The following is a 48,622-nucleotide window of genomic DNA, read 5'->3' as shown; positions in this document are numbered from 1 at the left end:
TCGGCCTGCAAACTACACTTTTTCGCTTATACTTCGTCCCGAAAATCCTCATTTAGCTAAGGCTAAACTCCGGTTTTCGTGCCTCGTCTAACCAAAAAATTGTTAGTTTTCGACTAGAAGACAAAAGTCCCAACACGCTCTAAATATAAGCAATCTCAGGCCAATCAAACTTAAATACCGTTTTATTTTATTTAATAAAAATTATCTAATTAAAAAAATGCCCGAATAACCGGGGTTGGACAAAAGTCTGATTTCCAGTGATTTGTATTTTGGTTTAGTGTTTGAAGCATCTATGTATAGCCCATACACGATCTGGCAGCGGTATACTCCGCGTTCGGAATAAAAAACGACAACACTAAATGGACGAGCGAAAAATGATGGCTCTCCTGAAAAAGCAGGAAAAAAGAGCGCTCGAATGGTTGTACGAAGAATACAGCCCTATTGTTTACGGAACTGTAAAACGGATTGGACAAACGAATGATGCAACAGAAGACTTGCTGGTCAAAACCTTTATTAAAGCATGGGATAACGCTCCATCAATAGATATTGCCAAAGACCGGGCGCTGCCCTGGGTTTTCAATGTATTGATCGATACGATTGCCGGGTATGCTTCATCGTTAGACCCCACCTGGAAGGCTTCTGCAATCAAGGCTTTAAAACTGGAGCTCAATGCTGACGATAACAAACACGAGCAAAATCTTGCCCGTCTGGAGAGAGCAATAGCGCAATACCCCATGATAGATGAAGTACCGATAGCAGGAGCGGAATCCAAGGATACAAAGTTGCAACAGTCGATACTTGCCCTCCGCGCTCGCCTGAAAATCAATCAGGTCTTAATGCCGCGTTGAAAGCCGAAGGTCATTGTGATCTTGCGGGGCTTCCCAAAGTCCAGTGCTTTTTAAGTATCAAATGAAAATTAGAGACAGGTCAGTAAGCACTGCAAGACTTCGGAGAAATCGCATGTTGTCCCCTTCACAAAACAATAGTGCAGGGTCAACGGCTATGAAGGTTCAGCGGGTGTGCCCAATACCGGTCTACTGACCTCCCGGGACAATAAAAAAAGGGAGCACATCTGCATGTGCTCCCTTTCTTAGTGGGCGGTGAGAGACTCGAACTCCCGACCCCCTCGGTGTAAACGAGGTGCTCTGAACCAACTGAGCTAACCGCCCTTTTTTTGTACGCTTGCAGCTCTTATGCTGCGCTATGCGTCAATTGCGAGTGCAAATATAGAGGCGAAACAAATACTGCGCAAGCTTTTGCAGGAAAAAATTTGGAGAAAAATATTCGGAAGTGAAAAAACGTTTCCTCTTTTTAGTCTGAAAACGCTTATTTTCAGGGCTTTGAAATACTACTGCTGCCATGAAAAAAATTATGAAACGCCTGCTGATTATTTTGTCCATCACCTTCGTCCTTCTGATCGGGGCTGTGGCGGTCATCGCCGGCTTCTTCGAGGAACGGATAGGCCGGACCCTCACCAGAGCTATCAATCAACAACTGACAGCCGAACTGTCGGTACAAGGCTTCGATTTGACCCTGTTCCGTAGTTTTCCCAATCTTTCTGCTGATCTCAAAGGGGTGCTCTTGGAAGATGTTGCCGGGGACCCTTTGCTAAAGGCCGAAACGGTTGGCTTCCGGTTCGGGCTGTTCAGCTTGTTTAAATCGAGCCTGGAAATCGAGTCCGTTGTGGTAGAGCAGGGCACGCTACGTATCCTGATTGACAAAAAGGGGAGGGCCAACTACGATATTTTCAAGGCAGGACCCGAGCAGGAAGAAAGCAGCGCTTCCACAAAGATCAACCTTACCAAAGCCAGCCTGAAGCAGGTGTCCATTGAGTACACTGACCTGATGCAGGATCAGCAGGTAAAAGCGATGGTCGAAACCGCTGCGTTCTCAGGGGCTTTTTCCAATACGGCATTCGAACTCGAAAGTACAGCTCAGATCCGGTCTGAATTTGTGAACCTGGATGGCGTCCGCTACCTGCCCGAAAAAACACTCGCCTACGAGATTAGTCTGTCGGTCAATCTTGATGCCGGCACCTATGAGCTGCAGCGGGGTGCTTTGGAGGTAGAAGGCAATGCCTTTCAGGTAGATGGCACTGTGGAATCCTGGAAAACCGGCACCTATTTTGACCTTTTTGCTACCGCTAAAGATGGGAACCTTGCGGGGGTGCTGGCGCTGTTACCCGCTACCTACGCCCGGCAATTGGAGGGGTTTAGCAGTAAAGGGCGGTTTGCTTTTGATGCGATCGTCAAAGGGCAATACAATGCACAGCAGCAACCTGAAGTCCGGGTGGAGTTCGGCCTGGAAGAAGGAACGCTTCAGAGCAGCCTGCTCGAAAAACCGCTGAAAGACGTCAGCCTGCAGGCAGTTTTCACCAATGGCAAGTACCGCAATTCCCAATCCTCGGTCTTCCGGCTCGACCAGTTCAAGGCGTACTTCAACCGGGAACTCATTGAGCTGACAGCCGAGGTGCTTAATTTTGATGACCCGGAAGTAAAGTTCTACCTGGATGGTGTACTGCCACTGGAATCTGCTTACGGATTGCTGGGCAAACCCAATATCACCGACGGTTCCGGAGAGGTGGAGTTTAAAGGGGTCCGCATAGAAGGGCGGTACCAGGATATTATCAACCCCAGCCGCATCACGCGCGTAGCCGCCAGTGGTACGCTGGAGTTTGATGATGCAGGGCTGGTCATCGGCGAAGAAGAGTTGATCCTGGACCGTGGAACCCTGCTGCTCGAAGGCAACCGCTTGAGTATTGAGGGGTTGCGCCTGGAAGGGGCAGGCAGTGACCTCACCTTTGAGGGGGTCGCTTTTAACCTCCTTCCGGTCCTTTTTGCCGATTCGGCCAACTCCAGCCGCGCACAGCTGGAGTTTGATGCCCGGCTGCTGGGCAGAAACCTGGATATCGACCGCCTGATGAATGCGGTAGCGCTGACGGCCAGCACCGGATCAGAACCTGCTCTATCCCAGGACTCCCTGGCTCATCAGGAGCGGCAGGCTTTGTTTTTTGGGTTCCTCAATGGCACCTTCGATGCCAATATCGAAGCACTCAACTACCAAAAAATGGAAGGGCAGGATTTTCAGGGTAAACTTACCTTCCGGTCGAACGCCATGAAGGTGCTGGGAGAAATTGCTGCCTTCGGCGGACAGGTGAACCTGGACGGGGACGTAGCTTTTGAAACCGCTCCAAAGCTAACCGCCCGCCTCGTATGCGAAAGCATCGATGTCAGTACCTTATTCAGGCAGGCTGAAAACTTTGGGCAGGAAGTGCTCACCGATCGCCACCTGAACGGGCAGCTGGAAGCCAAAGTGGCTATCTATGCCTACTGGGACGAAAAGGGCGCTTTTCTGATGGACCGGTTGAGGGTGCTTTCCGGAGTGGCTATTTCTGATGGCACCCTGCAAAAACTCGAAATGCTCGAGGACTTTTCCGACTTTGTACACATCGGTGATCTGCGGGAAATTAACTTTGTTGATATGCAAAACTTTCTGGAGATCAGGAACCGCCGGCTCTACCTGCCAGTGATGTTCATCCGCAGTAATGCCCTGAACCTGACCATCAGCGGGGAACATTCATTTGATAATGAAGTAGCGTATTACCTCAAGGTGAATGCCGGACAGGTACTGGCGGACCGCTTCCGCAGGCACGACCCGGGTCTTAGGCCTAAGCCTGCCCGCCGGTCTGGTTTTTTCAACCTTTACTATGCTATGCTGGGCACGCTGGAGGACTACAACATCACTTCTGCCAAGAAACGGGTACAGGAAGACTTTGAACGGAGCACATTTCGCAAACGGGAAATTCAACGGGCGCTTGAACAGGAGTTCGGTATTGTGGAGTTCATCGAAGAACCGGAAGACTGGAAGGATATCCCCGAATACGAGCACGATACCTACGATCCGAAAGATGAAGAATACCTGGACTTTGAGGTCGGCGGCCGGTGACTTACCTTTGCCCCGATGAGTAACAAAACCCTGCATACCCAAATGATCCGGGAAGAGGCCCGGCGACTTGGTTTCTCCTTTATCGGTTTTGCCAAAGCAACGCGCTTGGATGAAGAAGCCCGGCGGCTGGAGGCCTGGCTCAACAAAGGCATGCATGGGGAGATGAACTATCTGGAAAACCACTTTGAAAAACGGGTAGATCCCCGAAAGCTGGTGCCGGGCGCCAAGACAGTGGTGACCCTCATGTACAATTACCACACGGCCCGCACACAAGAGGACCCCGAGGCTCCAAAGATTTCCAAATACGCTTACGGCAAAGACTACCACTTCATCCTCAAGCATAAACTTAAGGACCTGATGAAGTTCATTCAGGCGGAGATCGGTGCAGTGGATGGGCGGGTGTTCGTAGATTCTGCCCCCGTTCTGGAACGCGACTGGGCAGCGCGCTCCGGCCTGGGGTGGGCCGGTAAAAACACCTTACTGATCAATCCCAAAGCCGGGTCTTATTTCTTTCTGGCAGAGTTGATCATTGACCTGGACCTGGTGTACGACCACCCCATAAAAGACTATTGCGGCACCTGCACCCGCTGTATTGATGCCTGCCCCACAGATGCGATCAGCCCGGAGGGTTACGTGGTGGATGGCAGTAAATGTATTTCTTATTTCACCATTGAACTGAAGGAGGCGATACCAGAGGCCTACCGGGGCCAGTTCGAAAACTGGATGTTCGGCTGCGATATTTGTCAGGAAGTCTGTCCCTGGAACCGCTTCAGCAAGGAACACGACGAGCCCGAATTCGAGCCTCACCCCGATTTGCTTCAACTGTCTGCCCGGGATTGGGAAGAGATTACCGAAGACGTTTTCCGGGAGCTCTTCCAGAAATCTGCAGTGAAACGCACAAAGTACTCCGGGTTGAAGCGTAATATCGAGTTTCTGAAACACCCACCAAAAAATACGGGCCATGAAGTATAACTGGCTAATCGGCATACTCCTCCTCCTTTGGAGCTGCAGCCCGTCTGTGGAAAATACGGATGCTCCCGCGCCTGTACAGCCGGCCCCCGAACGAGAGCCGTATACGGAGGACAGGCTGCCGGATGTGAAGCCGCACGGAGGCTGGATCGTTTGTGGGGGCAGCTGGACGGCAGGACAGGGGGCGGATCTCGGAACGGGCTATGCTGATCAGTTGGGAGAAAGGGTAGTCAATGCCGGTATTTCCCGAGAGCCCCTGCCAGGGCTCCTGCAACGCCTGCCCTTGCTCTTAGAGCGAGGGCCCGAAGGGTTGATCCTGGAGATCGGCCACGACGACGAAGCTCTGGAAGCCCCTTTGGAAGCTTTTCGGGAGCACCTCAACTCGCTTGGGCAACTTCTTAGTGCCCATCCCGGGCTCCAACTGCTTATTGTAGTATCCGCCACTGACCCTGCTTACCGGCAGGCAGTTACGGCTTTCGCCGAAAGGCAGGGCGCACCCACGCTGAATAGTGACCACTTTTTTCATCCCCCTTCATCACAGAGCCATTTGGCCCTTGCCCGCCAAATCCGGGAAATGTTGTATGAATAGATTGCTTTTTGCAGGTTTTGTAAAAGAATTGGCATTTCGGTGTCTTCCGGGAGTTACATGTTAACTGACTGTGAACTTCTATTCGGCCTCTCCGTTAGAAGACACGAATGATGATAATTCTCCAATCAATTAAAAAAGCAAACATGAAAAAATTGAATTTGTGGCTACTCGCCATCTTCGCTCTTTCCGCACTTACATTTACTGCCTGCGATGACGATGACGATACGGATCCGATGCCAGAGCCTACCACTATTGTTTCTTTCGCGGTAGATAGCGATAACTACACCATCCTCGCGGATGCAGTAGTTGCTGCCGGGCTCGACGGTGTATTGTCTGGCGATGGTCCATTTACAGTGTTCGCACCTGATAATGCAGCATTTGAGGCATTGCTTGCCAGCAATCCGGACTGGAACAGCCTGGATGATATTCCAGCAGCAACGCTGACTGCCGTGCTGACCAATCATGTACTCTCTGGTGAAGTGACTTCTTCCGATTTGATGAGTGGTTACTACTCAACGTTGAGCGCGACCGGCTTTGGAGAAGCAACTACAAGCCTGTACGTCAACCTGGATAATGGTGTTATCCTTAACGGTGGTCCTGAAGTCGTAGTTCCCGATGTGGATGTAGATAACGGTGTGATTCACGGCGTAAACGAAGTGATTCTACCACCTGATGTTGTAGACTTTGCTACCTCCAACCCGGCATTATCTTCACTGGTAGCTGCATTGACTCGCAGCGACCTGACCGTAGATTTTGTAACTGCGCTGAGAGGCGATGGTCCGTTCACCGTATTTGCGCCAAGCAACGAAGCCTTTCAGGCACTGCTGGATACCAACGATGACTGGACAACACTCGCTGACATTCCGGTTGGCACACTTGAAACCGTACTGTCTTACCACGTAAGCAGCGGTGTGAATGCACGCTCTACGGATCTCACTGACGGAATGATGGTAAGCACCCTAGCAGAAGGCGAGACCCTTCAGGTCGACCTTTCTAACCCCGATGCACCACAAATTGTAGGTGGCAGCAGCACTGCTACAGTAGTTGCAGTTGACATTCAGGGCGTGAATGGTGTCGTACACGTTATTGACACGGTACTCTTGCCATAAGCTCCCGCAGTAATAAGTGAATAAGAAAAGCGCCATTCGGATTGGATCCGGATGGCGCTTTGTGTTATGGCTTAGGCGGTTTCAGGGTTTACTTAAAGGCTTCGGTTTTATCCAGTTCCTGAAACCGGGCCCACGCACGGTCGGCAATTTCCCGGGTAAGCTTTTCAATATAATAGCTGCCGGCACCGGGGTCGATGACCCGGTCAAGATGGCTTTCCATTTTGAGCAGATGCTGCAGGTTGCGGGCTACGCGCCGGCTAAAGGGCGTATCTGCTTCTTTTTGCGCATGACTGGAAGGCAGTACGTAGAGCCGGTCTATCCCTCCGATGACTGCAGACATAGCCTGTGTGCTGGCGCGGATCATATTCGCATTCGGGTTTTCATCCTGCGACTCCTGCGCAAAGTGCCCCACTACGAACGGTTGTTTGCCCTTCACCCCATAGCCTTTAAGGATGTTGCTCCAAAGGAGCCGCAACGCCCTGAATTTGGCAATCTCCACGAAGTAGCTTTTGCTGATCGCAATACCAAACTGCATGTGCTGATTGCTGGTGTCAGGGTCTATTCCCTGAGCAGTAAGTAACGACAGGTACTCAGCCCCTTTAGCCATAGTGAGTGCCAGCTCTTCCACCACTTGCTCAGGCCCGCCGTGGAAGGTTTTGGCATTTACCTGCAGGGGGCGAACCTTTGGCCACTCTGCCGCGCAGGACTTAATGAGTTCAGCCATCAGCTCAACCGGGAGCTTGGGGAAGTCAAGGATAGGGTCAAAATCAATAGTGAAGTTAGCACTGGGGCCTGTTACCCCTTTTTCCTTGTACCATGCCCGGAGCAGGGTGAAAAGTTGAGCGGGTTGCTTTTCGGTATAGTGCTCGCTGAAGTTGAGGGTGACCATTTCCGGGGCCACCCCTTCAAGCAATTGGTTTAGCCGGCCCGCATTAAGGGGGTGGAACAATCGGAAGAGGGGAGCCTGCACGCCCCCTTTAAGCCCTTCCAGTAATTCCTGATTAGCTTTTTTCGTGTCTTCGTATACGTTGATGTATTCTCCGATCTCCCAGTCATTGTCCCGCCTGCCGGCAAGGAGCGGAGCGGTAGCCTGATGGCTCATATCTTCAGGATGATAAAACGGGGCAATGGAAAGGTCTTCGCCCAGGTGCCAAAATAAATCTTCAAGTGGTTTACCTTTCAGGTCTTTTTCCACTTTGGCAACCCAGGTTGCCTTGTCTACAGCCGGAAATTCTTCAAGTAGGTTTTTCATAAGCGGCGTTTTTTGCTCACTGCCAATTTAAAATAAAAAAAGCAGAGAGCCGTTGCTCTCTGCCATCAAAGTGTCCTGTAATAAGAAACCCTTTACAAACCTACAAGCAGGAAGTAGTACCGCCTGCTTATAGATGCTAAGGGTACAGGGTCGTCAGCGGGGCATTTAGCCAGCTTTCTTCAGGAAAGATAGCTTTTGTCAGGGTGCGGTGGTCCGGTGCCCAATCATCAAAATCAGGCTCTGGAAAATCGCTTATCTGATACAAGTGAGGGATCGGGTTGCCCCAAGTCGGACAGCCGCCCGCTACTTTCAGGGTTTGAGTAGCCTGATAAGCATTCTGCCCGCAAAGGTCCCGCACCGTCCACTTACGGTAGATGATGCAAAGCCCGTTTTCAAATAGTGTTTCATCATCCCAGGTAGCCAGGAAACTACAGGATTCCTCACCCAGGTCAATCTGATCGTGTGTAGTCAACCGGTCCCCATCAGTGTCAATGACCGGAAAGCCGGTGTAGTCCGGCCCCGAACGAGCGGGGTGCTCTAATAAAGGTGCTTCAAGTCCATCGTAGGATTCCGGAAATAGAATGTTATCCATCGCCGGCTTTTCGATGGCAATCAGCTGTGTGAACGTACTAATGGGCGATTCACTGTCCATAGCCGTCCAGGAACGCTCTACCACGCCAAGGGCATTGCTCAAAAACTCGAAGCTGGAGAGCCTGATTTCAAAACCCTGATGGCCCGCTTGGGCCCAAAGCTTTAAGGTGTCTCCTGTGTTCAGGAAAGAAGAAAAAAATGTGTTGGAAGGCTGCCCGGGGCGCAATGCCTGTACAGCTTCATTATTGATAGACACTATAAAAGTGTGTTTAGACAAAGAGGAGCCCCCAACGTAACTCCAATCAAATCTGACAAATCCGTCAGCCGGAATAGCAAGCTCGTAAGCTGCCTGGCTTCCGGGCGTCAGAAGGATTGAAGCACTATTAGCCCCTTCGACTAATACTGAATTGGGAGCTCCGGTGACATCTACCCCACCGTCACCATGTCTTGCTGCGCTGGTCCAGTTGGACCAGGCAAAATAGCCTTGCCAGCCCTGGCTTTGACAGCTCAGGTTAAAGTACTGGTCTTCAAAAGAGTAAGCAATTGATTCAGACGGCGGGTAAGATAAAACCGGTGGTGGTACCTGCCATTCTTCCTGACAGGTTACAGTACCGTGTGTGCCCGTAAGTACAGGCCATTGGGGGGAACTGACCGTTGCCTCAGTCTGGGCATATAGCCCAATAGGCAACAGGCAGAAATACAGAAGTATTTTTCTTTGTTTTGGGATTACTACTCGCATGTCTTACTCTTTCTGCTAACTGGTCATCATGGTTGACCAAACAATTTCTGAGGTTGATGGAACATCAACCCAAACTTAATCATTAAAAGCTGCTTGTTGAAATAGCGGAAAGATAGATGAGTGGGACACACAGAGTGTTTAAACCAGGACATACCTGCTTTATCATGGGATTATGTAGTTTAAGGGATCAATAAATCTGAAGGCACCTTTCATGTTAGGGAATACCTAATCAATCGGGTGGTCGCCTTCTTTGATACAAATATAGGATTTACTGCTATTTATTCCATACCGCATACCCGGTATTTTGAAAATTTAAGTTATTGTTATTTGTATTTAATTGATTTGAAGGGTTTTGTGTTAGGCTCCGCTCCATAGGTCTGCAGAGCGGAGCCCAATCTTACGCTTCAGTCCGGTTGTGGTTCATTACCTTTTCCTGGTGGTTGATAGACTCTTGGTGAACCGCCTTGAGGTACACCGTGATAAATTCTTCGCTCAGGCCTTTGAGTTTACCTTTGGTGACGGCACGTTCCAGGATTTCATTCCAGCGGCTGGTTTGCAGGATCGCGATGTTGTTGCGCTGCTTGTACTCACCGATGCGTTCGGACAGGCGCATCCGGTTGCTGAGCAGGTTGAGCATTTCCTCATCCAGCTCATCAATTTCGTGCCGCAGGTGCTCCAGGTTTTCCAGAAACTCCGTATTGTCAGTGGTGAGCTGCCGGAAAATCAGCTGTTCCTTCATTTCCAGAAACTGAGCTGGGGTGATTTGCTGAGCAGCATCGCTCCAAGCCTGATCGGGGTCAGGATGGACTTCAGTCATATAGCCATCAAAGTTGAGGTCAAGTGCTTTTTGGGCAACAGACTTCAGAATGTCCCTGCGCCCACAGATATGGCTGTTGTCACAAATAATCGGCAGGTCCGGGAATTCCCGCTTCAGGTCAATGGCGATTTGCCAGCGCGGCACATTGCGGTACTTGGTATCTCCGTGGTAGCTGAAGCCCCGGTGGATGACCCCAATTCGGGTAATGCCTGCTTTATAGATGCGCTCAATAGCACCTACCCACAGTTTAAAGTCCGGGTTGATGGGATTCTTGATGAGCACCGGTATGTCCACGCCTTTCAGGGCATCAGCTACCTCTTGTACGGAGAAGGGGTTGACGGTAGTGCGTGCTCCAAGCCAAAGCACATCAATCTGATGCTTGAGGGCCTCGAAAACGTGCTGCGTATTGGCGACCTCGGTTGTCACCTTTAGCCCGGTCTCCTGTTTCACCCGGCGCAGCCAGCTCAGCCCTTCGGTGCCTACACCTTCGAAGGCGCCCGGGCGGGTGCGGGGCTTCCATATGCCCGAACGAAATAAATCGATGCCTTGGCCAGCCAGGGCGCGGGCAGTGGTCATCACCTGCTCTTCCGTTTCGGCACTGCAGGGGCCCGCAATAATCAGCGGCTTGTTCGTCGGTTTATCCTTGAGTAGAGGTTGGAAAGTCATGTCCATGATTACGTGAGTTTGAAATTATCTTAAAATGCGTTTGATATCATTAGCTTGTGCAATGAGCCTGTAAAAGGTGTCAAAATCTTTTTTGATGAGCAGCGAACGGAACCGCGCAAGCTGATTAATGTGCTCGTCCAGCACATCCAGTACGTGGTCTCGGTTTTGCCGGAAAATAGGCACCCACATGTCGGGCGAGCTCTTCGCCAGCCGGACGGTAGAACTGAAACCACCGCTGGCCAGCTCAAAAATGCGCCCTTCGTCCCGCTCCTTCTCCAGCACTGTCAGCGCTAACGCGAAGGAACTGATGTGCGAAATGTGCGATACATAGGCAGAGTGCAAGTCGTGGGCTTCCCGGTCCAGCTCCACGATGCTCATCGGGATACTGTTGTACATCGACCTGACCCTTTCCACAGCATCCTCATCGCTTTGGTCAGTATCAATTAATACAGCGCACTTGTGGTCAAACAAGTTTGGAATAGCGGCTTCCGGCCCGGAGAACTCCGTTCCGGCCATAGGGTGGGTCGCTACATAGCGCCCGCGCCTTTGGTGCTGATCCACGGTGTTGAGCAGTTCGGCTTTCGTAGAACCAACATCGATCACTACCTGGTCCTCTATCAGGTCGAGTACCTGCGGAAGCAAGGCCAGCATGGCATCTACCGGCGTGGCCAGCACGATCAGGTCAGCGGCTTTGACACCGGCCTCCAGGGGCATCGCCTCATCAATCAGGCGGCGGCGTATAGCCTTGTCCAGGTTGCCCTGACTGGCGTCTATTCCAATAACCCTGCCTGCAAAGCCATTCTCCTTTAAGGTGATGGCCAGCGACCCGCCGATTAACCCGATACCGATAATTGCAATGGTCATATTTAAATGTAAAGTGTCAGTCTGTGTTAAGGTAAAAGTGGCTAGGGTGCCACACTATTCCGGACTCCGCACCCTGCGCATCGCCTCCTCGTATAGTGCCCCGTCGCTGCACAAAGAAATCCGCAGGTAGCGATTGCCCTGAGAGCCGAAGATGCCACCCGGTGTGATGAAGACGTTGTGTGTGTACAGCACTTCATCTGCCAATGCGTACGCATCGGCGTAGTGGGCAGGGATTTCCGCCCAGACAAACATGCCCACCTGCTCCGGGTCATACTGGCAATTTAGCGCATCAAAGAGCTGGAAAACAGTTTCCCGCCGTTCGGTATAAACGGTATTCAGGCGCTGGTACCATTCGGGAGGGCTCTTTAACGCTTGTGCAGCAGCGAGCTGTACGGGCTTGAACATCCCAGAGTCCATGTTGCTCTTGAACCGCAGGACGACCTTGAGGTAATCCGCCCGCCCGGCCAGCATCCCGATGCGCCAGCCTGCCATGTTGTGGCCTTTGCTCAGACTGTTGAGCTCGAGTGCGACATCCTTCGCGCCCGGTATACTGAGAATGCTGTGCTGCTGCTCATTGAGAATAAAGGAGTAGGGGTTGTCATTGACAATAAGGATTTTGTGGCGGCGGGCAAAATCAACAATACTTTTCAGGAATGATAAGTCAGCAGACCGGCCCGTGGGCATATTCGGATAGTTGAGCCACATGATTTTTACGCGGCTCAGATCGCTGTGCTCCAGGGCATCCATATCTGGCAGCCAGCCGCGCGCAGGCTCCAGCTTGTACTCCCGGATGGTCGCTCCGGTCAGGTTGGATACCGCCCGGTAGGCAGGGTAGCCGGGGTTGGGTACGAGTACCTCGTCTCCACTTTCCAGAAAAGCCATGGCAATGTGCATTAAGCCTTCCTTGGAGCCCATAAGGGGCAGCACTTCTCCTTCGGGGTCTAGCGTAGCGCCAAACCACTGTTGGTACCATTGGGCGAAAGCCGACCGCAGCTCCGGAATGCCCGTATAGCTTTGGTAGCCGTGCATGTCGTTGTGGAGTACGGCATTGGTCAGGGTTTCAATGACCTCCTGACTGGGCGGCAGGTCCGGGCTGCCAATGCCCAGATTGAGGACGGGCTTGCCTTCAGCCCGCATTTGTGCAATCTCCCGGAGCTTCGTCGAGAAGTAATACTCCTTGACTTCGCCCAGGCGGCTGGCGGGTTGAATGATCATTTCGGTTTTGGCTACTGTTTTGGTCATTACGGAATGAAGTTCTGATGAATGAGTATTGACAGACCGCTTACAAGTCCTAACACGCTCTTAATATTCATAATGCTCCCCGCAGGCATAAACGCCATGCACTTGTAGGTTTCGGGTTAGGGGGCTGATGGCATCGAGCGCCTGCTTGTGCCCCACTTTGCCCTGTACGATGAAGTCGATGTAAAACTGATACTCCCAGGGGTGTCCGATGATTGGCGCGGACTGTATTTTGGTCAGGTTGACATTATAGGCAGCCAGCACAGCCAGCACCTTATACAAACTGCCGACCTCATGGTCCGTGGCAAAGGAAAGCGATACCTTTTCCAGTTTGCCATTGAGCTCGGCGGTTCCTTTTTCCAGGACCAGGAAGCGCGTATGGTTCTTTTTATTGGTCTCAATACTGGCAGCCAGGATCTCGAGCTCATACATTTCTGCTGCCAGTGTGCTGGCGATAGCACCAACGTGCGACCAGCCATTCTCGCTGATTTGTCTGGCACTGAGGGCTGTGTCTACGGTTTCAACTAAGCGGATATGCGGGTACTCAGCAAAAAATTCACGGCATTGGGCTATAGCCATATGGTGAGAATGCACTTCACGGAGTTCTTCAATACGCACACCTGGCAAGGCCATAAGATTTTGCTTAATACGAAGAAAAACTTCTCCTGTGATGTGCAGCCCGGATTGCTGCAGCAGGGTGTAGTTTTGCATGATACTCCCTGCCAGGGTATTTTCAATTGCCATCAGGCCGATATCCGCTTGTTCCTGAGCTTCCACCATCTTCACCAGGTCTTCAAAGGTATGTGCCGGAACGATCTGCAGTGCCTGATCCTGAAAGCAGTAGCGTGCCGCAATCTCATGAAAGGCGCCGGCGTAACCCTGAATACTGACCCGCAGTGGGGTGGAAGTGGTGTTGCCAGCAGCATAGCCGGCCTGTGTCTTGGTCATGGTCTTATGAATTGTTCTAAAAAAAGCCCCGCTGTTGGGCGGGGCTTTCGTTTCGTTCTTATGCTTATGCACGTGCACTCAACGGCAGCCCCTTTGGTGGATAACCAAAAAAGAAAAAGTAAAAAGAGTAATACGCCGCTTTTTGGCCGTACATATTGGTTTGGTTTTTTGATTAGGCCCTGAAAATAAAGAAGCCCTGCTTGAACAGGGCTTCTAAATATCTTTCAGCAATCCGCAAGATTTAGCAGCCCCTATGCTCTGGCATAAAAGTAAAAGCTAAAAAAATAGTTGCGGTAATGGCGCTGCATGTCTTAATTGTTATGCTACAAACCTAGGGATTAATTCTGCATTCCACAAAGTGAAATGCGAATTTTTTTAAATTTTGTCAGGTTTGTTGCTTTTTTATAGAGCGAACGATTGTTCGTTTGCGGTATTCGTAAAGTAATGCGCCTGTTCTTGCAAAAGTGTGAACAAACAATTGTTCGTTTACGAAGTATTGGTGTACGGATGGTTACTGCCCCTTAAACACCGGTTTGCGCTTTTCCAGAAAAGCCCGTACCCCTTCGGCATAGTCTTCGGTCTGCCCGGCGGCAGACTGCAGATGATCTTCGATTGCCAGCTGCCGCTCCAGGTCGTTGTCCAGCGCGTAGTTGAGGGCACGTTTGGTCAGGCCCAGTCCCACAGTAGGCATTTGGGAGAGTTTTTCTGCAATCGCCTGGCTCTTTTCGGCAAACTCGTCATCCGGGAAGAAGTTGTAAATCATGCCAATGCGCTCAGCTTCAACGGCCGGCACTTTGTCGCCCAGCATCATCAGGGCTGCGGCTTTCTGATAGCCAATCAGGCGGGGCAGGGTATAGGTGCCCCCGCTATCCGGAATGAGGCCGATTTTGCTGAACGCCTGAATAAAGGAGGCTGATTCTGCCGCTACAATAATATCGCAGGCTAGTGCAATATTAGCGCCGGCACCGGCAGCTACACCATTAACGGCAGCCACGATGGGCTTTTCAATGGCGCGCAAGCGGGTCACAATAGGGTTGTAGTGCTCGGTAAGGATCGTGGTCAGCTCCGGGCCGTCTTCTGCAACGATTTCACCCAGGTCTTGTCCGGCAGAGAATGCTTTGCCAGCTCCGGTCAGGTAAAGGGTACGTACCTCGGTATCTGCTTTGCATTCGTCCAGCACTCCCTGCAAAGCGAGGGCCATTTCCCGGTTAAAGCTATTGTATTTGTCAGGGCGGTTCAGTGTGATGTAGGCGACCGCACCTCGTTTCTCGTAAAGAATGGAGTCCATTGGGTTGGTTTTTTGGTGAAGGTAAGAACAAGCTCTATACTAATGGCACTTAAAGTAATCAAAAGGCTCCCGGCAATCCAGGCATCGATAGAGCGACTTGCAGGCGGTGGAGCCGAATTGACTGACCAGTTCGGTGTGTACAGAGCCACACTGCGGGCATTCGACTTTTGGCTGCTCCGCAAAGAGCGCTCCTTTATCGGCGGTGCCATCTACAGGTGGGGCGATCCCATATTCCTTAAGCTTGCGCCGCCCGGCTTCGCTCATCCAGTCGGTGGTCCAGGCCGGGTGCAGCACGGTCGTGACTTTTACCTGATCGCACCCGTGTTCCTGTAGCACGGCGCGGATGTTGATCTCAATGGTATTCATAGCCGGGCAGCCGGAGTAGGTCGGGGTGATGATGACCTCTACCTCACCGTCTTCCTGTAGTTTGACATCGCGGACGATGCCCAGGTCAGTTACGGTGAGGACGGGGATTTCGGGGTCAGCAACTTGCTCCAGCACCTCCCATATTTCATCTGTAGTGGTAGTAGTGGTCATAATGGTTAGAAACTTTGAAATACTAACGCTTGTTCGTGCACCTTGGTTGACGACCTTTACTGACGTCGTTGCTGCTGCTTCTCCTGATTGAGCCGGTAGTTGAAGGAAAGGATCACACGCCGCGTCTGCCGCCATTGAAATACGGATGTTTCCTCATAGTTGGGCAGGTTCACTTCGGAGCGCCGTTGGCGGGTGTTAAAAAGGTCCCGCCCGGAAAGAGTTACCGTACCCCGGTTGTCCAGCACATCGAGAGAGGCAGCGATATCCAACATATAAATAGACAAGCGCCGCCCCTGAGGCGTACGCTGTGGTGCCGTATAATCAAAAGAGACCTGTATCTGCAGGCGGTCAGTGGCCTTTACCTTGGAGTTGATCTGCCCGCTCATGGCGTAGGTGTCGGCACTGTAGTCGGTCCCTTCAAAACTGCCCTCAATGATAGCCCTGAACAGGTTTACATCACCGGTGATGTCCCACCAGTCAGTGGGTTGTACGCTGAGGTTGAATTCCAGCCCGAAAGCATCACGTACGGCCAGGTTGACGGGGTATACGATGGCGGTGCCGTCTGATGCGGGCAGGGTCAGGCGCTCAATGACACCCGTTGTACGCCGGTAGTAGAGGCTGGTCAGGAAAGTGCCGCGTTCCATGTAGCGCAGGTATCCCGTCTCAAAGGAGTTGGTAAACTCCGGCCGCAGGTTGGGGTTGCCGATGTTGTTATTCCGAGGGTTGTTGTAATTGGAAAAGGGCAGGAGCCGCCGAAAATAAGGACGGCTTAGCCGCCGGCTATAGCTGACCTGCAACTGGTCTCTTTCGGTAATCGAATACGAAAAAGAGGCACTCGGGAAAAAGCTGAGGTAGTCTTGGTCATTGGATTCTCCGGAGCGGAGCAGGGCAGCAGTGATATCAGAAAGCTCAGCTCTCAGCCCAACCTGCACACTATAGGGCCCAAATTCGTGCCCACCAATGGCATAGGCAGCGTAGATGTCTTCAGTATATTCAAGCTCATCGTTAAAGTCGGCCAGGGGGGTGTAATTGCCATCTGCATCCTCTTCTTCCACAAAGAAGTCGTTATTCACCGTCCGGAAGGTGGCGCGCAGCCCGCCCTCCACTTTGCTGTTTTCGCCAATAGGGTAGATGTAATCGGTTTGCAGCAGCATATTGGTCTCATCTTCTGTATTGCTGGAGCGCTGCAGCAGGGGGATTGTGGATTCCTGATCCGTCTGCCGGTAGTCGGCAATTTCGGTATCGTCATCCAGGATGTATTTGAAGTTGAAGGTCCACTTTTGGTCGGGGTTATCGTATTGGCGCTCGTAGTTGAGGGTGGTCTCCAGGTTGTGCTCCTCTTCTGCTTCTTCGGTATTACGGACGGTGGTATTCAGGAGGTTGCCGGCCGGGTCAAAGTCCCGGAAAGTGACGGTCGCCCGGTTGTCATCCTCTCCCGTCCGGTAAAGGAAGGATGCGGTGACGGTATTGCGCTCATTGAAGTTGTAATCGGTACCCATCTGCAGGTAGCCGCCCAGCCCGCCCCGATTTTGATTGGTTTCGCTGGTGAAGTACTCGGTCAGTTCCCCATTCTCAAAGAAGCGCTGCGTAGCATTGCCGCCGCCCGGTGCCCGCCGGTAATCGGCCCCGAAGTTGGAAAAGAAATTGAAGGCCTCCTTGCGGTAGTTGAGGTTGTAGGAGGCACCGTAGTTGGCAGGGTAGCCTACCGTAGCGCCGAAGGAACCGTTGATGCCCTTTTCTTCTTCCTTTTTGAGGATGATATTGATGATCCCTGCCTCGCCTTCCGCTTCGTACCGGGCAGAAGGGTTGGTGATGACTTCTACGCGCTCAATCATATCGCCCTGCATCCGCTGTAAGGCTTCAGTATCTCCGGCGCTCAGCAGGCCTGAGGGCTGTCCATTTACAAGGATGCGTACACCCTGACTGCCCCTCAGGCTTACGTTGCCTTCGGGGTCTACACTTACGGAGGGAACGTTGTCCAGGATATCCGCAGCATTATTGCCGGCATTGGTCAGATCCTTCCCTACGTTAAAAACCCGTTTATCGAGCTTGAACTCCATTTGGCTGCGTTCCGCCCGCACTTCCACCTCTTGCAGGGCGATGGCGTCGGTGGTCATTTCCACAGTGCCAAGCCTGAGCGTGTCCTGACCTGCCGCCACTTCAATCGGGCTGAGCAGGCGGTTTTCATAACCGACGTATTGAAATAAGGCGTAGTACTTTCCGGGCATCGCTTTTAGTGCAAAACGCCCGTCTGCCTCCGTTAGGGCATTAGAAACCATGTTGCTGTCGGGTAAAGCATACAAACCTGCGGTAGCAAAGGGTAGGGGCTTTTCCGTGCCCCCTTCTTGTAGCTGTCCGGTAATGGTGGCTTTGACGTTTTCCTGGGCAGTGGTGAAAAGAGGGAGGACGATTAGGGCAAGTAGAAAAGTACAGTACTTAAAGGGCATAAAATCTGGATGTTGTTTTGATGGTGCAACAACGAAAAGAGTGAAATGATTAAAAATAATCACTAAGAGATGCTATGTTTGGAGCGGTTTCGTCATGAAAATCAAGGATTTATGGTTCTGGCAAAGTCACTAAATTTGAGTTTAGCGGGCTAAATGAAAATTTAGTGAGAAAGTCAGAGCTTGCCCCGCATTTCTGCGGGGTTCATAAAGCGTTGATTTGCAATAGCAACGAGCTCCCAACACGCTCTAAAGTGCCTTGACCAGATTCAGCGACTTGATGAGGGTAAGGTAGGAGCGGGCAAACCGGGGCAGGCTGCTGAAATCCAGGGAGCCGGAAGGGAACTGGAAGTTGGGGAAGCTGCCCTTGTTCTCTTCTACAATCTTGCTGATGGCTCTTCGTATCCCACGCTTGTCCAGTTGTTGATTGACCGGATCAAAGTACTGAAAGGTGAAGCCAAGGCCTTTAAAGTAGGCGGGCTCGGTAATTTGGTAGTACAGGTGAAATAAGTCACGGTCTGGTTTAGGTACTGCGTAGTTGAAGAGGCAGAAGCCGACGATATAGCCGGGTAAGGCCATAGCCATGCGCTCGTGCCCGTTCTCCAGGTACCAGTCCATGTGGTAAAGCTCCCCATTGATAATGGAAACTACCCGGTCGTGGTTGACGGTATGGGTAATACCGAAGGTGCTGCAGCCCCGGTACATTTCCCGGTAGAAATCTTCAGCTGGCCGTTCTGCCAGCGCTTTCATGCCCCGGCAGAGGTCTTCATTCTTGCTGGCGGTATTTTTGCCATCGTTTTCGTAATACTTCCGGTGCAATTGCTCGAGCGTTTCCATCATAAAGCCTTCAGGCTTGATCAGGTAGTCGAGCCGGAAAATCAGGTCCAGCAATAAATAGCCATAACTGCTGGCGTAGCGGTTGCAGTCGAGTGCGCCGTTTTCTATTTCGCTCATGGCGCCTCCAATGGCCTGCTTGATGTACCGGTACTTTGCTTCCTTTTCAGCCTGTGGCAGTTCCTTAAGGTGAGTGATTTCCACTGGCTGCAGATTCCTGAACTCTTCGATGAGCAGGTCATCCTGCTTATCGGCTTTGATGGCCGCTTCCCGCAGGGCGTAGTAGAGTTTGTAAGGGGAGCCATCGAGGGTATAGGTGTCGAAGAGGATGACGATGTTGCCTTCCGGGTCGAGTGTGAACCGGCAGTACTTCAGGTCAAAGTTTTGCTCGAGCAGCCGGCGCAATACGCCAATATTGAAAGACTCTGCCTTGACCACCGGAGCCTGTACCCGTATCTTGTGGGGCGTAGCTTTGCCCGAAATCTTCTTGGACCCCTGATAGAGCTCGAACTCCAGCCCGCCGGGCACTTCTTTCCAGTGCACGTTGTCTTCTTCATCGTCCCGCAGGTAAAGCAGGAAATTTTTGTAGCTTTCCAGGAATTGTTCGTCTTCAAAGAGATCCTGGGCGCGGTCCCAGGCATCATAACGGGAAGGCGCCTTATAGGAATCCGTATACCGCCCGAAGCGGATCGACGGTTGTTCAGTACTGTGGGCTGCATTTCCAAAAAGACGGTCGAGTAATCCCATGTTGATACCTGAAGATTGAACCGGGAAAATACTATTTTTAAGCCATTACATCCAAACAGATGCCAAAAAAGCACCCTCAATCGCAATCCTTAAGGCTCAAGGTGCCCTTGCCGGCCTCTTTTCCGGTCTTTAGCTATCAGGCTCCTACCCTGGGCGTAGGGTCTTGTTTTGTGGAAGCGGTGGGGGCGCGTATGCAGCGGCTGAAGCTTCCGGCAGTCCTCAATCCGATGGGTATACAGTACAACCCGCTGTCGCTGGCCCGCACCTTGCAATACGGACTGGGGCAAGTGCGCTTTACGGCGGGTGATTTGCTGGAAAGCAGGGGCATCTGGCAGCACTTTGACTTTCATGGTGCGCTCGGTCATCCGGAGCGAGAGGTGGCAGCCCGTCAAATGCAAAGGGCCGTAGACCACCTCAAAGTAGCAGTGGGGGGCATGGACCGTCTGTTGATTACGCTGGGCACCGCCTTCGTTTATGAATACAAGGCTTCGGGGCAGACGGTGGCCAATTGCCATAAGGTACCGGCATCCGCATTCCGGAAGTACCGGCTTTCGCCGAAAGCAATCGTTGATGCCCTGCAGCCTGTACTGGCCGACTGTAAAGCCCGCCGGCCCGGGCTGGAAGTCGTCCTCACCGTCAGCCCGGTACGCCACATCCGGGACGGAGTGGTGGACAATCAGCGCAGCAAAGCCGCCTTACTCCTGGCGGCAGAAGCCCTCTCAGAAACAGACTATGTGCATTATTTCCCTTCCTACGAACTGATGATGGACGAGCTGCGCGACTACCGGTTTTACAAGACGGACTACGTGCACCCTTCGGAAGAAGCGGTGGATTACATCTGGTCTTGTTTTGCGTCAGTAGCCTTTGCAGAAGCTACAATGGAACAAATAAACGCCGTGGGCGCAATCGTCCGGGCGAGCGCGCACCGGCCACTGTTTCCGGCTTCCGCCGCCCATCAGGCCTTCGTACGCCAACAGTTGGAGCAAATCCGGGTGCTGGAGGCGGCTTTGCCCGGCGTAGACTTTGCCCCGGAGCGGGAAGGGCTGAAGGCCTCGCTTGCTGGCTGATTTCGCATTGTCAACAAATGGTTAAGCCTTTGGCCTGGGGGCGCGATTCCTGTACATTTTTCCTTAAACTTGCACCGGTCCAATCTGAAATCCACCTATGAAGAAGTCTTTGCACCTGGTTTTACTCCTCTTATTTGCACTCCTGTGTGCCTACGCTGGCACAGATATGGTGGAGCGCGAAGGCATGGGACAGCTTTGGGGCTACCGCCCGCTGCTGGCTTTCCTCTCCGGGTGGGGGGCTTTAGTGCTGGGCATCAAGTGGTTCCGTAATGCCCGCTGGCGCTGGCTGGGGCTTTCAACACTGAGTGGTTTGCTTTTGGGCGTTGGTTTCCCCGACTTACTGCCTGTTCCCTGGCTGATGATGGTCGGCTTTGTGCCCCTGCTTATTGTGGAAAATGAGGTGAGCGAACAAGCCGGCAAAGCCAGTCGCTGGACGGTCTTCAAATACACTTACCATGCCTTTGTGGTGTGGAACGTCATCGCTACCTACTGGGTGGCCAATACGGCTTTCGCGGCAGGCATATTTGCGATTTGGACCAATGCACTGCTGATGACTATCCCGGTGCTCCTCTTCCATACTACCCGCTGGGTGATGCCTGGCCTGAAGTATGCTGCCCTGATTGCCTACTGGCTGACTTTTGAGTACATTCATCTCAACTGGGAGCTCACCTGGCCCTGGCTTACGCTGGGCAATAGCTTCGCAGAATACCCGAGCCTGTTGCAATGGTACAGCTACACCGGTGTCTTTGGCGGCAGCCTGTGGATATTGGGGGCGAATGTGCTGGCTTTTAGCGTTTGGAAACGGTACCAGGCAAAGGAAAGCTTTCGCAAGCCTTTGCTGCAGCTTGGTGCGCTTATTGTACTGCCTATGGCCCTTTCGCTGGTCCTGTACGCGACTTTCACACCGGAAGGCGAACCCCGGGAGGTCGCGGTGGTGCAGCCCAATTTCGAGCCCCACTACGTCAAGTTCAACCTGCCGGAAGCGCAGCAAGTCGATCGTTTCCTGGAGCTGTCCAAAACCGTCGTTCGCCCCGAAACGGACTACCTGGTGTACCCGGAGACGAGCTTCGGGCTGGTCGATGACCAAAAGATCAACCCATATCCGGCTGTGCGCCGCATCCGCAATGAACTGAGTGCCTTCGAAGGGCTGAAACTCATCACCGGCATTGATGGCTACCACGTTTTTCAGGATGGCGAGCCCCTGAGCCCAAATGTCCGGGAGCAGGTTCGCCGCAATAGTGATACCCTGAGGTACGAAGTACTAAATGCCGCCGTACAGTTGGAAATTGGCAAAGAAGAAGTCCCGCTTTACCGGAAGTCCAAGCTGGTGCCCGGGCCTGAGATTTTCCCTTTCAAGGATGCCCTGTTTTTTCTGGAGCCTCTGGTGGAACAACTGGAGGGCACCACTGCCGGTGTAGGCACGCAGCCTGAGCGCTCGGTACTGAGCAGTGGCAGCGGCAAGGTCGCCCCGGCTATCTGTTACGAATCCATTTTTGGCGAGTACGTCACCGGCTATATCCGCAAAGGTGCCCAAGCCATTTTCATCATGACTAACGACGGGTGGTGGGACTATACCGCCGGGCATCGTCAACACCTCTACTTCGCTTCCCTGCGGGCTATCGAAACCCGCCGCAGCATTGCCCGTTCTGCCAATTCGGGCATTTCTGCCTTTATCAATCAGCGGGGCGATATCCTGCAGCCCACCCGTTACGATGAGGCGGCAGCCATCCGGCAGGACATCCTGTTTAGCGACCGGATTACCTTCTACGTTCTTTGGGGAGATTTGATTGCGAGGATTGCCCTGTTTGGGTCGGCGCTTTTGCTGCTGAATACCCTGGTGCGGGGATTGTTGCCGGGGAGGAGGGGTGAAGGTTAAATTTTAAGAGCGTGTTGGGACTTTGGTCTTCTAGTCGAAAACTAGCAATTTTTTGGTTAGACGAGACCCGAAAACCGGAGTTTAGCCTAAGCTAAATAGCCTGTCCCGCAGTTTTTGCGGGAAGGATTTTCAGGGCGAAGTATAAGCGAAAAAGTGCAGTTTACAGACCGATTACTAAAGTCCCAACACGCTCTAAAGCATATAAGGTTAAAGGGTAACCGACTTCGCGTCAGGCTTGCTTCGTCGGTCGGAGAAGGATAAAGGGGCAGAAAGCTCACCGGGTGCACTACGCTAAGCCGTTGGAGGGGTATTCACCCGGTGCGCTGCGTTTTGCCCGGTTCAGTACGCCAAGGCGAAGGGTCTAACTTCGTTTTGACTACGTCGGACGGTGATAGTGCCCGGTCAACATTCTTACCGGGCGCTATCAACACGCTCTAATGCTCTTCCACCGTCATACCCTCTAATTTCGGTATATTTTGCAGCGTTACCTTGATGTCGCGCTCCGGTGCATTGATCACAAAATCGTAAATCAGTTCCAGGGCGTCGGGGTCAATCTCGGTAGTCCGGTAGCCATCGATGGTGACAATGGAGCCATCCGGCAGATGGTCCAGCGTGGTTTGCAGGCTTGCCTTATTGATAAAGGAGACATGCTCGCTAAGGGTGATCTTGATACGCTTATTCGTTTGCCCGTTGATCAACTCCTCGTCATCGTAGTGGTAGGGTGTCTGATAATTCGCACGCAGAATAAAGAATACCCCAACGGCCATACCGATCGAAATACCTACAAGCAAATCAGTCAGCAGAATGGCTACGATGGTGATGATAAAGGGCAGAAACTGGCCATACCCTACACGGAACTGTTGCTTGTACAAGCTCGGCTTTGATAATTTAAAGCCGACAAAGATCAGTACTGCTGCCAGAGAGGCCAGTGGGATATAGCCCATCAGGCCAGGGATGAGCAGCACACTGCCCAGTAGCAGAAAACCGTGATATACGGCCGACATTTTTGTCCGTCCGCCAGACGCTACATTGGCCGAAGAACGGACAATGACGCTAGTCATCGGCAGGCCGCCGATTAGGCCAGCGATCATATTGCCAATACCCTGAGCGCGGAGTTCTGCATTCTTGGGCGAGTGGCGCTTGAGCGGGTCAATTTTGTCAACGGCCTCAATACTTAGCAAGGTTTCCAGACTGGCGACAATCGCAATGACCACGGCAGTTTTCCAAACCAATGGATTGAGCAATCCTGCCCAGTCTGGAAATGCCAGTGCTTTCTGCAGAGAAGCAATGTTGGTTATATTGGGTAGATTGACAAGCATTTGTGATTCGGGTGCCCATTGTGGATAGCCACTGATATAGGCGATATGCAGGCCAACACCAGCCATTACGGCCATCAGGGCACCGGGGAAGAGCCCCAGCACTTTGTGCTGCTTGATAAAAGGCCGTTCCCATAGGATCATGAGGGCCAGGGAAACCGCTCCAATAATGGCCGCGCCAGGATGGATATGCTTGATGGCATACAGGAAATGGGTAAAGGTGTTCCCACCCTCCCGGTCGGCAAAAGCCATTTCACCAAATGCTTCCATGTCTACGCCCAGAAAGTGGGGCAGCTGCTTGAGGATCAGAATCAGGCCAATAGCGGCAAGCATCCCTTTGATCACCGATGAGGGGAAGTACAAACCAATAATTCCGGCTTTGATCATGCCCAGGACCAGTTGAAAGGCTCCGCTTAGTACAACAGCAACGAGGAAAAGCTCAAAGCTCCCGAGCTCGGCAATGGCACTGAAAACAATGACGGTCAAGCCGGCTGCGGGCCCGCTTACACTTGTATGGGACTGGCTCAGTGCACCAACCACCACACCGGCAACGATGCCTGTGATCAGACCGGAAAACAGGGGGGCTCCGGAAGCCAGTGCAATGCCCAGGCACAAAGGCAATGCAACCAGGAATACCACGAGGGATGCCGGGATGTCTTTCGCATAATGCCGGGTATATTCAGAGAAGGTTTCTTTCATGGTAAGGATGTGATTTTCAGTAGCAGAAATACAGGTGTGTTCCAATGCAGTTCACTTCACCTGATTTACAAAGATCACCTTTAATCAGCAAAGCCGCATTAAGGTCGAATTAGAATGGCATTAAAATAAGATTAGAAGATTAGCGGAAAGGAGCTTAAGTCCGAAGAGGCGCGCCGCGTGCGCCCATCAGGGGTGGAATGCAGGTGGAAAATCGGAAAAGCTCAGAAGTGCCGGAACGGTACAGGGAGTTGACCGTAAAGCTTTACGGCTCAAATAAACGCCTGCTCCAGGGGCAAACGGGCGGTAGCGAGTGTCCCTTTACCGGGCTCAGACTGAATGTAGATGGTTCCGTGGTGCAATTCAATAATCTTCTGGGCAAGCGGCAGCCCGACACCGTAGCCCGGCCGGGATTGTACATTCTGGCCCCGGAAGAAAGGGGTGAAAACTGCTTCCAATTCGGACTCAGAAATACCCATGCCCTCATCCTGAAAGTGCACGCTCAGGTAGCGGCTGTCGACCGAGAGAAAAACTTTTACGGGCGCTTGGGAGTACTTGAGCCCATTCTCTGCCAGGTTGAAAAGGGCAATCTGCAGTAAGTTGATGTTCCCATTGACCACGAGTGCATCCGGATCATCAGGGAAGGTGGCTGTATCGATCCAAAGGGGGTGCTCCGGATGCGCAGCTTTGAGTTCTTCCTGTATTTGAAACAGCAGCTCATCAATGCGGATACTTTGACCTTGCGCATTCACACCCTCTGTACCCACTTCAGCCAGGTGAAGGAGCCGTAGGGTCAGGCGGTTGAGGCGTTCGGACTCTTCGGAGATGTTGTTCATCGACTCCGCCACGGCAGGAGGCAGGGATTTGTAATGCTGCCGTACCAGCTCGATCTCGCCCAAAATCGTTGTCAGGGGCGTGTTAAATTGATGAGAAGCGTGGGTAATGAAGTTCCGCTGCGTCTCTACGGAAGTTTCCAGCCGGGCGAGCATTTTATTGAAAGCTTCAACGATACTGCCGAGCTCATCCTGCGGGTCTTGCCCGGGCAGGGGGTGCAGTCGGATGTGCAGGTTGGCGGTATCCACCGTTTTCATTTTCTCCGTCATTTCCGTCAGAGGCGAGAGCATGCGCCGGGCGTACCAGCGGGCAATGAAGAAAATGGAGACGAGGTGCAGCCCAGCCAGCCCGAAAAGGATATTGCCCAATTCACGGAGTTCCTGATTGCCCTGCCGGTTGACCGCAGTCACGATGGTAAAATGAGGCCCCTGATCGTCCCGGTAGAGGATGCCAACACCAAGAGTGTCTCCTTTTTCAACCTTGAAATACTCCTGCGCCTCGGAGTACGGGCCAGACAGTTTAGCTGCCAAAAAATCAGGCAGATAGGGCAGTATGCTGTCCTTGCGCTCCAGGTGAAAGAAGTATTCCTGCTCACTCGGCAGAGTACGGGTGTGTTTCTGCCGGATTTGCTCCAGCACCTGAGGGCTCAGCTCGTCATCGTCGAGGTACATCTGAGAGGCGATCATACAGCGCTCGTGCAGGCGGGAGGTGAACTCGTCCTCCAGATAGTTGCCGTAGAGCAGAAAAATCAGCCCGCCCATCAGGAAGAGGATACCCGAGGTAAACAGTGCAAAATTGAGTGCCAGCCGGTTTTTTAGTTTCATGGCAATGACTATTCCTGGCTTAGGTAATAGCCTGCGCCAATCTTGGTATGCAGGATGCGGAGCGAGCCATCGGCTTCGAGCTTACGCCGGAGGTAATTGATGTAAACATCCACCACATTCGTGCCGGTATCAAACCCGATGCCCCAGGCGGCCTCCAAGAGTTGCTCGCGGGTGAGCACACGGTTGGGGTGTTGCATGAAGCATTTGAGAAGCTCGAATTCTTTGGCAGTAAGGGGAATGACCGTTTCCCCACGCTTGACTTCCATTCGGTTGAGGTTGAGGGAAAGGCCCGCCGCCAGTAGCTCATTGGGCGGTACGGATGCGTATTGATGGTTGCGCCGGTTGAGGGCTCTGACCCGGGCTGCCAGTTCATCAATCTTGAAAGGCTTGGCAAGGAAGTCATCGGCGCCAGCGTCGAGGCCTTTGATCACATGCTCGGTATTGCCCATAGCCGACAGCATCAGGATAGGCACCGGGAGCTGTAGCGTCTGCCGGATGTATTTGCAGATTTCCCACCCATTGATTTTTGGGAGGATAATATCGAGGATGATGAGGTCAAAAGTTTCTGACTTCATTAGCTCCAGGGCTACCTCCCCATCAAAAGCTGCACTGGATTCAATACCGTACTGCCGTAAGCCCTTACTGATTACGTTGCTGATCTTAATCTCGTCTTCTACGATAAGTACTTTCATATCCAACCGGTACGCAACGGCAATGCACGGGCAATGCGGTTATGCTTCTAGCGCATCTTCGGGCGCCGGCGCTTTCCGCCCGGGCGGAACCCGCCCATTCGTGACGCCTGCTGAGCCGCTCCGCGGTTTTTAAATTGCTTCTCAAACACCGTAAACTGCTCTTTGATATTAGGCTCGGTAATCTTGCAGGCTTTTGCAACCCGGTAGTGCCGTTCCGCCTGTTTCCAGCGGCCCTTGGAAGCCGCAATATTCGCCAGCTGCAACTGAAGCATAGCCCGCTCATTGTCGGTAGGCACTTCCACCTCTTCCGCTTTCTTGAGCCAGTGTTCGCCCTCTTCCACGTTTTTCTGAGCCAGTGCGGTAGAACCCTTGATCATATAGAAGTAAGCACGGTTGGTCGCATAGAGCCACTCTGGCTTCAGGGTGAGGTCAAGGCGCTTGTTGGCACCTTCGAAATCAGACTGCTGCAGCATTTCCGCTGCGGATTGTACCGTCCCCAGAAAGATGTAGGTGGCCAGCATGGCGATTCCCATAATGACGAACCAGATACCGTACCATACCCCCATGGTAGCCCAAAGTGCAATGCCACCGATGAGGCCCACAGCAATCAAAGCAAATTTGAGGTAGATATTAATTGTTAACATGCGATCAGTTAATTTTTGTCAAATGTAGTAATATTGAACGGGCAGTGCTCAGTTTTGGGTAACATCTGTACACCTTTAGTTGTTTCGTGCAGCGAGTGCCTGCTCCAGTTTGTGAAGGTTTTCTTTCACCAGCAAGTCATCCGTTGGGAAACTCCGTGCTTTTTCCATCCAGTGTTGTGCCTGCTCGGGCTGCATCTGCACATAGTGGATGTGCGCCAGGTTCAGGCAGGCCAGTGCACTGTCATTCGGGTGCTCCAGGCCGAGGTCTACTGCTTCAGTGAGCATGTCGTTCGCTTCTGTGAAGTCTTTGCGCTGCAGGTAAATGAGCCCCAGCGAAAAGTAGTAGTAGGCCCGGTTGCGCCGCAGCAGTAAGCGGGGGGACCAAACCTGGTCAAGCACCCGCTCGGCATCTGCGGCTTTGCCCCTCTTCAACAGGCTGTGCGCAGTCCAGACATTACCCATAAACACCTGGGTCAGGATCAGCATGCCGCCGCCCAGGTAAAGGTACCAGGCCTGGCTGATGCCAAGCTTGAATTGCAGGACAGCGCCCAGTATGAAAAAAAGTGCAATCAAAAGGTATCGAAGATATACGGTAGCCATAACTTTAATTTCTGCAAATATACTCGCTGACCTTGGGTTTGCAATATTACATTCTGTCAATATCCCTCACGGAGTGGCAGCTGAAAAGCAATGCTTTTTTCCCAAAAATGGAAAAACGTCCTGTTTTGGCACAAAAGGCAGGTGGCTGTGCATTGCAAGAAATTGGTTGTCAGGTTTTTATGTTTTTGGCACGAGATTGGTAGCCTCTTAATAGATTTGAGCAAATAAATACTAAAGTTCCTAAAAGCAGGGATACGATTGGAGAATAGCTCCAACAAACACTCACACAAACACCACTGGACAACACTTTGAAAAAGAGAGAGGGTTTAGCCGCCCTCCCAAAAGAGCTTTGAAGCAGTATTGCTTCATTAAGAATAGGTAAATAGGTTAAGCTAAGTAGACGGGGAATAGCCAAAATGGTTATTCCCCTTTTTTTGTGTGCTGGCTTCCCTTACTTTTGCAGGAAATAACCTGCTTATGAAACGTCTGCTACTCCTGACCGTGCTTATCCCTATGCTCGCCGCTGCTTTTGCGCAACCCGAAGTCGGGTGGGCCCACCGATTCGCCGTAGAAACCCCGATCTTCTCCTTTGGCAAAAACCTCAATATTGTTGATATGGATACCGATGAGGCTGGGGCACTTTATCTCCTGGGTTTTCACCGGTCTGATTTGGAGCTGGATGGTGTTCCAATCAATGAGCCTTATAACGGTGCACAAACGGGCTTCCTGCAAAAGCTGTCTGCTGAAGGAACACCCATCTGGTACCGCCGCCTCACGATGGGCGATATGCGTACCCTTGCCGTAAAGGCGGGCAAAGTGTATGTGGGGGGAGAGATTGCATCTGCGGAGTATGGGCCGCTGCAGATTCAACGGGACACCACGGGCGCTACACAAACCCTCTTTGCTGAGGGTTACCGGGATGCCTTTGTGGCAAGGTTTGACACCACCGGCGTGCTGGAATGGGCCAAAGCTTACGGTGGAGCGGATAGCGAGTCCTTCAATAAGGGCGACCGCCTCAATGCCCTGGCGGTTGATGATGGCGGGGGCATCTATATCACTGGCAGCTACCACCGCGATATGGACTTTGGTGGAAGTGTGGTGTTTAGTGAGCCCTCCGACCGTGGCAAGACCTTCTACCTTGCCCGTCTGACTGCGGAAGGCAACCTGGTATGGGCAGAGCAGATCCAATCGCCTCTGCCTATCGACGGCGGGAATGCTGAAGGATTGGGGCTTGCCCTCAGCCCGGAAGGGGCACCGGTCGTCTGTATTGCTTACAGCGCAGGAGGCTTACTGCTGGATGGCGAGATATTGATGAATGACAACCAAAGCGGAGACGATGGCTGCCTGCTGGTGCAGTACGACACGCAGGGCAACCGGTTGTGGCACCGCAATATGGAGCCACAGGAAGGGCTGATTGTACCGTTTGGGCTGGAGACGGACGAAAATGGGCGTATTTACCTCGGCTTTTCTCACGAGCAGCAGGTCTTGATTGAAGAAACCGAAACCTTACAGTATTTTCAAACCGAAGACGACTTGCTCAAAACAGCCCTGCTTTGCTGGGATGAGAACGGGCAGTTGCGCTGGGGCAACACCCTCTTCTGCTCCAATGGTGCTATGGATGTGCACCCCGATGGGAATGTCTACCTCTCGGCAGCAGCCTTCCGGCAAGGGGTGGCGCTTTCTGAAAACACCACTTTGTCCTTCACCCCGGGGGGCTCGGTAAGCTTTTGGGCGCGCTTCCTGCCGGACGGGCCGCTTTCCTGGGCGCATCAGCCCGAGCTGCTGGAAGACCCGCCCTTCAGCACCAACCATAATATAATGGTAGACGCACAGGGCCGGGCTTATGCTTCCGCGAACTTCAATCAGCCGCTTACGTTTGGTAATAGCTGGACATTGACTACGGGTTACGATACGCCTGACTTTGATGCCTTGTACCTTATCCAACTCGATGACTCCAATATAAGTAGTACGAGGGAGTCGGCCTTACAGCCGCTGCAGGTATTTCCAAATCCAGCCTCGGGCCTGCTGCAAGCCACACTTCCGGAAGCAGGGCAATTGCAGTTGTACAATATGACAGGGCAGCCTGTATGGGAAAGCGCTCATGCGGGCGGGCTGCAGGCCTTTTCGCTTCCTGCATTGCCTTCTGGTATTTACCTGCTGCATGCCCGGACAAGCTCGGGGCAATTTCTGGCGCGGATTGCAATTCAGCAATGACCCTTGCCGGTTTAGCGACGGCAGAAGGCCATTCGCTCTAATAAATACCCGTATATGTCGAATCCATTTTACCTTTACGGGGAATAAAACTTAATCTTGTGGCCGAAAAATACACCCGGCTTTAATGTCAAACAACACCGAAATAAACCTTCTTTCCCGCCTCAAGGCAGATGATCGAACGGCGCTTCAGCACCTCTTCGAGGATCACTACGAAATGGTCTGCCAGTCGATCTACCGCTTTGTCCCTGATACCAGCACTACTGAGGACCTGGCACAGGAGGTCTTCCTGCGGTTTTGGGAAAAACGCCACAAGATCGAAATCAATTCCTCCGTTGGCGCTTATATCCGGCGCATGGCGATCAACGAAGGGCTGGGCTACCTGCGCCGCAATAAGCGCTGGCAACAGGAAGCCTTTGAGCCGGAGCACGAGCCTGGCGTGGACCATAGTGCCGAGGAGCAGTTCCTGCACCAGGAAATGAAAACCAGGATCACCACTGCCATCAATCAGTTGCCACCCAAATGCCGCATGGTTTTTCAGCTCAGCCGGTACGAAGAGCTGACATACAGAGAGATTGCCGACCAAATGGATATTTCTGTGAAAACCGTGGAGCACCAAATGGGCAAAGCGCTCCGTGTGCTGCGTGGCAAGTTGCAACAATACCTGCAACTCATCCTATTGTTTAGCTTTTTATGGGTTTCGGGCTGTCAGCCGGCTGAAGCCCAGCCGCCTTCAAAACAGGAAATCAACGCTATGGAGTACACTACTTTTCGCCTGAAACCAGGGGAGGACCAGAAAGTAGCCCTGCAAGACTGGGTGGATGACAATGAGGTGGAAGCTACCCTAGCCCTGAGTGTGGTGGGCAGCCTGACCCAATATGCCATCCGCTTCGCCAATCAGCCGGAAGGCAGCCTGGGGCAGGGGCATTTTGAAATTACGGGCATGACTGGCACGCTTTCCAAAAATGGGTCACACCTGCACCTGGCTATTGCAGACGAGTCCGGGCAGTGCACCGGCGGCCATCTTATGGAAGGGTGCCGGATTTAGAGCTTGAAGTCAGAAAAAAAATAAAAAAATGATGCGTGGAATAGGGGGGACCAAAACCCGCATGCATCACTATTGCGGAAACTAACAACAACATGAATCAAAGGGACTACCTTGAACTTATAGGGCGGCATCTCTCTGGGGATATCGGTAAGGCGGAGCGAGAAGCGCTTATGCGCTGGGTAGAAGCTGATCCTGCAAACCAAAGGGTCCTGGAGGAGGCGGAAAAGCTTTGGTCGATTACGGAGACGGTAGATGTGCCCGACTTCTCGGCCGGGAAGCCTGCTGCCTGGAATCTGCTGGAGGAACGCCTTGCACCGGAGCACGGTACTCATGAAGCTCCGGTAATCGAACTTTTCGCCTGGAAGGCTTACCTAAGATATGCGGCTGCAGCGGTTTTTTTATTGCTGGGTGGATACTGGCTGTACTGGAACTCCGGCCTGGTGGAACATACACCTGTTTACGCTATGGTTCAAACCGCCGGTGAGGAAGAGCGCACCATCACTTTGCCGGACGGCAGCACGGTAGTGTTGAATGAAAACAGCACCCTGCGCTATCCACAAGACTTTGATGTGCGGGAAGTCGAGCTGACCGGAGAAGCTTTCTTTGAGGTGGTGAAACGCAATGGCATGGCTTTTACCATCCTTTCAGAAGGTGCCCAAACCACAGTTCTTGGAACCTCCTTCAACGTCCGGGCTTATCCGGATGAACCGGAAGTGACGGTAACGGTGGAAACCGGTAAGGTTGAAGTGGCCGCCGTACAAAAAGAAGCCGAAAAAGTACTGCTCATCCCCGGTAAGTCGGGTCGTTACGATAAAATGCTGGAAAAAGTGGAAGAAGCACCGGTCTCTAATGCACTGGCTTGGAAAAACGACCGGTTGCTATTCAATAATCAGCCTCTAGGCGAGGTGGCAAAAGCGATTGAGCGGTACTTTGGCCAGAAAGTGGTCCTCGCTAATGACCAATTGGCAAATTGCCGCTTTATGGGGGAGTTCCCGAATCCGAAGCTCCGGGAAATGCTGGATGCCATAGCCTTTACGATGGAGCTGGAAATTGTCGAAGAAAATGGGCAAATTGTCATCAAAGGTGATGCGGCCTACTGCCAATAAGTACGAGAAGCCATGAAGAAACTACTGCTACTTACCGGGTTATTTTGCTTTGGGTGCACCCTTTCGGCCCAGTCCAATGCATTACTGGCCAGCTACCGGATGGTTAACCAAACGTTGGAAGAAGTCCTGGGCGACCTGGAGCAGCGGTACAAGGTGCATTTTTCTTACAGCCCTGACTTCATTCCGCTGGAGCAGAAGGTGTCTGTTAATTCGGAAGCGGCTACGCTGGAAACCATCATGGATGAAATCTGCCGGCAGCTGCCCATCTCCTACCGGAAGATCGGAGATCAGGTCATGCTGAAGCCCAGCCGCCAAAAAGATCAGCTGGGCCAATTGGCACCTGCGAAGCCTAAAGTACGGCAGCAAAGCCCCATTTACCCTGCGGATATCGACGAGGAAGAGCGCGAACGGCTCAGTCAACGGATGCAACCGATCCGCCGCTCAGAGACCAAAGTGATCAACGGGCCAGGAGGGGATGCTTACAGAGAACTTAACTTTGACCTGTACCGCCTTCCTCCTCCTCCTCCCTCTGCAGTGACCGCAACGGATGACGAAGATGTTTTTCAGGGCGACCGCCGCCTGGCTCAGATTTCGATCCTGCCTTATGTAGGCACCAATCTGAACCGCAGCGCCGAGATTACCAACAACGTTTCCCTGAATGTACTGTGGGGCACCAACGGAGGCGTGGACGGACTGGAAGTTGGCGGGTTCTACAATGAAGTTATTAATGATGTGGAGGGCGTACAGGTGGCCGGCGTAGGCAGCAAGGTAGGCGGCGACGTGACTGGCACACAGGTGGGCGGTATATTCAACATCAATAAAGGCAAAGTACAGGGCGTACAAGCTGCCGGTATATTCAATATCGCCGGCGAAACGCAGGCAATTCAGGCGGCAGGCTTGTTCAATATCACTCAGGGCGACGCTGCCGGGCTGCAGGCCTCTGGCTTGTTCAATATCGCTAAAGGCAAAGCAGACGGGATGCAGGTGGCGAGCCTGTTCAACAAGAGTGAGGGGTTTACCCGCTCTCAGATTTCCGGCCTGTTCAACAAAGCCGGTGATGTGGAAGGTGGTCAAGTGAGTTCCCTGCTCAATGTTGCCGGCCGGGTGGACGGCTTTCAAATCGCTTTGATAAACGTAGCGGATACGGTAAACGGTGTGCCGGTGGGGCTGCTCAATATTGTCAAAAATGGCTACAATCGCTTTGAGCTTTCTTCCAATGATGCCCTGTTTGCCAATGCCGCACTGAAACTTGGTGCGTATTCCTTCTACAACATCTTCAAGGTGGGGATGCGCTGGGATTCGCAGGAGACAACCGGTTTTGCAACCGCTGGTAGCACACCGGTAACGGAAGACGAGCGGGTTTACACCTGGGGGCTTGGATATGGTATCGGCACCACCAAGCGTTTCAGTCCAAACCTGATGATGAATGTCGAGGCTACTTGTATGCACATCAACGAAATAGAAAGCTGGACAAAGGAGATGAACCTCCTGAATCAGCTTAGCCTGACCCTGGGCTATAATGGAGCTGACCGCAAGACGAGCTTCTTCGCAGGCCCGGTCGCCAACCTGATGGTTTCAAGGGTAATGGATCCCGAAACGGGCGAGCTGGGCTCCCGGGTGATTGATCCGTCTTACACTCTTGCAGATGGCGGACGCCGTACGAATTTGCGGTTTTGGATCGGCGTACAGGGCGGTATTCGTTTTTAGAACAACTGCTCCGGATTAGCCGGGCACTGAATTGACCATTATTTTTTGAGATTAATAGAGGCTTCGGGACATCTCGGACCAGCCACTTTTATGTCTTGTCGGGCCGGAATGAGAAGCTTGGCAAGATTGGGAAGCTATTTTTTTAAATCAACGAAAAGCAATAAACCATGAAAAAATTAGGATTGCTCACGATGGCCCTGATGCTGGGGCTGGCTGTACAGGCACAGCACGAAACGTTATTCAACAACGCCCGCGTCGTCGGCGGATTTGGCGCACCTATCGTAGAGATGGGGCTGGGCAATGATATGTCTACCGCAGTAGGCGGTGGCGGCGGTGTGGTTATCGATAACTTCTTCATCGGTGGCTACGGTGTGGGCAGCATTGACTTTGAGCGCCTGATTGAGGATGATGACATTCAGGAAATCGAGCTCGGGCACGGTGGTTTCTGGCTGGGCTACACCCTGGCGCCTCACCGCGTGCTGCACCTTTACACCAGTGCCCGCCTGGGCTGGGGCGCAGTCGGCATTGACGTCTCCGACAACTCCTCCTTCCCGGAAGACAATGACAATGTGTTTGTCGTGACGCCCGAAATTGGCCTGGAACTGAATGTCACCCGCTGGTTTCGCGTAGCAGGCACCGTAGGCTACCGCTATGTAGACGGTATCCGGGAGGACAGCCCCTACAAGTCCAATGCATTCGATGGCACTCTGGCTAATCTGACCTTCCGCTTCGGCTGGTTTGGTTGGGACAGAGACAATTAACAAGCGCATAATCACCCGACATTTTTCACTCACTGTAAAAAAACAAGAAACGATGAAAACGATTCAAATGATGCTATTCACTCTAGCCACAGCACTATTGGGCAGCGGCTGCTTTATCAACATCGACGACGATGACAGCTTCTCCATTGGCTGCCTGAATGCCGACGGGCCATTTGTGAGCCAAAGCCTGGTCCTGGACGACTTTTCCGGCATCAAAAACGAAACCTCCGTGGAGGTCTTCATCCGGCAGGGGGATGTGCAGGAAGTTATCGTGGAAGGTAAAGAAGATGCAATTGACGAACTGGAACTGGATGTCAGCAACGGCATTTGGGAAATCGAGTTCGACCGCTGTGTGCGTGACCTGGATAACATGCAGATATTCATTACTTTACCGGTACTGCGGCAGGTTTACAGCTCCGGCTCCGGCGACATCATGGGCGAAAACCTTTTCCTGGCAGAAGACATCGACTTTCAGCTTAGTGGCAGTGGCGATGTCCGCATAGAAACAGAAGCGGATGATATTGATGTGAAGATCAGCGGCAGCGGCGACCTGATCATTGACGGCCTTTGTGATGAAGCCGTGTACCGCCTCAGTGGCAGCGGTGATGTGCAGGCTTTTGGCATGCAGTCGCGTACGGCCGACATTAACATCAGCGGCAGCGGTGGCACAGAGGTCAATGTGGCGGAGTTCCTGAAAGTCCGCATTTCCGGCAGCGGGGACGTGCGCTTCATTGGCTCGCCCGAGATTGACGTCAACATCACCGGCAGTGGTGATTTGATTGATGAGAATTAGACGATAAAAGGGAACTGAAAAATACAGCTAAACCTGACAAGATCACGGGCTGATGCCTGCGGATACTTGTCAGGTTGCTTTTTTTTACCGCACCACGATTCGCTCTGTCCGCACCTGATCTCCATTTTGCAATTGCAGCAGGTACAGCCCACCGGGGCAGGAGAGGCCGAGTTGCCCGTCAGCAGGCAGATGAGCCCATTGCTGTATCAGTTGCCCCTGTACGTTGTAGAGTACGCCCGACCATTGAGTGGGGTTTTCCGTTTGCACCTGCAGGGTTTGGCTGGCAGGGTTGGGGAAGACTTTTAAGTTCGGTTTTGCAGTCGTGTTGGCACTGGTTGGCGATGCTACCCGGAGCCAATAGTAAGCCAAGACATTTGAAATCCTTTGCCCGTTGCGGAACTCTTCAAGATGATAGGGTACGATGTAGGATTGACCTGCTGTACCTGGGCTATCCCAGACCGTTCCCCCAAACAAGGGGTTCTCTACAAGTAGCGTGCCGCTCCCTCCGGGATCAACAACATTCACAGGTTGATATCCCGAAAAGGAATCATCTAAATCAGGGATAGAAACCGAAATAGAATCATTATCCGTATCAAAAGGAGTAGGTGAGAAACTCAAAGGCTCATTCACGGGGCCTGTCTCCTCCAAATCTGAAACGACAACCGTAGTATTGGTTCCCTGAAACTGAGGGTTGAGAATGGTATAATGGGCTTGAAGAGGCATGGTTGCCCCCGGATCAAGATTTACGATCGTTTCAGAGAAACAGCATACGGGTGAAGTAATGGTATAGGATGCTCTGGCAGGATACGTATGGGTGTTGCTATATAACCGTCTGACTAAATCCGGGGGGATATTCGCTTCCTGCAGGAGCAATAGCCAACCCGAACTCCCGTCTCCCCAAAAAACAGGTATACTATCTTCTACAGGACTATCAATGGGGCTGATGAGTTGTACCCGGGCTTCCAGCGTCAGATTCGCTTCAGGGGCGTCTTCCTGAATAATACGCATGTTGCCAGCCAGATACGAACTTTGAGCATGACCAAACAGGAAAGCGCCAATCGTCAGCAAAAGCGCGTAAATCACTCTTTTCATAATACTTTGGGTGTTTGATGATGAATAAAGGTATTAGAGGCCAATACCTTGCCCCGCAATAACTTTATGGTTAAATTCGCGTTCTTTATCTTGATTCTATTGGCTAGTGAGCCCGTAGAAGATACGTGAAAAACAGACCAAAAGCAACCCAAAGAATATATGCAGTTTCTCTTCCCGGCTTTTTTGTTCGCCCTCGCCGCACTAGCGATCCCCGTGATCATCCACCTGTTCCACTTCCGGCGGTTTAAGAAAGTGTACTTTACCAATGTGCGCTTTTTGAAAGAAGTCAAGGAGGAGACGAGCGCCCGCTCCCGCCTGCGCAACCTGCTGGTACTGCTGATGCGGCTGCTGGCGGTGGCGTTTCTGGTATTCGCCTTCGCTCAGCCATTCATCCCGCAGGAAGATGCCGAGGTGCAGCAGGGCAATAAGGCGGTCAGCCTGTTTATCGACAACTCCTTCAGCATGCAGGCCCTGAGCCAGGATGTGCCTTTGGTGGAGAAAGCCAAACAGCGCGCCCGGGAGATTGTGCAAGCCTACGCGCCTACCGATGAATTCCAAATCCTGACCAACGACTTTGAGGGGCGGCATCAGCGCATGGTTTCTCAGGAAGATGCCCTGGCGCTCATTGATGAAATCGAGCCCGGTCCGGCGGTACGGCAGCTTTCGGAAGTCCTGACCCGCCAACGGCAGGCGCTTTCCACGGCGGAGGCCGATAACGAAGTGGTTTACCACATTTCCGACTTCCAGCGTAACATCACCGATATCGAAGCCGTCAGCGACACCACGCTGGAGCTCAATCTCGTGCCCCTGCAGGCTGTACAGGAAAAAAACATCAGCATAGATTCGGCCTGGTTTACCAATCCGGTGCCTATGCCCAATCAGCCTAATCCGCTTGTTGTTCGGGTGCGCAACCTCACCGAAGCAACTGCGGAAAATGTCCGCCTGTCTATCCGCTATGAAGGAGAGAATAAACCGGTAGGCACGCTGACCGTTCCCGCCGAGTCGTCCGTGGTAGATACCGTCAATATCTCCATACAGCGGACCGGCTGGCACGAAGCCCGCCTCAATATCACCGACTTCCCCATTCAGTTTGACGACAATTACCACATTGCCTTCAATGTGAAAGAGCAAATCCGGGTGCTGGCTATCAATGAACAACAGCCCAACCGCTTTCTGACGGCGGCTTTTCAGGGCATCAATAACTTCAAAATTGACAACCTGCCCAGTCAGGCGCTGGACTATTCCCAATTTGGGAACTACGACATGATTGTGCTGAACGACCTGCGGACGGTATCCTCCGGGCTGGGCTTTGAGCTCCGTCAGTATGTACAGGATGGTGGAAACCTGCTGGTTTTCCCCAGCCGTAATGCTGATATTGGCACCTACCGCACCTTCCTGACCGGCTTCCCGGCCAATGAGCTGCAGCAGTTTGAAGAGCGCCCCCGTCAGGTGGGGCAGATCAATACCGATGCCTTCATCTTCAATGATGTTTTTGAAAACCGCTCTGCCAATCTGAAGCTCCCCGCCACACAGGGCAATTTCAGCCTGAGCAATTTTGCCAACCGGGGCGAAGAGCCGCTGCTCACCTACCGCGATGGTTCGGTATTGCTGGCCCGCTATCAGAACGGGCAGGGCAATCTCTACCTCAGTGCCGCCCCGCTTTCGGATGAGTACAACGACCTGGTGCGCAACGGAGAAATCTTTGTGCCCATGCTGTTCAAGATGTCGGTATCCTCCCGTCAGGGGCAGCAGTTGTCCTACACGATTGGGCAGGATGCTACGATCGTCGCTCCCCACGATGCCACGAGCAGCGATATTGTCTACAAGTTGCAGGGCGAAGCTGAAGAGTTCATCCCCGAGCAGCGCATCATTGGGGCGAAAGTCTATCTGACCGTAGGGCAGCAGGTCGATGAAGCCGGCTACTACGATCTTTTCCTACAGCCGGAGAACCCACTGGGCACTTACGCCTTCAACTACGACCGCCGGGAGTCCGACCTCGACTACTACAGCCCGGATGAGCTGGCTGGCTATGTAGGGCCATTGGCGAACCTCATTAATATAGCCGATAACGCCGTGCTCACCGCTACGATAGAAGAGCGGAGTCAGGGCATTCCGCTATGGCGCTGGTGCCTGATTTTGGCGCTGGTGTTTTTGGGCGTGGAGGTGTTGCTGCTGCGGTTTTGGGAGGTGTAGGGGGGCTGCTGCTACGGTTTTTTCCTCTGTAAATTTGCTTGTTTTCCTTTCCCAGGCAGGAGGAATTGACAATGGCCATGGAACAAAGGCCTTAGGGGCAAAACGGTCCCCCAATGCCATTTTTCTAAATGTCCACGGGAACTGGATTTTGGTGAGTGATGGGGGCGTGGTGGGGTAAAAAGCGGTTTTTTTCGTGCAATTACATTAGCGAGCGCTGCCTGAGCAGTGATTTGGCTATAGCTACAGGCTTGATTATTAACTTAATATCTTTTCTTCCATTTGTAATTGCCGAAAATCTGCCCTGTCTTTTTTCGGGGAAAGTGTTACAAAAAAGTTTCCGGAGCCTTCTTATCTTTAGGGTGACAATAGGATAAGCGCTTATTCTTTATCTATCAAGTTTTAAACACTGAACAATGAACTTGCTTAATCTTTCCCGTGGCGCTGTTATTACAGAAGCCACACACACATTCCATCCGCCGAAGCCAATAGGCGAAGGAAGACACACATACACACACACACACACACAGCGTTCTTAAGTTTCTGCTTGCCACAACGCTTTTGTTTATGATGACCGCTTCCTACGCACAAAAAGACAATTGGATATTGTATCCGACGAGAATTGATTTTGACGCCGGGCCCGGGTATTCCCCGGCCGGGTTTTCAAACCCCAACCTCACTCAACCTTATGCGGTAGAAAACAGCGTATTCGATGATGCGGGGAACTTGCTGTTTTATATTCAGAATGAAAGAATTTATGATGCTTCCGGAACTAGTGTAGCAACTTTTTCCAGCGCAGGAGTTTATGGGCATGAAATTGGCATTGCGCCTGTGCCGGGGCAATGCAATGCGTACTGTGTTTTCTTTATTGAGGCGATGCCATTGGCGACTATCAACTTCGGGTATATTGAAGTTTTTGTTGGCCCTAATGGTGTAATTACTACGAGTGGTGTAACCCTTATCCAAAACACTTACTATGCTAGTGGAGGGTTAACCGTTTCCCCAAGGATCCCTGGAACGAACGGGCATCGTTATATCTATGTGTATGGCGGGAATTTTCCTTTAGACCGCTATATCATGACAGAGAATGGTGTAGCATTCGATCAGACCATAACCGAAATTGGCGGCGAGGACTTTGGAGAACTGGAGCTGTCTCCCTGCGGGCGCTATTTAGCCTGGTGGGGTGTAGGCGGCATCACCATTTATAATCTCGTGGCCGGCACTGTTCAGCAGAAACCCATAGATGACATTACCGGGCTGGAATTTGACCACACTTGTACCAAATTGTACTTTGGGTCCAAAAATGCAGGTATTTATAAATGGGAATTTACCACCCCGTCGTCTTCGTTGCAATTGCTCCCTCATACCCGCCCGTTTAGTAATTCTCATCTGGAGCTGGGCAAGAATAACCTTATGTACCTGGTGCGGGAAACCGGAAACGGGGGAGAACTATGGACTTTAGAAACGACAGGAGACGTTTTTAATCTAGCCTCCTCCGAGTTCGTAGTCCACTCCAATGCCAGTGTCTGGCTGAGCACCTACACCCTTCCTGATCAGATTGACGGAGAGGGCGATGATCTGTTCTGGGGCGTGGAGCCTCTGGTGGTCAATAGCTGGGGGATCAATGAATTGCCGCTGGGGAGCTCAGTGACTGACCCGGCCCTGCCTGTGTTTTACAATTGTGCCCCAATGGAATTGCTGGCAGATTACACAGGGGATGCTCCATTTGCATTTGTTGAGATTCAAAGTGTTGATGCTCAAACGGGCCTGCCCTTGCCATTTCTGTCGTATTCCAGCGCCGTAGATTTTAGTAACGGAAGTGTTGATATCCGTTGCCTGGAGGATGCAGTAAACTGTGATTTGTTTTCCAATGACCTTGGGCGTACTTTCAAAATCACCCTGGGGCTGGAAAACCGTTGTGAAAAAGAAATAGTGGAAGGCTACTTTAAAGTAGAAGGCGCTCCGGTAGCCGTATCGGATATCGGGCTTACTGTTGGAGGAAATGGGCCCAACTGCCCGGCAAGCCAGGATATAGCGAACCCCTGCGAAGCGCATACCCTTTACGGGAGCATAGATTTTACCAATGCAGTCGGCGATATTACGTTCTATCAGGTAGATATTTGGGAAGTGGACTGCAGTACAGGAAGTACCCTCACTCATTTATATCAGGGGCCGGTAGTCAGTGAGTCGAGCACAACAGGCTTTAATTTTAATTTGAACTCCTTTGATATTGACCCTAATACACAAGGTGATATCTTTTTCTTTGACAATAATTATATAAACCGTTGCATCAAAGTGAGTGTGGAAGTGGGCAATGATTGTGGTTCACTGGAAGATTTCAGTTACATTGAGTTTACAGATAATATACCTCTTCAGGGAGACCTGCAGGCGTTGCGGCTGATGCAGGATGGCCGCCATAAAGGGCAAGAGGTCAGCGTATTCCCTAACCCTTTTAACAGAGAGCTTACCCTCGCCCATGATTCTGCTCTCAAAGGGCAGGGTATATTCCGGTTAATCAATATGGCAGGGCAGACAGTATATCAGGAGGTATTACAGGCAACACCGGCGCAAACCCTGCAACTGCCGCAGCTGCCAGCCGGGATATACCTCTATACCTGGCAATCGGATGGTGAAACTGCTCAGGGCAAGCTCATCCGGGAATAATTCATTTTAATACCTTTTTAACCGGCATAGCGGAGGGGCCTTCCACTATGCCGGTTTTTCCATATTTATCATTTGTTGATTATGGTAGCAAAGATCAAAACCTTGATTGTGCTGGCTTTTTGGGCTCTAAACTTACCTGCCCAAAACCTCGTGATTAACCCTTCCTTTGAGGAATATTTGGATTGCCCGACTGGGGTGGATTTGACGGGCACACATACCGGTATGGACCTTGTAGTGGGGTGGACGACGCCTACTGTTTCTTCGGATTACTATCATGTCTGTGGAGATGAATGGGCGGGGGTGCCTACAAACATTGGCTTTGGGTTTCAGTACCCGCGAAGTGGAGATGCTTATGCAGGGTTCATCATTCAATGTGTTGGCTGTATCCCATCAACTGGAGGAGAATATATCCAAGGAATTTTGTCATCGCCATTAGAAAAGGACTCCATTTATAAAGTTGAAATGTATGTTTCTCTCAAAGAAGGTTATTATCAGGCTACTAGTGAATACGGTATTTTATTCACAGATACACTGTTAACTGTAGAAATGGACTCTTTTGATTATACCAGTAAACGCCTGGTACACCTGCCCCCCGATTTAAGCAATGATCCGGACTTCTTTATTACCGATTACGAAGCCTGGACCCCCTTAAGGTGGCTGTACAAAGCCAGGGGAGGAGAGCAGTTCTTTACGATGGGGTCCTTTGCAACCGACGAGGAAGCAAATGTGTTACTTTTAGACTCCGGATCAAGCCGACTAACCTACTATTATATCGACGACGTCCGCATAGAACACCTTTCCGCCGACATTGCCAATCTTGGGCTATCTGATACGGTACTCTGTGAGCAGCCCTTCAGTACGGAGCTGTCCGTAGCGGGCCCCTACAGCAGCTACGCCTGGAGCACGGGAGACACCACAGGCAGCATCACAGTGACAGAGCCGGGCGTGTATACGGTGGAAGCCGTTTATGAGGAATTTGTCATCCGGGACACGGCTATCGTGCAGTACCTGCCAGTTGAGGAATTTAGCCTTGGGCCGGACACCACCGCCTGTCAGTCGCAATTGCCCCTGGCACTAAGCGGCCCGCCGGGGCTGGGGCATTACAGCTGGAGTACGGGCGACAGCAGTCAGCACATCCTGGTCAGTGCCCCGGGTCTTTATGCCCTGAGCTCCTCCTATGCCTGCGGCATTGGCAGCGACACGATTGAGGTAGCCATTGATACCCTGCCGGCTTTATCGCTGGGGCCGGATACTTTGCTTTGCCAAAGTCTGCCATTGCAGTACACCCTGTCCGCCCCCGGCAGTTATGATGCCTATGCCTGGAGCACAGGTGCAGCTACCCCGCAGCTACAGGTAGATACGCCTGGGCTTTATACCCTCACGGCCAGCCACTACTGCGGTATACAAGCAGATACTATTCAAATCCTGCAGCAACCCATACTAAGCCTGGGCCTGCCAACGGACACGCTGCTTTGTCCAGGAGCCCCGTTGTTGCTCGAAGGAGCGCCTGGTTTTGAGGCTTATCAGTGGTCGCATGGCCCGGCGGAGCGCAGTACAATCGTTACCTCGCCCGGTCTTTACCGCCTTGATGCCAGTTATGCCTGTGGCCCTGTCAGTGCTACGGTAGAAGTCATGCCCTGGGAGGTCATCCCTCTGGGGCTGCCCGGGCAGGCCAGCCTTCCCCTGGGCAGCAGCATGCCCCTTCCTGCTGCACCCGGCTACGACCGCTACACCTGGTCGCCCCCCGAAGGGTTGAGCTGTTCCGATTGCCCCGCACCAGAGGTGAGCCCGGTGGTTTCCACCACTTATACCCTTCAAGCCGAAAGCCCGGCCGGCTGCCTGGTGGAGCAAACGGTAGAGGTATTTGTCACGCCCCGCCGGCGCATCTACGCGCCCACCGCCTTCAGTCCCAACGGAGATGGCCGCAATGATGTCTTTCAACTTTTTCCCGGCCCGGAAGTTATGCAAATCACCACTATGGAAGTCTATCACCGGTGGGGCGGCCTGGCCTACCGGGGCACAGCCGGCTGGGACGGCAGGACAGAGGACGGGCAGGCTGCCGAAGCCGGCCTCTACGCCTGGCGTGCCCGCGCCCTGCTGCTCGATGGTCAGGAAGTGGAGCTGAGCGGGGAGGTGCAATTGGTGCGGTAGGCTTTAGGGCCTGCAATATTTTGAAGAAAATGGTTAGGCACGCAAAAAGTAATGCCTAACAGATAGCGGAATGTTTAGCGCATAAAGTTAAAACTGCCCTCCTGATTTCCAGAAAGAACGGTAATGCATCTTTGCACGCTCTTTTCAAGGGGAGGAGGAATTTCGGAAATCAGGAGGGCTAAAAATATAGCCATGAAACACTACTTCAAACGCACCTTTACTGCTTTACTTCTACTGCTCAGTGCAAGTGTCTTGTACGGGCAGACCTACCTCAGTCTTCGGCTGGGTGGGGGATTGACGGATATAAAGGGGGGGGGGATTTTCACACAGTAGAGCCTCATTCAGATTTGTACATTGTGGAGGAGCAGTTCCTGCCACACTGGTCGGTTGGTTTGAGCGTAGAACAACAAATATATAAAGCGCTTTTTCTTTCGTGGACAAATAGTTATTACTTCAATCGGGTATTTGGAATTGACGTATTATCATTAACTGAATTTCCTATTAGATTTCATCGCTTTGATAGCTGGCGTACAGACTTTGCTATTAAGCGATCATTTGTAGATGCATTTCTTATAGGTGCCGGGCTTGGTCTGAATTATATTCACAACCCTAGGATAAGCGTAGATGGGGAAGATTATTCGGAAGTCAGGAATTTTGAGGGCAACGCTCCTGATCATCGTTATTTCGAGTACACCTCACACTTGTCGCTCGCCTACTGGTACAAAAGGTATATGGTAGAGCTTTCCTACATTCATGGCCTGGGGCTTAGGAACAGAGACCGGGAAATGCTCCGCCCGATCAATGAGCTTAATCTTACGCTGATCCTTCAGTTCAAGGCGCCGTGGTCTGGTAAAGGGCGCAGGGGGATGGAGCTTCGGTTTTGAAAATATAGTCATGAAGCCTTACTTCGAACGTACCTTCACTGCCTACCTTACTCCTACTACTTAGCATCGCTGCCCTGCACAGGCAGACCTACTTCAGGGGGATGCCCCTTGCTTGTTCGGCTAAATCATTTATCCTAAATACCAAACTGGCCTTCTGCCTACGGAAGGTCAGTTAGGCAGATGGAAGGACCGGCATCTACTTTATAAATGCTCGAAAGTTTTCTCGGTTAATCAGGAACCCTTCGGCATCATAAGCTTTAGTGAAAGTACTTGAGATTTTAGCGCGCTTATTTGGGTTCCATTTAAATTCGTAGGCTTTCAAATTCAGCCCTCTTTGCTCAACGTAATCAATTTCCTGCTGCTGGTTTGTTCTCCAAAAAAAAGATTTTGCAAGGGTGAATTGATATTTATTCATTTTTATTCGCTCTGAGATAAGAAAGTTCTCCCAAAGTTGTCCGACATCTGATCTTAATGCCAGGTGGTCCATGGCACCAATTACAGCATTCCGAATACCATTATCATAAAAATAGATTTTCCTTCCTTTTTTGATTTCATTTCTAACGTTTCGGTTAAAACTTGGTAGCCTGAATACGACATATCCTTGTTCCAATATCGTTATGTACTTCTCGATGGTGTTCCGGTCCACCCCCACTAACTGGCTCAACTCATTGTAACTGACTTCACTTCCGATTTGTAAAGCCAATGCCTGAATCAGCTTATCCAATACCTGAGGTTTTCTTATTCCAGCGTAAGACAAAACATCTTTGTATAAATAACTGCTAACCAGATTTCCCAAAATTTCCGGCTCTTCATTAGGATTGTTGATTACATCTGGGTACATGCCGTATACTAATCTTCTTTCTAATTGCTGGTCGGCTTCAATAAACCCTACATGATGCTCAAACTCCTCCCAGCTTATTGGAAATAGTTCGTATTCCCATTTCCTCCCGGTAAGTGGTTCATTGAGCTCATTGAATAGTGAAAAGGAAGAGGAGCCGCTAATCCATAATTGAACATCCTTTAGCTGATCAATTATTATTTTCATTGTTAGGCCTATATTGTTGATCCGCTGTGCTTCATCAATAAATACGACCTTGTGATCGCCTATAAAGGCACGTATTTGATCCGTATTTGGGGTGTCTAATAATGTTCTGATACGTGGGTCGTCACCATCAAAAAATTGATATCGCTCGCCCCTGAGCAATTTTTTGATCAATGTTGTTTTGCCAACCTGCCGGGGCCCAATTATCATAATCGCCTTTCCTCTACCGGCTTTTCCGCTTATTCGTTCTGCAAGTATTCGTTCAATCATACTGCAAACATAGTGAAATATGAATATAATCTTAAAAAAGTATATTTTTTTATGATTTAGAACTTATGGAACGATTGTATAGGGGGAATCTTTGGCGTCTAATACTGAAACCGGCATGGACGAGGAAAATGCAGGAATCTAGGGGGCAACGCTCCTGATCATCGTTTTTTCGAGTACACCTCACACCTGTCGCTTGCTTACTGGTACAAAAGGTATAGGGTAGAGCTGTCCTACATTCATGGCCTGGGGCTAAGGAATAGAGAGCGGGAAATGCTCCACCCGATCAATGAGCTCAACCTCACGCTGATCCTTCAGTTCAAGGCTCCGTGGTCTGGTAAGGGGCGCAGGGGGATGGAGCTGCGGTTTTGAAAGTAATTGGTTTTGAAGGCTTATTCTTCGTGGTAACTCAGGCGACGATTATGGAATCGTGGCCTGAGCATGAGATATAAGGTTGCCTGTCAGGTCGCCCCCGTATAGCTATCGGGGCTAAAGTCGCCGCCTGACTGGAAGCAAAACAAAAGGTATATGGTAGGGCTTTTGGTTTCGGTTATGCTTTTTTTTACAATGTATGCTTGTCTTTTTAACTGCATTGTTGTAATTTAGGAGCATCATTGCATCTCTAAAACCAATAACGCGTATGAACCATTCAACAAACGGTAGTGTGACCTTATACACACACACACATTCCATCCGCCGAAGCCAGGAGGCGGAGGAGGACACCCATTGCGCCCCTTCTGATACTCCTCAGCATAATCATGCTAGGCTGGAGTTGTGAGAAAGAGGCACTGCCTACACCCGCAATGGCAGAAACAGAGGCTTCACCGGAACCCAGTATTGTATTCCGGTCTGAGAAAGACTCAGTGTCCACTATTCTGGGCGCACAGCGCAACAACCCCTACACCGTACCGAATATGACGCAGGCTTGGAACAATCTTTTCGGGCAGCACAAAACCTACGCCGCTTTGCCGGCCACCCACCACTATGTAAAGTTTGACCCACAAAGCCTTGAGGAATACAAGGCACTTGCAGAAAGCGGGATTACTTATGTTGATTTTCCGCTGGGCTACGAGGTGGTGCAATTGGGCGATTATTACCCACAGGAAGGCCTTGGGCCAGAGGGGATTCCGGATTTTTATGGCGTTCTGGAAGCCGGAGAGCCGGTGCCGGCTGTAACGCATCAGGTGTTGGAAGACCTGGTTCTCCCACCCTACGAAACGCCATTGACCGCTCGTGCCTTTGAAGAGGTTGGCAGCCTTTCTGCCTATTTTGAGGGGTTGGGCGGCACAGGTGTCAGCGCCATACCGGACCCCTGCGGACAGGAATGCCCGAATTATCCCAACTGTTTTTACTTCCCGCAGCACTTTGGCTGTTCTGGCCCGCCGACTTACAACGGGGACTGCACGCCAGACAGCCCGGACTGGCCGGATTGCCTGGTCATATACGACGATGAGGAAGAGGAGCTCAACGATTGCGGCTGCCCGGTGCCGGGCGATGAGCGGATGCCTGCGGGCTGTATACAGGTGCAAGACGTGCAGCGCAACGGCCTCTTTCCGGTAGAAGCAGTGCGGGTGACTTGGTGGAATGGCTGGTTTACTTTCAAGACGGCCGAAACTGATGCACAGGGCTGCTGGCAGATCAAAGATCACCGGGAGCATGGCAAAGCCTATATGTGGGTCAGCTTCATGAACGACCGGGCGCGGCTGCGGGGCTTTGTGGGGAATACAGCCCAGGTTTGGCGACTGCTGACGACTGTAACCGATTACGGCGGGCAGCTCGGCGGCGGCTCTTACAACAATATTGAAACCGAATACAATAGCTGGAACAATCAGGGCGGGCGGGACCACCGCAACTGGTCGGCAGCCACCGTCATAAATGCCCTGCACCATTTCCATACCGAAGCCCAAAATGACGGCATCAACCCGCCGCCGATGGGGCTGGATATTTACCTGACGGCTAACCGGACAGATGGCATCGCTTTGATGGCTTCACAAATACCGCCACAGTTTATAGAGCAATGGACCCTTCAGGGGTTATTTGGCTTGACCCTACTTCCGGAAGTCATAGATAACCTGGGGCTGTTTGGTTTGGTTCCGGATGTAGCGATCGGCTGCAACTTTCAGAACTCTGACCGGCAATGGGCCATCACACAGCACGAGATTGCTCACACCTCTCATTTCACCAATGTCGGCGCCGTATTCTGGGGGCAATTGGGCCTGGCTACCTTCAATGCCCAGCTTGCAACGGGCGACCCGTGGGGAGACGAAAATGTCGCTGGTGCCGGTCGCATCGCCATCTGCGAAAGCTGGGCGGAGCATTTGGAGCATGTGTATACGGATAGGGCGTATACTGGATTTCCTGCTAGTATCGGGGAGCCTTGGTTAGACAGATTGGATGGATGGAGGAACCACCGTCCCAATCATGTGCCCATTGGGCTGCATTTAGATTTACTCGACAATGCAGAGCCAGCGATTTCAGATGATAGATTTGGAGGAGGCAGTGGCGCAGTAATTGATAATGTAACGGGCCTGACAAACGGGCAGCTATTTTCCGTTCTAGATGCAGCCACTGATGATCCT

36 protein-coding genes and 1 tRNA gene are annotated in these 48,622 nt (G+C 51.8%); 19 read left to right on the top strand and 18 right to left on the bottom strand.

Translation table 11 applies throughout. The features are described 5' to 3' along the window. Nucleotides 1–359 precede the first annotated feature (359 nt). Nucleotides 360–848, top strand: coding sequence for an RNA polymerase sigma factor (locus RIC19_RS23890; protein WP_350180907.1), 489 nt, complete (start codon nucleotides 360–362; stop codon nucleotides 846–848). Between the two features lie 246 nt (nucleotides 849–1,094). On the opposite strand, the gene RIC19_RS23885 is transcribed toward RIC19_RS23890, so the two are convergent. Next, a tRNA-Val gene (locus RIC19_RS23885) sits at nucleotides 1,095–1,169 on the bottom strand. A gap of 190 nt (nucleotides 1,170–1,359) precedes the next feature. On the opposite strand from RIC19_RS23885, the gene RIC19_RS23880 reads away from it, so the two are divergent. From RIC19_RS23880 to RIC19_RS23865, 4 genes are all read left to right on the top strand, one after another. Beyond that, nucleotides 1,360–3,945: an AsmA family protein gene (locus tag RIC19_RS23880; protein WP_350180906.1), complete on the top strand. Its 2,586-nt coding sequence runs from the start codon at nucleotides 1,360–1,362 to the stop codon at nucleotides 3,943–3,945. Nucleotides 3,946–3,960: 15 nt separating this feature from the next. Beyond that, a complete protein-coding gene (queG, locus tag RIC19_RS23875) occupies nucleotides 3,961–4,917 on the top strand; it encodes a tRNA epoxyqueuosine(34) reductase QueG (protein ID WP_350180905.1) in 957 nt (318 codons plus the stop codon). Further along, nucleotides 4,907–5,503 (top strand): SGNH/GDSL hydrolase family protein, encoded by a 597-nt coding sequence (locus RIC19_RS23870; protein WP_350180904.1) that lies wholly within the window; start codon nucleotides 4,907–4,909, stop codon nucleotides 5,501–5,503. Before queG ends, RIC19_RS23870 begins: the two co-directional genes overlap by 11 nt. A gap of 143 nt (nucleotides 5,504–5,646) precedes the next feature. Then, nucleotides 5,647–6,612 (top strand): fasciclin domain-containing protein, encoded by a 966-nt coding sequence (locus RIC19_RS23865; RefSeq protein ID WP_350180903.1) that lies wholly within the window; start codon nucleotides 5,647–5,649, stop codon nucleotides 6,610–6,612. 88 nt (nucleotides 6,613–6,700) lie between these two features. Here RIC19_RS23865 and RIC19_RS23860 read toward each other — a convergent pair whose 3' ends face one another. The 10 genes from RIC19_RS23860 to RIC19_RS23815 all read right to left on the bottom strand — a co-directional run bounded on the left by RIC19_RS23860 (nucleotide 6,701) and on the right by RIC19_RS23815 (nucleotide 19,578). Then, the gene (locus RIC19_RS23860) at nucleotides 6,701–7,864 is read right to left on the bottom strand and encodes a methylmalonyl-CoA mutase family protein (RefSeq protein WP_350180902.1); all 1,164 of its coding nucleotides are present in this window, start codon (nucleotides 7,862–7,864) and stop codon (nucleotides 6,701–6,703) included. Nucleotides 7,865–8,000: 136 nt separating this feature from the next. After that, a complete protein-coding gene (locus RIC19_RS23855) occupies nucleotides 8,001–9,194 on the bottom strand; it encodes a hypothetical protein (RefSeq protein ID WP_350180901.1) in 1,194 nt (397 codons plus the stop codon). Between the two features lie 397 nt (nucleotides 9,195–9,591). Further along, nucleotides 9,592–10,683, bottom strand: coding sequence for a chorismate mutase (locus tag RIC19_RS23850; RefSeq protein ID WP_350180900.1), 1,092 nt, complete (start codon nucleotides 10,681–10,683; stop codon nucleotides 9,592–9,594). Between the two features lie 18 nt (nucleotides 10,684–10,701). Next, on the bottom strand, nucleotides 10,702–11,541 hold the full coding sequence (locus tag RIC19_RS23845; protein WP_350180899.1) for a prephenate dehydrogenase: 840 nt from the start codon (nucleotides 11,539–11,541) through the stop codon (nucleotides 10,702–10,704). A gap of 54 nt (nucleotides 11,542–11,595) precedes the next feature. Then, a complete protein-coding gene (locus RIC19_RS23840; RefSeq protein WP_350180898.1) occupies nucleotides 11,596–12,783 on the bottom strand; it encodes a pyridoxal phosphate-dependent aminotransferase in 1,188 nt (395 codons plus the stop codon). Nucleotides 12,784–12,843: 60 nt separating this feature from the next. Continuing rightward, nucleotides 12,844–13,728 carry a prephenate dehydratase gene (locus RIC19_RS23835; RefSeq protein WP_350180897.1) on the bottom strand — a complete coding sequence of 295 codons (885 nt, stop codon included), beginning with the start codon at nucleotides 13,726–13,728 and terminating at the stop codon, nucleotides 12,844–12,846. A gap of 511 nt (nucleotides 13,729–14,239) precedes the next feature. Then, a complete protein-coding gene (locus tag RIC19_RS23830) occupies nucleotides 14,240–15,016 on the bottom strand; it encodes an enoyl-CoA hydratase-related protein (protein ID WP_350180896.1) in 777 nt (258 codons plus the stop codon). Between the two features lie 39 nt (nucleotides 15,017–15,055). After that, entirely contained in the window at nucleotides 15,056–15,553 is a 498-nt protein-coding gene (gene paaD / locus RIC19_RS23825; RefSeq protein ID WP_350180895.1) for a 1,2-phenylacetyl-CoA epoxidase subunit PaaD, read from the bottom strand. 56 nt (nucleotides 15,554–15,609) lie between these two features. Next, nucleotides 15,610–18,000, bottom strand: a complete 2,391-nt coding sequence (locus RIC19_RS23820) for a TonB-dependent receptor (RefSeq protein ID WP_350180894.1) — start codon at nucleotides 17,998–18,000, stop codon at nucleotides 15,610–15,612. Between the two features lie 246 nt (nucleotides 18,001–18,246). Then, nucleotides 18,247–19,578: a type III secretion system chaperone family protein gene (locus tag RIC19_RS23815; RefSeq protein WP_350180893.1), complete on the bottom strand. Its 1,332-nt coding sequence runs from the start codon at nucleotides 19,576–19,578 to the stop codon at nucleotides 18,247–18,249. A 59-nt stretch (nucleotides 19,579–19,637) separates the two neighbouring features. Between RIC19_RS23815 and RIC19_RS23810 the strand changes: the two genes are divergently transcribed. Both RIC19_RS23810 and lnt read left to right on the top strand, forming a co-directional pair. Continuing rightward, a complete protein-coding gene (locus RIC19_RS23810; RefSeq protein ID WP_350180892.1) occupies nucleotides 19,638–20,645 on the top strand; it encodes a GSCFA domain-containing protein in 1,008 nt (335 codons plus the stop codon). Between the two features lie 97 nt (nucleotides 20,646–20,742). Continuing rightward, complete coding sequence (lnt, locus tag RIC19_RS23805) at nucleotides 20,743–22,521, top strand: apolipoprotein N-acyltransferase (RefSeq protein WP_350180891.1); 1,779 nt, start codon at nucleotides 20,743–20,745, stop codon at nucleotides 22,519–22,521. 434 nt (nucleotides 22,522–22,955) lie between these two features. Here lnt and RIC19_RS23800 read toward each other — a convergent pair whose 3' ends face one another. The 5 genes from RIC19_RS23800 to RIC19_RS23780 form a co-directional block, all read right to left on the bottom strand. Further along, entirely contained in the window at nucleotides 22,956–24,536 is a 1,581-nt protein-coding gene (locus RIC19_RS23800) for a SulP family inorganic anion transporter (protein WP_350180890.1), read from the bottom strand. 269 nt (nucleotides 24,537–24,805) lie between these two features. Then, nucleotides 24,806–26,191 (bottom strand): HAMP domain-containing sensor histidine kinase, encoded by a 1,386-nt coding sequence (locus tag RIC19_RS23795; RefSeq protein ID WP_350180889.1) that lies wholly within the window; start codon nucleotides 26,189–26,191, stop codon nucleotides 24,806–24,808. An 8-nt stretch (nucleotides 26,192–26,199) separates the two neighbouring features. Continuing rightward, complete coding sequence (locus tag RIC19_RS23790; RefSeq protein ID WP_350180888.1) at nucleotides 26,200–26,883, bottom strand: response regulator transcription factor; 684 nt, start codon at nucleotides 26,881–26,883, stop codon at nucleotides 26,200–26,202. 47 nt (nucleotides 26,884–26,930) lie between these two features. Beyond that, nucleotides 26,931–27,527 (bottom strand): tetratricopeptide repeat protein, encoded by a 597-nt coding sequence (locus RIC19_RS23785; RefSeq protein WP_350180887.1) that lies wholly within the window; start codon nucleotides 27,525–27,527, stop codon nucleotides 26,931–26,933. A gap of 75 nt (nucleotides 27,528–27,602) precedes the next feature. Continuing rightward, the gene (locus RIC19_RS23780) at nucleotides 27,603–28,127 is read right to left on the bottom strand and encodes a tetratricopeptide repeat protein (protein WP_350180886.1); all 525 of its coding nucleotides are present in this window, start codon (nucleotides 28,125–28,127) and stop codon (nucleotides 27,603–27,605) included. Nucleotides 28,128–28,604: 477 nt separating this feature from the next. On the opposite strand from RIC19_RS23780, the gene RIC19_RS23775 reads away from it, so the two are divergent. The 6 genes from RIC19_RS23775 (at nucleotide 28,605) to RIC19_RS23750 (ending at nucleotide 35,753) form a co-directional block, all read left to right on the top strand. After that, nucleotides 28,605–30,341, top strand: coding sequence for a T9SS type A sorting domain-containing protein (locus RIC19_RS23775; protein ID WP_350180885.1), 1,737 nt, complete (start codon nucleotides 28,605–28,607; stop codon nucleotides 30,339–30,341). A gap of 124 nt (nucleotides 30,342–30,465) precedes the next feature. Continuing rightward, on the top strand, nucleotides 30,466–31,386 hold the full coding sequence (locus RIC19_RS23770; protein WP_350180884.1) for an RNA polymerase sigma-70 factor: 921 nt from the start codon (nucleotides 30,466–30,468) through the stop codon (nucleotides 31,384–31,386). A 92-nt stretch (nucleotides 31,387–31,478) separates the two neighbouring features. Further along, nucleotides 31,479–32,492, top strand: coding sequence for a FecR family protein (locus tag RIC19_RS23765; protein WP_350180883.1), 1,014 nt, complete (start codon nucleotides 31,479–31,481; stop codon nucleotides 32,490–32,492). A 12-nt stretch (nucleotides 32,493–32,504) separates the two neighbouring features. Continuing rightward, nucleotides 32,505–34,199 carry a DUF4974 domain-containing protein gene (locus RIC19_RS23760; protein ID WP_350180882.1) on the top strand — a complete coding sequence of 565 codons (1,695 nt, stop codon included), beginning with the start codon at nucleotides 32,505–32,507 and terminating at the stop codon, nucleotides 34,197–34,199. 167 nt (nucleotides 34,200–34,366) lie between these two features. Then, nucleotides 34,367–34,960 (top strand): outer membrane beta-barrel protein, encoded by a 594-nt coding sequence (locus tag RIC19_RS23755; RefSeq protein ID WP_350180881.1) that lies wholly within the window; start codon nucleotides 34,367–34,369, stop codon nucleotides 34,958–34,960. Nucleotides 34,961–35,012: 52 nt separating this feature from the next. Then, nucleotides 35,013–35,753 carry a head GIN domain-containing protein gene (locus RIC19_RS23750; RefSeq protein WP_350180880.1) on the top strand — a complete coding sequence of 247 codons (741 nt, stop codon included), beginning with the start codon at nucleotides 35,013–35,015 and terminating at the stop codon, nucleotides 35,751–35,753. A gap of 84 nt (nucleotides 35,754–35,837) precedes the next feature. On the opposite strand, the gene RIC19_RS23745 is transcribed toward RIC19_RS23750, so the two are convergent. Beyond that, nucleotides 35,838–36,845 (bottom strand): T9SS type A sorting domain-containing protein, encoded by a 1,008-nt coding sequence (locus tag RIC19_RS23745; RefSeq protein ID WP_350180879.1) that lies wholly within the window; start codon nucleotides 36,843–36,845, stop codon nucleotides 35,838–35,840. A gap of 159 nt (nucleotides 36,846–37,004) precedes the next feature. On the opposite strand from RIC19_RS23745, the gene RIC19_RS23740 reads away from it, so the two are divergent. The 5 genes from RIC19_RS23740 to RIC19_RS23720 all read left to right on the top strand — a co-directional run bounded on the left by RIC19_RS23740 (nucleotide 37,005) and on the right by RIC19_RS23720 (nucleotide 44,734). Beyond that, entirely contained in the window at nucleotides 37,005–39,038 is a 2,034-nt protein-coding gene (locus RIC19_RS23740; protein WP_350180878.1) for a BatA domain-containing protein, read from the top strand. A 564-nt stretch (nucleotides 39,039–39,602) separates the two neighbouring features. Then, nucleotides 39,603–41,699 (top strand): T9SS type A sorting domain-containing protein, encoded by a 2,097-nt coding sequence (locus tag RIC19_RS23735; protein WP_350180877.1) that lies wholly within the window; start codon nucleotides 39,603–39,605, stop codon nucleotides 41,697–41,699. 108 nt (nucleotides 41,700–41,807) lie between these two features. Continuing rightward, nucleotides 41,808–43,850 carry a T9SS type B sorting domain-containing protein gene (locus RIC19_RS23730; protein ID WP_350180876.1) on the top strand — a complete coding sequence of 681 codons (2,043 nt, stop codon included), beginning with the start codon at nucleotides 41,808–41,810 and terminating at the stop codon, nucleotides 43,848–43,850. Nucleotides 43,851–44,042: 192 nt separating this feature from the next. Next, the gene (locus RIC19_RS23725) at nucleotides 44,043–44,183 is read left to right on the top strand and encodes a hypothetical protein (RefSeq protein ID WP_350180875.1); all 141 of its coding nucleotides are present in this window, start codon (nucleotides 44,043–44,045) and stop codon (nucleotides 44,181–44,183) included. A 23-nt stretch (nucleotides 44,184–44,206) separates the two neighbouring features. Next, a complete protein-coding gene (locus RIC19_RS23720) occupies nucleotides 44,207–44,734 on the top strand; it encodes a hypothetical protein (protein ID WP_350180874.1) in 528 nt (175 codons plus the stop codon). Nucleotides 44,735–44,930: 196 nt separating this feature from the next. Here RIC19_RS23720 and RIC19_RS23715 read toward each other — a convergent pair whose 3' ends face one another. Then, the gene (locus tag RIC19_RS23715) at nucleotides 44,931–46,046 is read right to left on the bottom strand and encodes an ATP-binding protein (protein ID WP_350180873.1); all 1,116 of its coding nucleotides are present in this window, start codon (nucleotides 46,044–46,046) and stop codon (nucleotides 44,931–44,933) included. A gap of 755 nt (nucleotides 46,047–46,801) precedes the next feature. Between RIC19_RS23715 and RIC19_RS23710 the strand changes: the two genes are divergently transcribed. Next, nucleotides 46,802–48,622 (top strand): hypothetical protein (locus RIC19_RS23710; protein ID WP_350180872.1); only part of this gene is annotated, 1,821 nt, incomplete at its 3' end.

Source organism: Phaeodactylibacter sp. (genome assembly GCF_040219495.1).
Lineage (GTDB): Bacteria > Bacteroidota > Bacteroidia > Chitinophagales > Saprospiraceae > Phaeodactylibacter.
Note: the sequence above shows the minus strand (reverse complement) of the source record. Positions and strands in the feature narration are given on the sequence as shown.

Coding starts and splice junctions, on each gene's coding strand:
- RIC19_RS23765 (WP_350180883.1), top strand. CDS start 31,479: ATGAATCAAAGGGACTACCTTGAACTTATAGGGCGGCATCTCTCTGGG.
- RIC19_RS23815 (WP_350180893.1), bottom strand. CDS start 19,578: ATGGGATTACTCGACCGTCTTTTTGGAAATGCAGCCCACAGTACTGAA.
- RIC19_RS23820 (WP_350180894.1), bottom strand. CDS start 18,000: ATGCCCTTTAAGTACTGTACTTTTCTACTTGCCCTAATCGTCCTCCCT.
- paaD (WP_350180895.1), bottom strand. CDS start 15,553: ATGACCACTACTACCACTACAGATGAAATATGGGAGGTGCTGGAGCAA.
- RIC19_RS23880 (WP_350180906.1), top strand. CDS start 1,360: ATGAAAAAAATTATGAAACGCCTGCTGATTATTTTGTCCATCACCTTC.
- RIC19_RS23870 (WP_350180904.1), top strand. CDS start 4,907: ATGAAGTATAACTGGCTAATCGGCATACTCCTCCTCCTTTGGAGCTGC.
- RIC19_RS23830 (WP_350180896.1), bottom strand. CDS start 15,016: ATGGACTCCATTCTTTACGAGAAACGAGGTGCGGTCGCCTACATCACA.
- RIC19_RS23790 (WP_350180888.1), bottom strand. CDS start 26,883: ATGAAAGTACTTATCGTAGAAGACGAGATTAAGATCAGCAACGTAATC.
- RIC19_RS23850 (WP_350180900.1), bottom strand. CDS start 10,683: ATGGACATGACTTTCCAACCTCTACTCAAGGATAAACCGACGAACAAG.
- RIC19_RS23800 (WP_350180890.1), bottom strand. CDS start 24,536: ATGAAAGAAACCTTCTCTGAATATACCCGGCATTATGCGAAAGACATC.
- RIC19_RS23770 (WP_350180884.1), top strand. CDS start 30,466: ATGTCAAACAACACCGAAATAAACCTTCTTTCCCGCCTCAAGGCAGAT.
- RIC19_RS23745 (WP_350180879.1), bottom strand. CDS start 36,845: ATGAAAAGAGTGATTTACGCGCTTTTGCTGACGATTGGCGCTTTCCTG.
- RIC19_RS23735 (WP_350180877.1), top strand. CDS start 39,603: ATGATGACCGCTTCCTACGCACAAAAAGACAATTGGATATTGTATCCG.
- RIC19_RS23740 (WP_350180878.1), top strand. CDS start 37,005: ATGCAGTTTCTCTTCCCGGCTTTTTTGTTCGCCCTCGCCGCACTAGCG.
- RIC19_RS23795 (WP_350180889.1), bottom strand. CDS start 26,191: ATGAAACTAAAAAACCGGCTGGCACTCAATTTTGCACTGTTTACCTCG.
- queG (WP_350180905.1), top strand. CDS start 3,961: ATGAGTAACAAAACCCTGCATACCCAAATGATCCGGGAAGAGGCCCGG.
- RIC19_RS23725 (WP_350180875.1), top strand. CDS start 44,043: ATGAAACACTACTTCAAACGCACCTTTACTGCTTTACTTCTACTGCTC.
- RIC19_RS23810 (WP_350180892.1), top strand. CDS start 19,638: ATGCCAAAAAAGCACCCTCAATCGCAATCCTTAAGGCTCAAGGTGCCC.
- RIC19_RS23715 (WP_350180873.1), bottom strand. CDS start 46,046: ATGATTGAACGAATACTTGCAGAACGAATAAGCGGAAAAGCCGGTAGA.
- RIC19_RS23835 (WP_350180897.1), bottom strand. CDS start 13,728: ATGACCAAGACACAGGCCGGCTATGCTGCTGGCAACACCACTTCCACC.
- RIC19_RS23755 (WP_350180881.1), top strand. CDS start 34,367: ATGAAAAAATTAGGATTGCTCACGATGGCCCTGATGCTGGGGCTGGCT.
- RIC19_RS23750 (WP_350180880.1), top strand. CDS start 35,013: ATGAAAACGATTCAAATGATGCTATTCACTCTAGCCACAGCACTATTG.
- RIC19_RS23865 (WP_350180903.1), top strand. CDS start 5,647: ATGAAAAAATTGAATTTGTGGCTACTCGCCATCTTCGCTCTTTCCGCA.
- RIC19_RS23890 (WP_350180907.1), top strand. CDS start 360: ATGGACGAGCGAAAAATGATGGCTCTCCTGAAAAAGCAGGAAAAAAGA.
- RIC19_RS23760 (WP_350180882.1), top strand. CDS start 32,505: ATGAAGAAACTACTGCTACTTACCGGGTTATTTTGCTTTGGGTGCACC.
- RIC19_RS23860 (WP_350180902.1), bottom strand. CDS start 7,864: ATGAAAAACCTACTTGAAGAATTTCCGGCTGTAGACAAGGCAACCTGG.
- RIC19_RS23775 (WP_350180885.1), top strand. CDS start 28,605: ATGAAACGTCTGCTACTCCTGACCGTGCTTATCCCTATGCTCGCCGCT.
- lnt (WP_350180891.1), top strand. CDS start 20,743: ATGAAGAAGTCTTTGCACCTGGTTTTACTCCTCTTATTTGCACTCCTG.
- RIC19_RS23845 (WP_350180899.1), bottom strand. CDS start 11,541: ATGACCATTGCAATTATCGGTATCGGGTTAATCGGCGGGTCGCTGGCC.
- RIC19_RS23785 (WP_350180887.1), bottom strand. CDS start 27,527: ATGTTAACAATTAATATCTACCTCAAATTTGCTTTGATTGCTGTGGGC.
- RIC19_RS23840 (WP_350180898.1), bottom strand. CDS start 12,783: ATGACCAAAACAGTAGCCAAAACCGAAATGATCATTCAACCCGCCAGC.
- RIC19_RS23780 (WP_350180886.1), bottom strand. CDS start 28,127: ATGGCTACCGTATATCTTCGATACCTTTTGATTGCACTTTTTTTCATA.
- RIC19_RS23855 (WP_350180901.1), bottom strand. CDS start 9,194: ATGCGAGTAGTAATCCCAAAACAAAGAAAAATACTTCTGTATTTCTGC.